Raw genomic sequence first — 57671 nt, 5'->3', positions numbered from 1 at the left:
GGATGGCGTCAGGAGACAACAACTGCAACAGGCGGTTCGCATCCCCGGCGATCACGCTTTGGATGAATTGCCGCACTTGCGTCTCCGTAACGGTGCTCTTTGCTATGTCCGGCGGTTCATGGCGGATACCTTTCTTGGCCCGATGGAAAATTTGCCTGCAATTGAAGCTGCTTTTCCCCACCATGCCTGCAATCTCGTCGTACGGGTATTGAAATATTTCCCGCAGGAGAAAGACGGCCCGCTCGACCGCGCTTAGCTGTTGCAAAAGCATTAAATAGGCCGTTGAGATCGTTTCTCTTTGTTGATAAATTTCAGAAGGGTCCAAGCTGGCGTCTTCAAGATGCACAAGCGGCTCTGGCAACCAAGTCCCCACGTAAACTTCCCGTTGTTTCGCGGACGATTGTAACAGATTCAGGCAACGGTTCGTTACGATTTTGCACAAGTATGCCTTTACGTTCCTGATATTTGCGTCGGAAGACAATTGGTTCATCGCCAGGAAAGCATCCTGCACGATGTCTTCCGCATCCATGACGCTTCCGAGCATTCGATATGCCAAGGAGAACAATAATGTCCGATAAGTTTCATATAGTTGTTCCGTGTCCATACAGACCTCCTTCTCGATATCGTCCGTTTAGTTCGCGAGAATATGAAGTGAAGCTCGCTTGGCGCTTGCTGCCGCCCCGCCTGCCAAATATTCACCGTGTGACACCCAATCTCCAGCCACGTATAAACCCTTAATCTGAGGGACGGCAGGACCTGGATTCTCGACCCGCTTCATATGTGGAAAGTCATGAACGACCGTCATCTTGGGCAAATACTGCTCCGCCACCACTTCCCGTCTCCAACCGGGATGAACGAGATCCATGGCTTGTTCAAGTTGGCTGCGGTCTTCTTGCGCATGGCTTCCCTGCACTTGAAACTTGATCATTTGATACACTTGAACGTCATCGTTCTCACAGAGTTCTAGCCCTTTGATTCGGGAGGAGTTGATCATAAGGACCGGTTGATCGATGCCGTAGACGAATTGATGCTGCGGTGTGGGAAGTCGACGGAGCCCGATATCCAAACAAGCGGCCGTAATCGGAATGGCCTGCTGCTCCCACGTCCGCAGGGAAGTCAGTTCGGCTGATGGAACCAACCGGCTTGATATCTTCGGCGCTGTCGTCAGGATCACATAAGGAGCCTCAATCGTTTCGCCATTCTCGCATCGAACCCGCTGCACCCGTCCGTCATCATGCTCAACGGAAATGACTTTCCTACCTGTAATGACTTCCACGCCGAGCCGACGTGCTTCCGAACACATCTCTTCGATCAGGGATCCCCATCCTTTCTTCAAATAATACACTCCCGTGATGGAACGCTGCATCTGCCTGAACAAGGGTCCTGCCACTTGTAAATCCGGAGCCTGCACGTATGTTCCTCCTCGGGCCAGCACGTACAGAAGATGACGTACCATCGGGCTTCTCACGTGCTCCTCCATCCAGTCTCGCAGACTCATGTGTGGAATCGTGGCCGTGTCAAGCTTGAGGATCTTCAAGAGGATGGCTCCGAACCTGTATTTGTCAGTCGACGATAACAAGGAAGTCTTAAGCAGCGAACGGATCGCAGCCGGAAATGGGTGCACCTGCTCTTTCCAGATGCCGTACGGGGTGAACTCGTCGACTTTCCGAAAAATATCCGGATTTACGTTCAATTCCCGAAAAATGTCGAACGCGTCCCCGGCATAGAGTGCATGCGAACCCAAATTGAAGCGTATTCCGTCCTTCATGTTTGTGATCGCCCTTCCCCCCATCTGATTCTGACTTTCCAAAACGACGACGCGTTTTCCTCCTTTTGCTAAATAAAGAGCTGCGGTCAGTCCGGCAATACCTCCACCAACAATCGCCACATCATACTTTGCAACCATTCGAAGAAACCTCCTTCATGCGCTGTCATTAAACAAGACAGGAAGGAGGCGGAAAATGTGACAAAATGAAAATGCAATGTAGAAAAAAGAGCAACCCGAATATCGCAGCCCACAAAAAAAACGCATATTATGCGACTTTCAAAGTGCATCATGTTCATGTCGTCGGACACATATTGAGTTACGATAAGAACATTAAGAGAATGAAAAGTATTTGACCCGTTTTCTCACAACGTGAATTGTTACAGACGCATGAAATCACCGACTTTCTGAAATAAAGAAGCATTGCAACGAGCAGCGGTCTGTCGGAGCCTCAGCAAACTAACTGGCCATATAGTCATCCGGTTCTGCCTGAATTTATCGGGGGTCTGAGTATTGCAGATCCGCATAATGGGGCCGTGGTCGAAATTCCTTCGCTGATGATCAGCTTAAGTTTGCCGTCCTCCGAATCGGTAATCGGCTCAAGTTCTTGTCCTTGGCTCGGGACAAGAATTTGTACCGATAAAACAAAAAAAGCCGCTAATAGCGACCTTCAAAGGGACTATGTTCTTGTCCCCCGACATATATTGAATTCCCCTTCCTTCTGGATCGATTTCCTTAGACTTAAGAGCGACTGCTCTTTTTATCATATAATGATTCAAGCCATTTTCTATACGTTTTCTTAAAACATAAGTCTTTAATTCATCCATGACCTGTTTCCTGATTTCTATTGGTATATGTTGGACATGTAATCTATTTCTGTTCGAAGATAATAAAGTGTTAGACTGAGGTTATTGATTTGACGCCGTTATAGAGTTGGAAAGTCGTCAGCATTTGAAAAATAAGTTCTAGACTAACACACAGTAACCCAAACAGCGGCAAGAATGAAAAAATAAAGTCATAGACCGCCGCTGTTTTATTGAACTATCGCCCCTTTAGGTCGCTGAGTCAACCGCAAAACTAAGCTGGAACGTAGGTCAACCTGATCACCTGCTCGCCAATTCGATCGCTCGCCACGAGGCGCAGCGGCAGCCGCGGACCGGCGAAGAACGGCTTGCCGTGACCCAGCACGACTGGTTGGAGATAGAGTCGATACTCATCAACGAGACCGAGCTCCGTTAGACTGTGCGCCAACTCTGGCCCGGCAACTTCAATTTCCCCTTCATGCTGAGCCTTCAGCCCACGTATGGCCGCTGAGAGGTCGCCCTCGATCAGAGAAGCGTTCGGACCGACGGACTTTAACGTCCTCGACACCACCCACTTCGGTTTGCTTTGCCACGCAGCTGCGTATTCCCGTTCCGGCGCATCCCATTCAAAATGGTCTCCATCCCCGTCCCAATACCGCATGGTCTCGTACATGCGGCGCCCGTACAGGCAACCCGTCAGACCGCGCACGTCTTCGATGAAATGACGGAATAGCACAGGGTCGGGCTGAAACGCCATATGGTCGACGAACCCGTCCAGAGACTGGTTCAACGCAAAAATAATCTTTGCCATGAGACTGACTCTCCTCTCTGGTTTTCTCGCACATTCATCATTAGGATTACACGTTCCATATGCAGCCTCCTCTAGATCTTCATTTTATCATCCAACAGCATGCCCGGTTTCTCATGGATTGCTAATGTGCACAACCCGACCGAATACAACTTTAGCTTTTTCGACTAGGAATGAGCGGCTACATCGTTGTTCTCGAAGCGGGAGACAATCTTCGCGACCTCAGCTACGTTGGTTTGAAACCCGAGCGTGGTGGACTGGTGGGAAGTTACCCTGAGTATGTCGAATCGCTGGACTTGGGCGACTGCCAAAAGGCGTACAAAGTCGTGTTGCTGTACGACACGTATCTACTATGTTCCCTTTACCTTATGCCGGGAATGCCGGAATCGTTGGGGCTGGTATTCGTAATTATGCCGCGAACCTGCACAATGAGTTGAAAGAAAAAGGTGTGTTTGTCGGACATCTTTCAATCGGAGCCATGATACAACCCGGAACAACAGGGGACCCAGATGTTATAGCGGATGCTTGGTATAATTTATATGAGAAAAAGGACCATTTTGAAGAAATATTCCCTCCAGGGCTTGATCCAACTAAAATTCTTGGTGAAAATTAATACGAAAGAGATAAGACAACAATTGAAATGATAGATGTCTTATCTCTTATATATGCCTAAAGCATTCTCTAATCGACAATCGGAACATGTTCTTGTCCATCGTCAGGACTGTTACAACCATATCCATTGTTCTATTGACATATGGAGAAGTTCATTAAATCACAATTATAAAAAAATACAAAGTCGCTAAATTAGCGACCTTGTATTTGGGCATAATCAAATTTTAATGTTAGTTCGTTCAATCTGAGATTCTAATACATCATATAGAGCAAGCTTATAGTTTATTTTATCCAAGTTAAAATATAGTTCCCTTATGCTTTTCTCAATTTCTTTTTTATGATGGAGCATCATCATTTTTCGTTCCGAAATCGTCGAATCCCCTTCTTTATACAAGTTTACATACTTCTGAATTTGAGCAATCGGCATTCCTGTTGCTCTAAGCGCAGTAACGAAGTGAATCCAGCTTAAATCATCTTCGTCATATAACCGCTTCCCATTTTCATTTCTCTTCACATGTGGAAGCAGTCCCTCCTTTTCGTAATATCGAAGTGTGGACGCCGCTATTCCTGTCAATTCAGTAACTTCCCTTATAGTCAACATAAATAAAACTCATCGCCTCCTATTAAAGTAAACTTTAATTGATTTTATGGATAATAATAATTAATACATCCAAATTTAGGTTATATAATTTGAGGAAGGTATAATTAAACCAAAGATTTCACGGTTTAATTATACACTTTTTTTTCAGTGAAAAAGTCTTGACTTAAAGTGAACTTTATAATCTATGATACCAATGTAAATTAAAATGATTTCTGAGAGGATGAAGTTACAATGGCAAATATCTCAATCGTTACTGGCGGCAGCCGCGGACTTGGTCGCAATACTGCCATCAGTATTGCACGTCATGGCGGTGATGTCATCCTGACCTATCGTAGCCAAGCAGAAGAAGCAAAGTCTGTCGTTGCTGAAATTGAAGCCCTAGGGCGTAAAGCAGTCGCTCTACAACTTGATATGGGGAACATTTCCAGTTTTACTGCCTTTGTTGAGACAGTTCGTTCGACCCTGCAGTCAACCTGGAATAGCACCACTTTCGATCATCTGGTGAACAATGCCGGCTACGGAGAAATGACCGGCTTTACCGAAACTACAGAAGCTCAGTTCGACGGCCTGTTTAATGTGCATGTTAAGGGTGTGTTTTTCTTGACTCAGGCCCTTCTGCCGCTTCTTGCAGATGGTGGTCGTATTGTGAACTTCTCAACGGGTCTTACTCGCGTTTCTTTTCCTGGATTCTCTGCCTACTCTGCCGCAAAGGGGGCGGTCGAGATTCTAACCATCTATTTGGCCAAAGAACTTGGTCACCGAGGTATCACCGCTAATACCATTGCACCTGGAGCAATCGAAACCGATTTTCTAGGAGGTTCTGTACGCGACATACCTGCTTACAATGAAACGTTTGCCGCGATGACTACCCTTGGTCGAGTTGGGGTACCCGAGGACATTGGTCCCGCAGTCGCCAGCTTACTTGGTTCCGACAATCGCTGGGTTAACGGGCAGAGAATCGAGGTCTCGGGTGGTCAGAACATCTGATCGCAAGTAATGGCAGCAAAGACAATCCGTGAAACTGGGGCCGTTTTCGAACGAATTCGACCATATTGTGTGTCTAAGGATAGTGTCAGCTATGTTGGACTAATATTGAGTTACAATAAGTTACCATGTTATTGTCACGAGCTGCTTCCTATGATCCACTCTATTCTATCCCTAGTTAAAGAAGCAACGGCAGCCGACCTCTTGGTCGACTGCCTTTACTTCTTTATGGGATACCCTTTCCTGATAATTCAATAAATCTTAATTCATTAGGTTAAGCCAATTGATCATTTAATCAATATCATGAGTAATAACGATTGTACGTTACCCTGCCTTACCTACATATCCCCCTTTAACATATTGCCCCGCTTTTGCAGTGATTTCATTTTGAGGTTTACAAGCGCAATACCAATGATAATTAGAATAAGTCCCACTACCATCTTGATAGTAATCGTTTCTCCCAAAAAGAGAACGCTGATCACGATCGCAATGAGCGGGACCAGAAAATTAAACGACCCGATTTTGCCGGCTTCGCCCGATCTGACAAGCAGAAAGAAGACGAGCCAGGTCAAGGCCGTACAGAAGATTGCAATAACCGATAACGTCGAGATAAACCTCTGATTCCAAGCGATATCCGTCCAGTTTTCAATGGTAGTACCCGCTATCAACAATACAATTCCACCAAAAATCATCTGAAGGGTAGTCAACCAGATCGCATCGACTTTATTAGATGTTTTCTTCATATAAATTGTGCCGAATGTCCAAGTAATCGTGCTGGCTAAGCCAAGCAAAACACCAACGGTCGAGATATTTCCAGAGCCATCGTTCATGCTGATAACAGCGACTCCTATAAAGCCTAGAATCAAGCCGACTATTTTGAAACCGTTCATGGATTCACCTAACCACAACCAAGCTCCGATTCCGAGAAGAACGGGCTGCATGAACACGATTGTCGAAAATAAACCGGCAGGCATCATATTCAGTCCGAACGTTTGAAAACCGAAAAAGAGAATGATATTCAGCAAACCGGAGATCAGGTAAATGTTCCAAGTATGCTTCAAATTAAGATATCTATAACGCGGTAAAGCGATAAGAAGCAAAATGAGACCTCCGATCGTGATTCTCAAGCCGGCGAAAAGCAATGGGGGTGCAAATTCGAGTGCATACTTGGACAACGGCCAGTTCACCCCCCACATTGCGACTAAAAAGGTTAACAGGATAACAGTAAGTGTTCGCGAAAGTTGCATTTATCTTCATCGCTCCTTTGTGTAATGGTGATTACCATGGTACAATGGATCAACTTATAAATAAAATGCATGTTTATTATGAAGGAGATATCAAAATTGTTATGACACATTCGCAATTGATGTTGTTTGTGAAAATAGTCGAGACTGGCAGCTTTACCAAAGCCGGTGAGCACTTAAATATGACACAACCTGCCGTCAGCCGCGCCATCTCAACGCTTGAATCGGAATTAGGAGTCACTCTTATGATACGGGAACGAAAAAGCGGAGTTATTCTCACCGATATCGGCCTGCGCTTACTGGCCATATTCAGAGAGATTTTGCAAGGATACAATAAGGTAGAGCAGGAGGTAACCGCTGAAAAAGGGTTTGAAGTTGGCTCCGTTCGTGTCGGGGTGTTCCCGATTGTGTCCGCGCACTTCTTGCCGAAAATATTGCGGATCATTGGGGAGAACCATCCGGGGCTGACATTTGAACTTTATGAAGGAACCATCGAGGAGATTAAAAAATGGCTAGACTCCAGAATAATCGATGTCGGTTGGATTATACCGCCGAGCAACGAACTCGAAACGATTCCGTTCTTTCGAGATGAATTATGCCTGGTCCATCGGGATGATCATCCATTGCAAAGCCGCCAAACCATTCATATTACGGATCTGGACAATGAACCTATGATTGTGTGCAAAGGTGGGTTTGTAACACCCATTTTTGAGCTATTTAAGCAGTTTGGAACCACTTTGTACGCCAAATATAACGGCCACAACATAAACACGGCGTTGAGCATGATTCAAGAAGGGCTGGGAATCTCGATCGTATCGAAAACTTCTTTGTCGCTTTCGACACTGCCACCGAATGTCCGCATCCGGACAATTAATCCGCAACCTTTTAGAGACATTCACTTGGCAGTTCCTTCATTAAAGGAGGCTTCACACGGGGTGAAACTGTTCCTTCAAACTGCACGAGAGCTTTATTTATCCGGGGATCGGATCCACTAATTACCCCAATCAAAAAAGCCGCATTCTATGCGACTCTGTAAGTAATGATGTTCATATCGTCTGATATGTTGAAAAAAATACTAACAATCAATGCAAAAACACCTCCAAAGTAGTCTTCATATCTTACGACATGATTGCATTCTCTTGAAGGTGTTTTTAATTTGTCTCACGTTATGGGGCCAGTCTCCACTATTCAGTGAATTTGAGATCCTTTTTTATGTTTTAGATGTTATGTTCCCATGTGATGCGAACAATTTGGGTACAGCCCCTATTCCCGTGTGATATGCCCTGTTTCACTGCTTATGGCAGCTCTTGTGGGTATTCGCTCATTTTTTAGTATCCTCTAGCCCGCTAAACATTATAATTTAGCCAGGTATTTTGCGGTACGTACTAACTGGCTGGTAAAGGAGTTCTCGTTATCATACCACGCAGCAATTTTCACCAATGTATCTGTTCCTAGCTCTGTTACCTTTGTCTGTGTTGCGTCAAACAAACTGCCGTAAGTCATGCCGATAATATCAGACGAAACAAGCTGTTCATCTGTATACCCATATTCATTCGATTGGGACTGTTCCATCTTCTTATTGACCTGCTCTGCTGTCACGGAGCCGCCTACCACTGCGGTTAATTCTGTCAGTGAGCCTGCCATGACCGGCACCCTTTGCGATGTTCCATCCAGCTTGCCATCCAAGGACGGGATCACTAGCCCGATTGCCTTTGCTGCTCCGGTTGAGGTTGGGATGATGTTGCCCGCCGCAGAACGCGCCCGCCGCAGGTCGACTTTGGCATGGGGTCCATCCAAGGTGTTCTGGTCGTTTGTGTAAGCGTGTATGGTGGTCATAAAGCCCTTTTTGAGTGGTGCAAGCTCGTTCAAGAAATACGCCATTGGCGCAAGACAGTTCGTCGTACAGGAAGCAGCCGAAACAATGATATCGCTCTTAGCCAACGTATGTTCATTGATACCGAAAACAATAGTGGGAACATCCTTCCCGGCAGTGGTGGAGATCAGCACCTTTTTGGCGCCTGCTTCAATATGTGCTGCTGACGCTTTTTTTGATGCGAAGAAGCCAGTGCATTCCAGAACAACATCAATTTGCAGTTCTTTCCACGGGAGCTTTCCGGGGTCTTTTTCGGCATAGATCGGAATATCCACACCGTTCACGTTCAAGCTGTTTTCGCTATAAGAAATCTTGGCATCATAACGCCCTTGCGTGGTGTCATGCTTAAGCAAGTGCGCAAGCATCTGCGGACTTGTAAGATCATTGACGGCTGCAACACTATATCCTTCAGTATCAAAAAGCTGCCGAAATGCAAGTCTGCCAATTCTGCCAAAACCGTTAATTGCGATGTTAATTGCCATCATCATAACCACCTTTCTGTCAATATCCAAATTATATCCCTTGAATTTTTGTGATACACTGTCATAAGTGAAGCATTTAACTATACTATCTGTCAGGTGAGAACCATGCCACAAATTGACCGCCATAAAAACAGAACGGTAAATATCGAATTTGTAGCTGCCGAGGATTTTGCACATTTCCCCTACCCGGAGCGATTTACTCTTGTTTTTGTTACGAATGGAAGTATAAAAGGGATATTGAACGAACGCCCGTTCACCATTTCAGCACCCGCTATTCTTTGTTTGTCTGCAGAGGATACGATACAAGTTTTAGATAAGCACAACGCTTCTGCATCATCATTTTGTTTTCATCCGGATTTTCTTAACTCAACCCCCCATTCTGAAACACAAAATTACTTTCCGACCGATTTGAAAATACAAACAGGTCTTTCGCTGTTTCGTAAGTCTCCCGAACGAACGGGGATACCTCGCATAACCGAGAAGGCATACCCACAATTATTTGAGTGGTTTTTTGTGCTTGGCACAGAAGTGTATGCGCAAAGCGATGCACTCTGGGCATGTAGAATAAAAAAATATTTTATACAAATATTGGGGGTGCTTGAAGATTTAAACCGTCATAGCGAACAATCACCTGTGGATTTAGTTCTGGAATATATACACACCAATTATTCGGACAAAATCATCCTGGAAGATTTAACAAAATGCGCGTACTTGAACCGCGTTTCTCTCAATAAGATGTTTCAGGAAAGATGCGGGTGCACAGCGATGGGTTACTTACTGTCGCACCGCTTGAAGGTTGCGGGGAATCTTCTGACTCATACAGACATGAGCTTAAATGAAATTGCACGTGCTACCGGATTTGAGTATGACACTTACTTCATCAAACAATTTACGGCTAAAAAGGGCATGTCACCAACAGCATATCGGGAAATCTCCCGCAAGTTCTCTGCTGCCCAATAATGAAGGAAACTTTGACTGGCTGTGCATTCGTCATACCCAAGGAGTAGGCGGCTTCCCGCTGACCAGGAACGTATTCCAGCCAGTGTTTGTCACTTCATACTGGATACCCGATAGTTTAACAAAAAAATTACTGAACATGTATTTCCGATTTGATATCATTTCGACTTAAAAATATCATTAAATCATTACTCAGCTGCACAATCTCATTGTTAGCATTATTCGCATAATCCGGCAACATCATATCCCTAACCATTTTAGTTCGTAGCCATGTCATAAAGAAAAGATCCAATAATAAGTTTGGAAATTTAAGCACCAGCTTAAGCATTGGTGGATCAATTGAAACGCCAGCTTTTTGTATTGCCCTTAGATACGCTTTTAAAGTGACTGTTATTTTGCGTGCCGTCTTTCTGGTTCTGGCTGTTTTTTTGTCAATTATCTTATTCTCAGAATGCAAAACGCTCAACATGGCAATGTCTGATACGGAATGTGTAATTAGATACGCTTGCATATCCTTTTTAATAACGTAGGGAAGCCTTGCTGCTTTAAATATTTTTGCAAGGCTTTCTATGCGTTCTGTCAATACACCATTAATTTCTCCAAATGCAGTTGCCACTATAATCTTTGGTAGAAATCGAGCATGCAATACTCCATCTTTAATCTGTCCGCCGAAGCCGGGAAAGGCTGGTAAAAGCCTATCCCCTACGATATCCAGCCACGAAGAAAATCCAATTGAATTATTAGTCATCGTAACTATATTTTTGCTTTGATTATCTTTTAGCGCTAACAACGCTGATTCAGACCGATCATAACGAACGGTAACGAAAATATAATCGTATACATCGTCATTTTCGAGCGTATCAATGACATTCACCTGTATCGATTTAACCGTACCTTTTTCTTTATATTGCAGGCCATTTTTTCTTAATGATTTAAATCTATTAGAACGTGCAAACAGGGTAACGTCAACCCCCGCCTCAATGAGCTTAATTGCGTACATGCTCCCGATAACACCTGCCCCAAAAATTAAAATTCTATCTTGTTTTGCTGACATTAAAACCACCCCTACTTAGTAAAATTTCCCTTTGATTACCAGACAACATGTTGTATGATGTGAGTTTAAATCTTTATTATTCCTTGATCAACCATCAGTTTGTTATGATTTGTCGGATGATATTCTTATTCGCTAGTAGGAGGGAAACATGAAAAAGCAACCCCAAATAACGGAGAAAACAAGACAAAAGTTTGTAGAAGTTTTTTGTGAGTTATATAGCCAAAAGCCGATTGAGAAAATTTCGGTTCAGGAAATTGCGAATAAGTCAGGATATAACCGCAGCACCTTTTATCAATACTTTACTGACATTTACGAATTGTTAGACTCTGTTGAAAATGACTTGTTAAATGAAATGAAGATAGAGTTGGCGAATAAAGAACTATCGATGCATACGTTTCAAGATACGCTCTATTGTCTGGACAAAAGAGAACATCTCCTGGTTCTTAATGCCCTTTTGGGTGATTATGGAAGTGCCCGTTTTTTAAAACGCTTAAAAAAAGAAATCACTTTGGAACAATTAGAATTAAACGTTCTGCAAAACCATTCCTTAACGCCATACTTCATTGAGTTTTACCTGACAACTTCCCTTTCTTTATTTCGCCTTTGGCTCCAGCGTCAAAAGGATTTATCCTCAGAAGAGTTTTTCAAGTTAGTGGAAAACCTATATTCAAGAGGGATTACGCCCTATTTTAAAGACAGGCTGACCTAACCTACTCTTAAGGGTCCGTATTCTGAAATTGCATGGAAACATAGTTAGATACTTATCTAATCGGTAATCGGCTCAAGTTCTTGTCCTTGACTCGGGACAAGAACTTGTACCGATAAAACAAAAAAGCCGCTAAAATAGCGACTTTCTATGGGACCATGTTCTTGTCCCTCGACATAAATACCCACATTTTTGATACATCTCGGTAACCCATTTTTAGATATAAAGGATGTCCCATTTGACTAGAAATAAGTACACTCTGGACGGCGCCTTCCTGCTTGGCGTCGATAAGCATTTTTTGGCAAAGAGTTTTTGCCATTCCTTTACCCCTATGTACTTTTGACGTAAAAACATTATTCAAAAATACGGTTTGATCTACTCGTGCATAACTTCCATGAGATACAGGATACCCGTTTTCCTCAGCAATGTAAAAATGCAGATTGGGATCATTTAATTTCTCAGGCTCGATAACAGTCTTATTAAAAAAATGATTAATGCTTTGAGCTTCTTCCTCAGTTTTGACACGCTTGATGATCTTGGTATCTGTTTCAAAAGACCCGCTTTCTAGATTTAAAATCATAAGAAATTCTTTGCTTTTAATGGTATACCCTTTCGTTTCATATTCATCCAGTTCTTCATCTGAAAACACAGTAATCCAATAGTCCTTTCTAATGTCAAGTTTATTTATGGTATCGAAAACGTGGGCTGGATTTGAATTATAAACGATAAACTCGTCTGTTCTGCCATCCACATTTGCACCAAAAGCAAGATGTTTTATAGAATCGTAATCATATACTTGGGATGCAGCTTGACGACTACAATAAAATTCACCTCGAACAAAATAATCAATGGCTTTTATTAACTCCGATTCTTCCCTCATTGAATAGTCCTCCAATTTACTTTGTATACAAATTTCTTATAGGCATCATTATAGAAGTGGCATCCAAGGATTGAAATATAAAATACAATTAATAACCGTATGATGCATAAAACCGACTCATGAGCAGTCCTGCCCGTTAGCTTAACAAAGATAGCCGATCACAATGACCGGCTGCCTTCTTGTCTTTCCAGAGATCAATCTAGAACACTCTTTTCACTAATACCTGCATTTTCTCGAATCATAGATGGTTAAAATGTTCGCATACATAGCCAATATGCATAGGAGTTACTTTATTTTAATGACCACCTTTCCTTTGGCACTTCCGCCTTGCAGGTACGAGAATGCTTGCGCAGTCTCTTCCAAATGATACACCTTATCAATAACGGGTTTAATGTGTCCTCCTTCAATGAAATCTTTTAAAACCTTCAATTGTGTTCCACTCGATTTCATAAAAAGGAAATGATATCTTGCATGGTACTTCTTCTCTAGCGCTGTGATCTTACGGCTCACGATAGACAAAATGGCCGTTTTCATCCAACCCAATTTTGTTTCTTTTCCAAATCTTGCGTTTGGCAATCCAGAGATGGATACGATTTGTCCACCTGGCTTCAGGACACGGAGCGATTTTTCTAAAGCCGCTCCTCCTAGCGTATCAAAAACAGCGTCATATCCAGAAAGTATTTGTTCAAAGTTTTCTTTTTTATAATTAATGATCAGATCAGCGCCCATCGATTTGACCAACTCATAACCTTTATCGCTTGCTGTTGTTGCAACAAAAGCTCCCATCAATTTGGCCAGTTGAATGGCGAACGTCCCCACGCCTCCTGAACCTGCGTGAATCAGAATTTGTTGGCCCTTCTGGAGATGTAAAATATCGGTAAATGCTTGGTAAGTCGTAAGTCCGACCAGTGGAATAGATGCAGCCTCTTCAAAGTTTAAATTCTGCGGCTTTAACCATATATCATCCTCATGTACAGCAATGTATTCCGCCAATGTGCCGATACGGCTCTTGCGTGGTCTGCCATAAACTTCATCACCAGGCTTAAATGCACTCACCCGTTCGCCAACCTTAACTATAACGCCGGAGAAATCATTGCCTAAAATTAGAGGGAACTTGTAACTCAACAGGGGTTTTACTTTCCCTTCCTTAATTTTATAGTCGATAGGATTTAAGCTTGCTGCATGAATTTCCACTAACACATCATGTTCTCCGACATGAGGCACTGGTTGTTCTGTCATAACTAAGGGAACATTTTTCCCGTATTTCTCAATGGTTATAGCCTTCATGTAATATCACTCCTATTATGATTATTGGTTTAAACAAATGGACCAATATGACAAAAATGATCTGTTCTACAGTATTCCACGTAAGTCTTTCGGGAATCACTGAGGCCAAGTGCACTCTGCTTCAATGGCAGTAATCAAGGTTTTGAGTTGTTCGAGCGGTTTGCGGACAGTCAATACATAATAATTTTCTACGCCCTTTTTCTCGGATTGGATAAAACCAGACTGTTTCAGCACCTTCAGATGATGGGAGACCGCCGGTCTAGATAAATTGATATGACCTGATATCGCATTTACATTTAGTCCCGATTTGTTCTGTGCCAGCACCATAATTATAGCTTGACGGTTTTCATCGGTCAGCACATCCAACAGCGGGATGGACTCTTTGAATTGTTGAAGAACTTGCTCGGTTCGCTGGTTCATTCGATCGGCCCTTTCCGTTCATTCGTTTAATCACTTAAACATAATTATAGCTATATGCTTGATACAATCAAGAGTAAGATTGACTGTCCACTATAAGCAGCCAGTCCCACTGTCCACAATATCCTTATTAATTTCTAGATATAGTTTAATAGAATGTAACTCTTAAATAGGGATCCTCTTGACTCCAATTTGGTGAGACAAAGTCAATAATGAACCCCTAAATTGGGCTGTCTCTTCTCCGAATTGGATTTCTGGAGAGAGAATCTTTGAACGTCTAAGGATATTATTCCGATTCTTACTTACACAAAACTGATACGTTATATAGAAATCCTTCCTGTTTGATATTCGCCTTACTTACTTCCACCCTATGGGACCATATTTTAACGCCATTGAGCAGCTGATCAAAGCTCTATCGAAAATATCCGCCTCCACGCCAGCAAATATGAAGAGGCTGCCGCATGCTTTGGAAGCAATGCGGCAGCCTTGCATTTTTTTCTTTAGTGCAGTCATGTCTAATGTCTGTCAGGTGGCTTTCACGGATTGGATTCGTTCGAAGTTCTCGCGGTATTGTTCTACCATCCAGTTGCATACCTGCCACAAATCCGTAACCGGCTGATTGGTAAAAGGCAGCGTATGAAGATATCCCGGGGGACCGTATTCCGGAGTAAAGGTCAACTCTGTAGCATCAGCAAGCTGTCTCGCTTCGGCGATTCGCTGCCACCAGTCAAAATGCCGCGCGACTTCATGCGCGTACTCGGGTGCCCGCGGGTCCGGGACCTGCGGTCCTTGCGCATACCCGACACGCCCATGGATATGTACGCTGCGGGCGATTGCCAGATCCAATTCGCTCTCCAGATGTTCCAACGTGGATTCGGTAACGCAGCACCAGTGGCTAAAGTCGGCCGTCAGCCCGAGCCCTGGGACAGCATTCAGCACTTTCCCCGTATCCCAAGGATTAAATAATGCTCTTCCCCGGTGGGTTTCATGGCCTACCTGGACTCCCATCTGCTGCTCAAGCTGTACGGCTCGCCGGAAATAATCGATCTGCTCTTCAAGAGTAAGATAGTCCTTCAGGGAATGGGCAGTGACATGGATTGGTTCAAATGACTTCGCCCGTTCCAATTGTGCTTCGAAAGAAGCATAGTGGTCTGGCCCTTCGGTAAAAATCATCCCCACGTAATCAAGCCCATGGCTTGCGAGGAGTTCCTTAAACCGCTGTTCGTCTTCAGGTGCCGGCAGGGGCGCCTCAACGCCATCGTAGCCGACGGAAGCGATGCGCGCTATCTGTTCTTCCAATGTGCCCGTACCCTCCATGCCCCACAATGCCTTGATCAATTTTAGTTTCATCCTTTTCCACCTCTCCCGGTTGATTGGACCCCGCTTCTCCCATTATTTCCGATACTTCGCCGGTTGTCCATGGATCCAAAGGAATGATTCGAGGATGGATTTGATATCTTTATATTTGCGGGCCGAATCCTTGAAGTCTTTTTATTATACATTAGTGCGCCTATTTACCACTGCTGTGGTAATGGATATCGAAAAAGGCAGCCGGCTTTTGGTTCGGCTGCCTTCAAATGTCTTCATTGAGCTACGTGTCCCGTTAGCATAATCTACTTCTGGAGACAAGGTCATCTAATTGTCTGGTAAACGAGGCCTATGGCTCCAGAATCAAATGTCTTGTTTTCGATAAGTTTAAGATTGCTCTTCTCCTTGATACCTTGGAATAACGGCAACCCGCTGCCGATCAGGACGGGAGAAACCGTAATTTTATACTCATCTATTAAACCAAGCTGCATAAGGTAGTGTGCGAACCTAGGACTACCGAGGATGACCATATCCTTGCCTGGTTGCTGTTTGAGGTTCTTGATCTCTTCCTCGACATCTTCTTTCACCAGTCTGGAATTGTTCCATTCGACTTTCTCCAGCGTCGTGGAAAAAATGATTTTGGCTGTCTTTTCGATCCACTCGGCATGATTCCGTTCATGCTCCGAAGCTGATGGGTTCGAAGGCACAGATGGCCAGTAGCTGTGCATCATCTGATAAGTCCCACGTCCCCAAATAACAGTGTCGGCAGTACTCAGAATTTCTTTTGCGTGTTTCTCCAAATCAGCATCGTAGGAAACCCAGCCAATGTCCATTTCACCGTTCGGACCTTCTACAAAACCGTCAAGCGATGCGTGCAAAAATAGAACAAGCTTTCTCATTTTCAGTTCTCCTTTGTTCATAGGGATCTCAACATTAACTACATTATAGGACATTTCAGCTTGGTTGTTTCTTATGGATTGCTAATCACAAATGGAGTATTTTACTAATCCAGAAAAAATTCTTAGTTTGATATTCTACTAAACTGCCCGTTAGCTTAATTAACCTGATTTTGTAGTACTTATAAGCGCTAAGCTCGAAAATTGGAATGGTCATTCGTCTACTCGGATGTGTATCGGTTACGAATAAGGCTCTACAGTTGTCTTCACGGCTGGCCAGATACTTCTTAAGTACACTTTGCACTCTGTCGTGAAATAAACCTCTCTCTGCTTTAACCCTAGCCATTAACAATTGCGGAGAAGTTTTCCCAGTTAAGATTCTCGATATTTATCTTTTCTACTTCTCCAACCCGGCAGCCCGTACTGTAGAGAAACTTAGTAGCGCCCTTTCCCTCAGTGATTGAAATCGATCTTTAAGTGAAATACATCTTCATCGATTATAAACTGAGGGAACGAATAAACCGAATCCGACTGGCTTCAACCGATTAGATTGCTTCGCTAAGTGCTCCTTCTGCAGAGTCAAAGTTATCTCGGTTATATCCAGGTCACCGAGTTCCTTCATCAGCATTTATGCTGGAGGGCGTGTGCTTTCCATGTTGTCGGACTAAATCCTTGGATACGTTTATCATTCTCATACAATCGCCATAACTCACTTAAAATCATAACAAAACCTCCTATTAGAACTATTAAATCTAGTTTGCTTCTAATAGAAGGTTTTAATCTTTCTGATTTGAACTAGTGTTTCCCATTAGCTCCACAGCGGAGTATATCAGGGCGAAAAATGTTTCCAATTCCCTTCGGAGACAACTTCGACCGCTCCGTCGATCACTTTGATGGCGGTCTGATCATCAATCGCATACGTCTGCCCTTGCATCCCAGCGGCCCATCTCTCTGCATCAGCCATGGTGTTTCTCGGCAGCATCTCGTGGTCAAGATGCGGAAATATTGCAAAATCAACCAGATTCAGCGTTTCATCGCTACCGGTGGGTGGAGTCCAGCCAACGAAGAATTCCCCGATGTTAGGTGCCATCACCATACTCCCGGCGCTCAGTCCCACATAAACCGCCTGCAGAGACGGCAAGAGGTCTGCCAGTCCGGACTGCCGCATCCAGTGGCACAGGTAGAGGGCGTCGCCGCCCGCAACCAACAGGACGTCCGTCTCCTGGACTAGCGGCACCCAGCGGTTTTTGTCGATGCTTGGCAGCGCTGTGAGCTCCAGCACGCCGACGGACTTCCAGCCCAGGTCGACCATGGGATTCTCGGAATTCCCGCTTATGAACTGCCAGGCTTTGACGCCGGGGCCTACCCAGGGGTGTCCGTACATCGCGGTGGGGATGCAGAGGGCGTTGGAGTCTGCGATCGGCTTACCCAGCATATCAACTAGCGAGTCGTGTATGCTTTTGTTATTAATGCCTGCAGATGTGAGCAATAATTTCATAACTTCACTCCTTTGTGTGCGTCTGTCGTTTATTCTATTAGACTTTAGAGGGGCCTACATAAACTACAATATAGTACATTTCCGTTCGGATTGTTTCTTACAGATTGCTAATCTAATCGGTAATCGTAACATTTTCTTGTTCTTGTCCATTTCGGCAATCGGTCCAAGTTCTCGTCATAGTCTCCGACTTCAATCTCTTCGATTCGTCCCAAGGATAAATATGACTATAAAGGCTCCTTTGATTTCTCTATCGGTCTTTTGTTTTTAAGTGAAAAGTTTCTTCTTTGTCATCCCATTTAATTTCTACTTTAATAGGCATAGTTCGTTCGTTACTGCACAGCCTGAACAACTAGAAGGCATTTCTATTATTGCTCCTCTGTGGTTCCCCTCTTTAAGGACGCGTTCTCCGTCATTAATGGTAATTTCTAAATTATTAAGTTCTTTGCCAGTTGCATTTTTATAACCAAAAATGAAATTTCCACTTTCCTTATCTCCATTAATGTTTGCTGTGTATTCGCCACTCCAACTATCACTCTCCCCAGTAAGCGAAATTGTTTTATTATTGCATCCGACCAAAGTTAAAATCATAATCAATATCAACACATATTGTTTTTTCATTATGTCCTCCTCTGTAATATTGTTCTAAACTGCCCGTTAGCTTAATAAGGTGCGATCGCATCTGACCTTAGATAATCATCTATTCGGTAAAATATATAAGTTCTTGTCATTGAGCTAGAACAATACTTAAAACAAAAAAGACCGCAACCTATGCGGCTTTCAATGTCTATATGTTCTTGTCGTTCGACATTAACAAAGGCAGCCAATCTCGTAAACGGCTCCTTCTCTTGTCTTTTATTGAACAAACGTTTCCCGCTAGCCTAGTGAGAGAACCTTATTTATTTCCCAATCCTTTAGCAAGGGCCCACGTAGTCTCTGGTTTATCTCCTCCTATGGTTATCATTCGCTCCTCCTAACCTTAAATGTTTTCTTTTATCCAAGAACGCAACTTATCAGCATAGAAAGAACGTTCATCTGGATCGGTCTGAGAACCCTTTGTCAGATAAAGTTGATCATTCACATATCTAGGGTAAACATGGAGATGATAATGCCACACGTCTTGATTGCCAGCAGGCTCATTATGTTGCCGCGTAGAAATCCCATCACATCCATATGTACTTTTCATTGCAAACGCGGTAAGCTGAGCCGCGCGGTGAATTTCAACAGCGTAATCCGCAGGGAGTTCAAAGATGTTCTCGAAATGTTGATTAGGAACAACAAGAACATGTCCTTTATTGTTTGGCCACCATTTGCTCGCTATAAATGCCGTTACCTTTTCATTCTGATAGATGATTTCCTTTTGTTTTGTTCCCTGATTAGGTCCCTCGATACCCCAAACACGACAAAATGGACATTCGTATCCTTCGGGCTTATGTGTAAATGATGCTGGCATCTTTTACATTCAACTCCTTTCATATTTCACCAACCAGCTATTAGTCGCAGGCAACTTCTGTTCGTTAAGGGTATTCTGCCCGTTTGTTCAGCAACGAGAAACATTGTATCCCTGTATTCGAATAGACACCAACTAAACTGCCAACAGAAACATCAATTCCGCTTTCCTCTTTGATTTCACGAATCAAACCATCTATCAGATTTTCTCCAACTTCCACTTGTCCACCAGGGTAAACCCAACCACCGTCACGAGTTTTTACTAAAAGTATATTTCCTTGCCCATCTTCTACAAATCCGCCTGTGGCTACGATATGCGTTGGAAATTACGACCTCCTTATGCAGTAACGTTTGTATATTTATTCCACATCCTCCTCGCACTTCCTGCCCGTTAGGTTAACAGGCTGCCGATGTAGACCTACAGGACCTATCCGAGCAGTTCTTTGGCTCCGTTCATCACTAAGGGCATAGTCTGTTTAACGAATGATTCCGCACTTATTAGACGCCCCTCATTGTTCCAAACGTAAGCCGCTCCATACATCCCCCAACTTAACATGATAGAAGCTGTATTTATTAAGAATTGCGCGTTTGGACTCGATAGCATCTTGTCTTTGTCTATAAAGGAAAGAAGTATCGTTTGAATTTTTTCCTTTATTTGAATTTCGAATACAGCTCCAAGCGATGTATACCTTCTTTTGCACATAGTGCTTAGACTATTGTGAAAATCACATACACCCAGAAAAATACTCTGAATGGTTTCTTCATTTAATACTTCGTGACCGCTTATTCTACGATTTATGATTGTCATAAAGGATTCCATTAGTCTGGCCTCTAGAATTTCGAATTTATCTACAAAGTGCGCATAAAAAGTCGCTCTGTTAACAGTAGCCCGCTCTGCAATATCCCTAACGGTTATCGATTCAAAGTCTTTTTCTTGAATTAATGAAGCAAACGCGTCTTGAAGGAGTCGCCGTGTACGTATCACACGAGGATCAGTATCATTCTTTTTAATTGTCATAGTTAAAATCTCCCCTAATAAAACGACATTATGGAAATGGTGTTGTCTATACAACGGTTTATGGTTATTGATGATTGCGTATCATTCGGTTGTTATCATAACATATAAATACAACAAGTGTTGTTCATACAACTAATGTTGTATTGAAACAAAATGCAGAATACCACTTTTCCAAAAGGAGGAGAGAACCATGTCGGTTTCACAACCGTCACTAACGATGGAGCACCAACTTTTTTTGATGTTATCCAAGAACGTCGGTCGGTTCGTAGCTATGATCCCGAGACCAAGATTTCGCGGGAGGAATTGACCGAAATATTGCGGCAAGCCACACTGGCCCCTTCAGCCGCTAACCTGCAGCCGTGGCGGTTTCTCGTTATCGACTCGCCGGAGCTGAAGCAGAGGCTGCTTCCGATCGCATTCAATCTGAATAATGCTATGAATTAGCAGAAGCAGCAGAGGAGCCAGTCAACAAGCTGGGGGCTTCTTTGATTTGATGATTACAATTAACCAATATATGAGTATATGCTGATATACGCATATATTTCGATTTATATTTCGATATCTTTGAAAACATAGTTATTTAAACACATCAGGAGAGTGAATTATGAAGAGCACATGGAAAGTTTACGTTCTAGCCTTGGTCAGCTTTTTAGTTGGAACATCCAATTACATCATTTCCGGGATATTGGACCGGATCGCAGAGACGATGGGAACAAGCGTTGCGGCAGCAGGCCAGCTCATTACAGTCTATTCCCTGGCCTATGCGGTCGGCACGCCTATTTTAATGGCGCTGACGGCCAAAATGGACCGGCGTAAGCTCCTACTTTATTCGCTGGGCCTCTTTATTGTCGCAAATCTGCTGACATTTATATTGTCCGGCTTAGGCCTCTTCATTGCCGCCAGAATCATTACGGCGTTAGGCGCCGGGGTGGTCACCGTTAACGCGCTCAGTATCGCCGCCAAAATCGCTCCGCCAGGCAAGCAAGCCAGCGCCATCGCCAATGTCACCATGGGCATTACCGCATCGCTCATCATCGGCGTCCCACTCGGCAGAATGGTAGCCTCGGCTTTTGGCTGGAAAGCGGTATTTCTGACCATCGCAATTGTCGGGGTCATTGCCATGCTTGTCATTGCTGCGGTTTTTCCACGTATGCAGGGCGACAAACCTGTCCCTTTGATCAATCAATTTGCTTTGTTAAAAAAACCACAGGTTTTGGTTGCTTTAGCGATTACTTTTTTCTGGTTGGGCGGATATTCCCTTGCCTATACTTACATCTCCCCTTTTCTGCTAGAGGTGACTCATTTAAATGAATCATTGATTAGCGCAGCTCTGTTCGTGTTCGGCATTGCCAGTTTGATGGGCTCGAAAGTCGGCGGATACAGCGCGGATAAACGAGGCATTATATTCACGCTCGTTTCAGGTATGGTGCTTCACGTCATTTCGTTGATTTTGCTATCCTTGGTCGGACAGTCGGTCATTGCCGTTTTCGCCATTCTGATCCTCTGGTCTTTTGCCGCCTGGTCATCCGCTCCGGCGCAGCAATTTAACCTGGTCAAGCTTGTTCCTGAATCCTCGGGTGTCATGCTGAGCTTGAACAGTTCCATGATGCAGCTTGCCATGGCTGTCGGCGCAGGAATCGGAGGGCTGATCGTTAACCGTGTTTCTTTGGCATCCATTACCTGGTTCGGGGTACTCGGCGTACTCATCGCCATCATTGCCGTGTTTGTATTGTCCAGCATGGCATCACGGCATTCGGCGGTGCAGTCACCGAATTAATGGGTATGCTAAACATGGAATATTTGATAAAGGACTCTGCTCACTAAGTTGATTTTTCGGATCATATCCATCCTTAACAAAAAAGCAGAACGCAAATGAACTGCACCCCAATTGTTGGACGCAACAATGCGGTGTGGTTTTTTGTAGTTTAGGTAAATGGGCTGAGGAAAAAATATATATAATCCTGTTCGGAATACCCCAAAAAACCCGAATACGTCGCTCCTCGAAAACTGCAGATATATGCATGCATCGTCATTACGGGTGATTATTCAATAGATGGTCTCATAGAAGAAATACTTGACCCGTCCCTCCGCTGCACCTTCTGTCTAGTCGTTTCAAGATTAGAGCCAAGAAAGTAGTTAAATGCTTATCTAATCAGTAATCGGACTATGTTCTTGTCCCCCCGATAGCTGTTACTCGACGGATCTGTTTTGGTGTGAACTGGTATAAAAAAATAATTGTTCTCACTCACAGCCGTAGTGATTTTAATTAATAATTATATATATACGTTCTATTACTAATAGCAAAAATAAAAACCCGTTGATGATGAAGTCAAACGGGTTTTAAAAATTCGAAGGGTTGGATCAAGACGAATATCAGGCTGAACTCCTATTCTTTGCGTTGGTGTTTTTTCTGGATAAAATATACCGATTCCACTTGTTTTTTCTTTTATCGGCTTTAAACCAACCCTTTTCTTAATCTATATAAATTATAGTTTTTACTAAGGTTGGCCGTGGTCGCGTAATTCTTAAATTACAATGTTCCCTTAATCAGCCTTCCTCCTCTTTGTTCCACTAATTTGCCCGTTAGCTTATCACCAGGCAGGACAAATGGTTACCAAACAACTTAATTTGTGAGCTCGCAAAAAGGAGCTGCTTTACGGCAGCTCCTCCAGTGTTTCTGTTGTCAACTTCCTTATTGAACTATCGTACCCGTTTGTTCAGCAACGTGCTCAGGTATGCCAGATAACACCACAAACGGAAAACGGCCATCTCCGCCCCATCGGACGGAAATGGCTGTTATGACGGTACCGGGGCGCCTTTGAAGTCAGCTCACCTTCGCGAGTTTCGTGCTGCGAACCGATGCCGTAGCGTATACGACGAGCGCTGTCCAGATGAGCGCGAAGCCGACGAGCAGAACCGGCGAGACCGATTCCTTGAACACGAATACGCTCAGTAGCAGCATGATCGTCGGGCCGATGTATTGTACGAAGCCGAGCGTAGACAGCGTCATCCGGGCAGCCGCCCGAGCAAAGAAGAGCAGCGGCAGCGCCGTTACTACGCCGGAAAGAAGCAGTTCGACGAACATGGACGGAGGCAGCGTCCATGCCGTCGTCTTTCCCGCGGCGGCCAAATAGATCCAGTAGCCGAGCGCGAGGGGCAGGACTACAGCCGTCTCCGACAGCAAGCCTACAGAAGCGTCTTGTACGATCTTCTTCTTCGCGAGGCCGTACAAGCCAAACGACACGGCTAGCGAGATCGCGATCCACGGGAACCGCCCGTAGTCGATGGCGATGATAAGCACCGCAGCGCCAGCGATGGCAATCGCGAGCCATTGGCCGCGGTTTGGCTTCTCACGAAGGAAGACGACCGCTAGCAGCACGTTCAGCAACGGGTTCAAATAATAGCCGAGACTTGTCTCGACGACATGGCCATTGTTGACCGCCCAGATGAAGATGAGCCAATTAGCTGCGATCAGCAGTCCGCTGGCGGCGAGCGACAGCAGGAGCGAGCGACTAGCCGCAATCCGCTTCATGTCACCCCAGCGGCGCTGGACGGCGACGAGAATCCCCATGAAGACAAACGACCAGACAACCCGATGTGATAGAATTTCGCCTGCCGGTACTTCGTCAAACAACTTCCAATAAAGCGGGAGGACCCCCCACATGATATACGCGATAATAGCGTTGACCAACCCATTGTTCATAATTAATTCTCCTCTTCTCACTCCGATGTCTGAACGAATTATACGCCTCGATCCTCTCGTAAGTAAAGAAAATAATTGGTACGCTGGCAGGCAGTTGGGCACATAACGAAAAGCTCAACCAGTAAAAACTGACTGAGCTTATAAATATAATGACTGCTCCGTATGATACCCAAAACGTGAACGCTTATTTCGATCGATTCAAAGCCTTCTTTCACTTCTTCCGCGATGTGACTACGAAGTAGATGGACTTGTAAGCAACAATCTTTTGGAACTCAGCCATTAACTTCAAAACTCCCGCCAAGAAATTCATGGCTATATATATAGGTGATTTTTTCCAGCACTCGTTGTGCATGTTCTGTAAATTTCACGTCCGTAATCCGATCTTTGAACAGAAACACGCCGGTCTCATTGCTGTGTTTGCCTAGGGCTCCCTCATATAATAGGTTGGCTCCATGAGTAGGCGGAGAGGAAAAAAACTTCATAAACAGTTCAAACCCTGCGGTCAGTCCTGAATCTTTTCCTTTTCTTAGCGTATTGTTTATGCCCGGGTCAACGCTGCGGATCTTGATGCCCTCCTTTGCAAGCTGCGGTGCGACGGCTTGGGTCCACAACGAAAGAGCCAGCTTTGATGTCGCATAGGGTCCATACATTTTGCGGAAAGTTTTGGGACGCTCCAATTTTTCGATCGAAAACTCCTTCGTAAATCTAAACACCTGCGACGAAGTGTTAATCACCGTTTTTAAGCGGCCGTTCTTCAACAGCTCCTTCAATTCCATCAGAGTAATAAAAGGAACAACCGTCAACAATTCATAATGCAATTCGCGGCCTTGTTTCGAATAGCGCAGCTCACTTAAGCCTCCTCCGGCGTTGTTAAACAAAATATCGATCCGTTGTTCCTTGCTTTTTATTTCGTCCAAAGCGTGTCTCAAGCTGCCATAATCGGTGAGATCCTTCACTTTATAAGCTCGGAGGCGTCCTTCCTTGAGATGATTTTGTAGGAATTTATCGTCTGCTGGAAAATCCGACCGGTTCAAAGTAACCACCTGCCAGTTCTCCGACAGCATTTTCCGGGTCAATGCCAACCCGATCCCGTTACTTGCGCCTGTAATCAGTGCAATATGTTCTCGTTGGTTCTTACTCAATGCATGTCCTCCTTCATTCAGAATTTCATCGGTTATATGTGCTCATCAGTCGGAGTCGGGCAGGAGGATCAGTTTGCCATGGGCGCCTCCGCTCTGGCTGATTTCGACAGCTGAACGCCATTCGTCGAGTTCGAAAGTCTTCGCGACCGGAATCGTGAACTTGCCGTCCGCTGCGTACCCGGCAAAGTCGCCGACAACGTCATACCGTGCGGTATGTAGTTCTCCATAGCTGGTGCGAACGCCAAGTTCAACGGCTGCGGCGAAATCGCTGACGGTTAGGACATGCTGGGGATGCCCGTTGACGATTTGGACCAGATCTTTCAATGAACCGCTGATTGGTGCAGCATCCAGGGCAAGATCAATCGGCTGCTTTGCCAGTTCGGTCACTCGTTCGACCATTCCATCACCGTACGAGGTCACCAACGCCCCCATTGCGTGGAGCTTGTCGGCGTAGGTGGGCCCAGCGGTTGCGATCACACTGGCACCGCGCATGAGGGCAATTTGAACGGCAGCGAACCCTACCGTGGTGCCGGCTCCGTGCACGAGTACGGTCTGACCCGATTTCACCCCAAGAGTATCAATGCCACGGTAAGCCGTTTCGACTGCCATTGGCAACGCTGCAGCTTGAACAAAGTCGAGTCCGGCCGGCATGCGGAACCAGTAGTACATAATCGCTTGATCCGACGCACCGGCGCTCGATCCATTCATGAAATCTGCGGCACCCAGAACGGAATCGCCGATGGCAACATCGGTTACGCCCTCTCCGATTGCGTCTACAATACCAGCCACGTCCAGCCCGATTCCGCGAGGCAAGGGCAATTGAGCGGCAAAATGGCCTTGACACGTCACCCAGTCAACCGGATTTAAGCCGCAAGCGCGTACTCTCACGCGAATGCGTCCCGGCCCTGGCTCTGGGATCGCCACCTCATCTAAGCACAAGACATCTGTTGGTTCTCCGTATTCGTGGAACCGGATTGTCCGCATGGTATTCTCCATTGTGATCTCCCCTCCATTTTGCTCTGATAAAATCGCGTTCTCTGTGATTTCGAACGGTCTTCCAAGGAAAACAAAGAAATCCTAAACTATAAAGTTCACTAGAAGGCAAGGGGGTCATGAGGGGAACCTATGCCCCCTGCCCTCGCTTTAATAGTCAGGTGTGCTCGAACTGAGGAGCTTATATCTGGGAGCCGCCTCCATCGACAGGGAACTCAGCCCCGGTGGTATAGGTGGCCTCAAATGCTAGGAATGCAACAGCCTTGGCTACCTCAACTGGATCGCCTAATCGCAGCATTGGGATCTGCTGTCTCATCTGTGCCTTTGTCTGCTCGGCAGCTTCTTCCGGCATAGACTTTTCCATGATGCCTGTGTCAATAACGCCGGGACTGACTGCGTTGACGCGAATATTTCGAGGTAATAACTCGCGCGCCAGACCTCGAGTCATGGAGCGCAGCGCTGCCTTACTAGCTGCGTAAGCACTGAGCATTGGGAGACCCACTACGTTCACGATTGAGGTGGTAAGGACTACCCCGCTACCTGAGCCCAGCAACGGAGCGAGTTTCTGTACGGTAAAGTACGGCCCTTTGGCATTGATTGTAAGTATCTCGTCGTACTTTTCTTCGGTCATTGTCTCGAAAGGGACAAACCCCGTGACACCAGCGTTAACGAACAGGGCATCTATTGTTCCAAATTCAGCCTTCACTCGATCGGCTAATGCGGCGATATCCTTCAATGAGGCGGCATCGCTTAAGACCGCGATCGCGTGGCTTCCGAGTTGTTCACGAGCCGTATCCAGCGTCGCCTGAGTACGTCCAGTAATCAGAACGTGTGCGCCTTCATCCACTAGCAGCTTCGCCGTCGCAAGGCCGATTCCGCTGCTGCCTCCCGTGATCACGACCTTTTTGTCAGAGAATTTGCCCTTACTGAATGGTTCCATTTAAATCGTCCTCCCTTTGTATAATCCGTAATCGGATGATTAGGTACAGGAGCGATTATACATCAGTAAATTTATTAAGTAAACAAAATCAATTAATTTAGTTCATTTAATTAACTTCATACATAAAGGTCAGCAAATTTGTTATAATGTGTTTTATAGGCATCAAAGGGAGGTACTTATCCGTGAGAAAAGCTGTGAGTGTAGATACCTATGTGGAAAAAATAAAACCCATTATAAGAAAAACAAAATTCAGCCAACTGAAAGTCGACGATCTCGCAAAATATATGGATATCAGCAAAGTGACACTCTATAAGCATTTTTCCTCCAAAGACGACATCATCGAACAAGTCGTGGATTATTACATTGATTATTCGAAGAAGGCTGACACCGTTGTGAAAGACGATTCCGTCTCTTTTTTGGATCGTTTTCAATTAACATTTTTACAATCTTTAATGTGTGCCGCGTATATCTCTGATTTGTTCTTGCAAGATCTGAAGGAATTTTATCCACAGCATTTTGAGAATCTGTCCGTTGCCCTGCAAAATCGGAATAAAAGCTTACAAACTTTTTTTGAATCCGGTATGGAGCAACAGATTTTCAACAGATTGAATGCCGTGTTGTTTATGGTTCAAGATGACGCTGTTCTGCGACGCTTTATCGAGCCATCTTTTTCGATTCAGTATGATATCACTGTGAAACGAGCGATTATGGATTTCTACTACATGAAGCAGTATCAATTGCTCAAACCTGAATATCTGAAGATGATTGACGACTCCGATATGGAAAGGAAGATCGTTCATATTTTGCAAGCCATTTCGTAAGTAAAGCGTCCATATCCGATTCCGTCTGGACTACATTGCTAGACGTCTTCCCATAAGAGTTGAGCGTTACGCTGAACGTGAATAGACGAATCATGAGCACCTTGATGAATGTAACCTCCCATGATAAATCTGGGACGGACGCTAAAACTAAGAACAACGAATAAAAGCATGCGGTGCCTGGTCGTTTGCAAATTAGGCATAGAGAAGACTTTAAGGGTGTAATCCACGTCTGAAATATTTCAAAAATGCTTGCCGAACGTAAATAACCGCCCTAACGAGCGGTTAGAAAAGCGACGTTCCAGTAACGAATCTAACGTTTTTATTTCATACTCCAAAAGCTATGTTTACTTACGTCGTTCCATGAGCGATTGCTTTTGTTTCATGAACTGTGCCATATGGATGCTCAGGCGGCGCATAGATAACATAAACTTTAAGAGGGCGATTACCTGTATTAGTTATATTGTGCCATTTTCCTGCAGGTATCATAATTGCATAGTCATCGTACGCCATCACTTGAAAATCTAAGTTTTCTCTGCGGTCACCCATTTGAACAAGTCCCTGACCTTCTTCAATCCGTATGAATTGGTCAGTTGTCGGATGAACTTCCAAACCTATGTCTTCACCAACATTAATACTCATCAAAGTTACTTGAAAATACTTGCCTGTCCAAATAGCAGTACGGTAGTTATGGTTTTGTTTGGTTGCTTGGTCAATATTCACAACAAATGGTCTTGTTCCATAATCCTGTAGTGTAATGTTTCCAAATGGATTATGGTTTCGATTGTTCCAATTGAAATAGTGGGGGTTCCAATTGTTATACCAATAGCATTGCATTGGATACTGCCATGGATGCTGATAACCTGAATTAGGGTACATACTTATACTCCTTCTAGTGATTTTCTTATTGACCATTTATCCTATGCAACTGCCTAGTTACAGGTAAGCAAAATGGGCAAATGCCCACTAGTTTACAACGATGAAAAAAGAGGGTTCTCTGCCCCTCTTTTCTATAACCATTTCTTGTCCGCTTTGTATTTCCTTCAGAGGTGTATTCGTATAGTTGAACTGTCCAAACTCTTTTACGCCCCTAGGTTTTCCCTCAAGTTCACCAAACGTATCGCTACTTCGCTCTCCTCCGCGTTACTTCAACGTAAACAGCAGCCGATCACCTTGCCGGCTGCCGTATGTTTCCGAGCTATCATCCCCGTTAACTTATCCCCACCACGTTCCATGCCTGAGCACCGCGGGAGCGGTCCGGAGGCGTAACGACTCTCTTCAGCGCAATTATTCGTCGTACCCTAGAATCATTTGGTCCAGCGGCGTGCCGGCAAGCACCATCGGGTACACGTTCTCATTGGTTGGGATGACGAACTCGACGAGCACAGGTCCTGGCGTCTGCAGCGCCTCAAGCCAGACCTTGGTGGCTTCAGCCTTGTTCGTTGCCCTTAATCCCTTGACTCCGTATGCTTCGGCAAGCTTGACGAAGTCCGGACTGCCCGAAAGATCAATCTGGCTGTAGCGTCGTTCGTACATCAATTCCTGCTGCTGCTTAACCATGCCGAGCACCTGGTTGTTCAAGACCACGATCTTGACCGGAATCTGATGAATCGCGCAAATCGCCATCTCCTGCGCGCACATCTGCATGCCCCCGTCGCCGTTGATCGAGACGACGAGACGATCTGGATTTCCGACTTGAGCGCCGATCGCTGCCGGAAAGCCAAAGCCCATCGTGCCAAGTCCGCCCGACGTGATGAGCGAGCGAGGATGCTTGAAGCGGTAAAACTGAGCGGTCCACATTTGGTGCTGGCCTACATCGGTGGTGATGATTGCCTCTCCTTGCGTCGTCTCGCTAATCATTTCGAGCACATATTGCGGTTTAATGACGGTATCCGAATCGGTATACCGAAGCGGATGCTGCACCTTATACTCTTGAAGCTGCTCAAGCCAGGTGACCGTCTGGGCTGCTTGCGCTTTCGTGTTCGCATAAGCCAGCACGTTTTTAATATCGCCGATGCACGCGAGATCTGTCTTGACGTTCTTGCCGATTTCCGCCGGATCGATATCGATATGGGCGATACGTTTGGCCTGGGGCGCAAATCCGTCCAGTCTCATCGTGACCCGATCATCGAAACGCGAGCCGATCGAAATAATGAGATCCGCATTCTGCACCGCCATGTTCGCAGCATATACGCCATGATGTCCGAGCATGCCCAGCCACAACTCGTCATCGCTCGGAAACCCGCCGAGGCCAAGCAGGGTCGTCGCGACCGGAATCCGGGTAGTGTGGACGAATTTGATCAATTCCTGCGAGGAGTTCGCATAGACAACGCCGCCGCCCGCGATAATAACCGGCTTGCGCGCTTCTGCAATCGCCTCAAGCAGCGCATCCATTTCTGCCGGATTCGGTTCCGGGGCTCCATGGTATCCGCGCAACTGAACCGTGTCCGCTGGTCGATACGCCATCCGCTGGTTGGTCACGTCTTTTGGAATATCGATCAAGACAGGGCCTTTGCGGCCCGTATTTGCAATGTAAAACGCTTCATGGATGATGCGAGGAAGGTCTTGTACATCGCGAACCATGTAGCTGTGCTTCGTAATCGGCATCGTGATGCTAATAATGTCCGCTTCCTGAAAAGCATCCGTGCCCATGAAATTCGTAGATACGTTCCCCGTTATGATCACCAGCGGCACCGAATCCATATAGGCGGTTGCAATCCCGGTCACCAGATTTGTTGCTCCTGGACCGGATGTCGCGATGCATACCCCAACCTTCCCCGTCGACCTAGCATAGCCGTCCGCCGCGTGGATCGCGCCTTGTTCGTGCCGGGTCAAGATATGCTTGAAATCCGGCTGATGTACCATCGCGTCATAGATATAGAGCACATTTCCTCCAGGATAACCGAATACGCACTCAACGCCTTCCTGCAGCAAGCCGCGCAAAAGCACCTCCGAACCGGTGATATATTCCTCTGATGGCGTCGTTGTTTCATTCTTCATTCCTAATTGCTGTTCCATTGGGCAGCCTCCTTTGCAAAATAAAACCCCCTCTCCTCCTGAGCAAACTGACAGCGGTCAGCTCACACAGGGACGAAAGGGGATTTTTTCGCGGTACCACCCAAGTTCGCTGCTACCCTCGCGAATGCAGCCTCATGAGGTAAGGCCAATGCCTTACCTGCGGCGCGTTAACGAGCACCATTTCGGTTAAGCCTACTTGCGGGTACGGAAAGAGACCAGCCGCGCTTTCGGTTAACAGCTCCGAGACGACACCATACAAAGGGTTAAGGCAAAGGTTTCAGCGTTTCCTCTGCTCTCTGGGCATAACCGCCCTTGCCGGCTTTCTCTTCATCGCCTGTTGGTATTAAATAACCCCTTCCTTCCCAAGGCTCGAAGCTACTGCTTGAAGCCTTGGGACGAAAGGGGAATGTTCGCGGTACCACCCAGGTTTACTGCAATCTCGCAATTGCAGTCTCATGAGGTAAAGCCGATGCTATACCTGCAGCATGTTAACGGATGCCAGGCCGGTTGATCCTACTTGCGGGCGTGCAATCACGCCTTCCGCGTTCGGTCAACAGCTCCGAGACGACACTATACATGCATTACGACGGAGGTTTCAGCAATCCCTCCGCTCTCTGGACATAAACGCTATTGCATAGCCTTCTCTTCTTCGCTATATTTTTATTTTTCTGATAGTAGCACAGACTCGACTTTTTTTCAAACCGAATTAATACTAAGCTGCTTTATGATTATTGAGTTCTTGTACCCGGTAAGTTTAACCCATTTATGCTCCAGATGAGAATTCACGGTTTAGAAAAATATAAAATTGCCGGCAACACCACATGATCAACAATCGTCAGGCATTGAAATAAAATCCGTTTACTTGGAACAAGACACATTAGAACAATTCAGCGGATTAACAGCCTCGGTACTCGTTATGGTTCTCTTTTGTAGAAACGACATTCAACAGAGACTATAATAATCATGTATAGAGTGCTTTTGGTCTATTTGGTTAATAGCGATATGTATCTTCCATATGAGTAAATAGAGGTGACCCACATGAAAATAAATCGTTCCTCATCCGCATTGGGTGACTTCCTTAAATCGCGCAGAGAACGGTTGCAGCCTTCAGAGGCCGGGATTCAGCCGCTGCCCGGACGAAGACGCACTCCGGGACTTCGAAGAGAAGAAGTCTCTTATCTTGCCAATATAAGCGTCACTTACTATGCCTGGCTGGAGCAAGGCAAGGAGGTTAATCCTTCGCCGGAAGTGCTGCTAAGTATCAGCAAAGCGCTTCAGCTTGACGAAGACGAGCAGAAGCATCTATTCGATCTGGCCAATGTAGATGTGGCGAGCTTCGTCACAGTGCCAAATAACGGTGGGCCGGATACGGGAGTTCTGCAGAAAATCGTAAATCAACTGCATTATCCTTCTTTTATCACAGACGAAGGTACGGATGTTATCGCTTGGAATCGGGCGGCTGAACTGATCGTAGCCGATTTCGGCAGTCTGCCGGACAACGAACGGAATATGATGGACATTATGTTTTTAAAGCCTGATTACCGCAGCAGACTAGTGAATTGGGAAGGCGCTGCCCGTTACTCTGTAGCCATTCTGCGGGCAGGCTTCGATCTTTACAAGAACAACCCGTTATATATGGAACGGTTTGAACGCTTGATGCGGGAAAGCGTGGAGTTCGTACATTTCTGGGAGCTATATGAAATCAAACAAAAACGCGTAGCCACCGCTTTATTCCGTGTTCCTGACGCACAGGAGATGGAGTTCGAGCTCCATTCCGCGGCTGTAATCGATAATGACCCGGGACTGCACTGGTGTTTCTTTGTTCCGGTGCCCGGTTCAGGTACGGAGGAGAGATTATTGCGTTTACTTGAGCAGGACAGGCAGCTACCGTAGACTGTTACTCCCGTTAATAGAATAGACGTGCTGTGGCTAGCTCCCTCTAGTTGTTTGTATAATTCAGTGGATGACAACGAATGGAGGGTGTTTAGCATGCAAACTTGGTTCATTACAGGAGCATCAGGAGGCTTGGGTTCACGTATAACTCGCCAGTTGCTTGATAGAGGGGACCGTGTAGCCGCAACGGTACGCAAGCCGGGGGTGCTGGATGATCTGCAGGCACAGTATGGCTCACAACTTTGGCAGGCTAATTTAGATCTGACAAACTCTCAGCAAATTGCTGAAGTGGTGGAACGTGCATTTTTGGAACTGGGCACGATCGATGTGTTTGTCAATAATGCAGCCTATGGCTTGTATGGCGCAGTGGAAGAAGCAAGCGACAGGCAAATTGAGCATCAGTTTATGACCAATGTGCTTGGCTCCCTGCGTACAGCGCGTGCAGTCCTGCCCTTTTTCCGTAAGCAGGGCTGCGGTCACATGGTACAGATTTCGAGTATGGCGGGTCATTATTCTATTCCGGGTATGGGACTGTATTGCTCTACGAAATGGGCGGTCGAAGGAGCCTTTGAAGCGCTAGCTAAGGAAGTGGCTCCGTTCAATATTAAGACCACTATGGTGGAGCCCGGCGGAATCCGAACGAATTTCATTACAAGCAACGCCGTATTCGGCGAGCGGATGGACGAATACCGGGATACGGAGGCGGGCCAATTCGTTAGCCTGATGAAGGGAGAACTGCCTGGTATAGATATGAGCATGTTTAATCAAATGGTTGTCGGCGATCCTGATAAAATGGCGCAGCAGATTATCCGCCGAATCGACCAGGGAGAGGGTCCGATACGTATGGCGTTGGGCAGTGACGCCTATGAGCAAATCCGGGCAGCCCTGCTGGACAGACTCGCCGCTCTGGAAGCACAGAAAGAGCTGGCCCACTCCACTGATTCAGATGATGTGGTAAAACAATTTTAGAGGACACCAAAGAATTCGACATCCACTGCAACTGATATGCTCCTCTGAAGTGCTCTGATAATCGATTAGCAGTTGCTGCAGATTACCGCCATGGATGTACATTATGCACCCGACTCCGAAGCGCCTTCCCATCCTTTAAACGGGAAACGATTCAAGGATCTCAGCTTAAAGCTGAAAGATGGACAATTGATTAACTCCTATCCGCTCCTGCACAAAGGTACTTTTCTTCTGGTGCATTTCCATTCTAATGAACAGCATAGCGGTCAATGGGAAACGTATAGCAACCCTCAAGTTTTACATGTCTCTTTGGCTGAGGCTGACGCGGATTGGAACGACGTCCACACGGCGCTGATTCGGCCGGATGGACATATTGCCTGGGCGATTTCTCTATCCGATCCAAATCAATGCAAACCATAAATGAAGGAATCACTCGCTGGTGCGGAGACAGTACCGTATAGTAATTCGTTTGAGGTGTGTAACCGCCTTCCCATGGGGTGAACTTGTATTTAGGGCGTCTGAATGAACTAAAATCACGGTACGCTGCACTCAAAAAAACGCAATGTTCTCCATGAGTATGAAAATACCGCCTAAGCGTTATTCAACAACGCTTAGGCGGTATTTTCATTTCTGAGAAAGAAGGTACTTTACGCTCCGCTTTGTTCCGCCGCTGCAGATCGGCGACGCATGGATAAAGAAATAATAGCCGGGATGAGTGCCATTGCGACGCCAACTCCGCCAAACCAACCAACTGCTGCAAGAGAGATGCTTTCTACAACGATACCCCCAATTACAGCCCCTACGGCCATGCCCAACTGCACGATCGAATTGTTCAAACTCAGGACGATCCCCGAAGCCTGAGGAGCCATGCCGATTAAATAAACCTGTTGAACCGGCCCCATCGACCAAGCAAAAAAGGACCATAACATAAGCAAAGGCAACACGAACATGGACGAGTGGGAGAACGCAGTCAGTAACAATAATATTCCGGAGTGAAAGAGCAGGCCCCCAATCATCGTACGGGGGATACCCCATTTATCTGCACCGTAGCCGCCAACTTGGGAGCCTATGAGACTGGCCAGTCCAAACGCAAACAACCCGACGTTGACCATCCCTTCGCTCATCTCCGTAATGTCCAGAAGAAACGGCGTTATATAGGTGTACAGCATCGTATAGCCCAATATCCAGAAAAAACTGATGGAAAGCGCGACAGCGATTCGGGGGCTTTTTAATAAGGCAAGCTGTTCCCGAATAGGAACGGGAGCCTCTCCTTCCGATTTCGGAATCGTAAGCAAAAGGACCACCATCGCGACCAAGCTTAGGGCCCCGACTCCCGTGAAGATGATTTTCCAATCATGTGAGCCCGCAATGATCCTCCCAAGCGGGACCCCTAGAATAAGTGCGAGGTTAAAGCCCACTAAAACCGTGGCGATAGCGCTGCCCTGTTTTCCAGGATGAGACATTTTGGCGGCAACCGTCATGGCGACGACCATAAATACCCCCGTGCTGATCGCCAAAATAATTCTTGCTCCGAGCAGCATGCCGTAGCCTGTAGTTGTGACCGTGATCAAATTCCCAACGAAAAATAATCCCAAAGCCGATAGCATAAGCTTTCTTCGATCCATTTTTGCCGTAAGTGCAATAAGAATCGGGGTGCCGATGGCATAAGCAAGCGAGTAGACCGTAATCAACTGCCCGGCCGCTACTACCGACACTCCAATATCGCTTGCAAGCATATCCAAAATGCCGGTAATCACAAACTCCGAAGTTCCGACTAAAAAGCTGACAATAGCCAGAATATAAATTTTCCATGAGTTTCTCATATGTTTCTCCCCTTTTTATTTCTATATTTCTAAATCTATAGAAATCATAGTTAAAAAAATAATGCTCCATTTGCCGACTTCATTTCTCGGCCCAATCAAGCCTTCCCGTTTCAAGCGTTCATCCTCTGCTTTAGGCGTTACGGCCAAACGTCTGGCGGGCGAGCTCCTTACGGACAATCGGCGCTACTTTGGAGCCTAGAAGCTCAATCGTCTGCAGCAAGTCGCGATGCGGTAACGAACTGAAATCGTTGTACATCATGAAGCGAGTCAAGCCAAGATTCTTATGCAGAAGCACGATTTTTTCTGCGACATATTCGGGATCTCCGACGTAAAGAGCGCCGTGAAGGCTGCGGGCTGAATCGTACGAGTCACGTGTATAGGTAGGCCAGCCTCGTTCCCGTCCAATGTGGTTCATTTGGCCAGCCATGACAGGATAATACCGCTTAGCTGCCTCTTGTGCCGTATTCGAAATAAAGCCATGCGAATGTGTAGCAATTTGCAGCTTATTCGGATCGTGACCAGCTTTCACGGCGGCTTCTTTATAAAGCTCCACTAAGGGTGCGAATCTCTGCGGCGCTCCGCCCAGGATAGAGAAGGCAATCGGAAGTCCCAGCAGGCCGGCCCGAACAGCCGACTCCGGGCTGCCCCCTGTTCCGATCCAGACAGGCAAAGGCTCCTGCTGTGCACGAGGATAGACGCCCATGTTGTCAATCGCCGGGCGATGACCGCCACGCCATGTGACCTTTTCGGAAGCGCGAATCTTCAACAGCAGTTCCAGTTTCTCTTCATACAATTCCTCGTAATCTTTCAGGTCATAACCGAATAGTGGGAACGATTCGATGAACGAACCCCGTCCGGCCATGATCTCCGCTCGCCCGTTCGACAGTCCGTCCAACGTTGCAAAGTCCTGATATACCCGCACCGGATCGTCCGATGATAGTACTGTCACTGCGCTTGTGAGCCGGATCCGCTTCGTTGTAGCTGCGGCAGCTGCCAGAATGACAGCTGGCGACGAGCTTGTGTATTCGATGCGATGATGCTCGCCGATGGCATAGACGTCAAGGCCCACCTGATCTGCCAATTGGATTTCTTCGATCGCTTGGCGCAGCCTCTGGGCATGCGAGACACCGCCATTTCCGGCATTTGCATGGAGGAAAGTGCTCATTCCAATCTCCATCGTATTCATTTGACCGCTCATAGTTATTCGCTCCTTCTTAATATGGAATAGGGATGATTAGCAAAAATCATTGAAGGATCATTCCAAGTCGATTCGTTCGCTAAAATTACATTTAAGTATGGGTCCCATCATTTCCATTGTTCTAAATATATAGAAATGATTTTCAAAAAAATTACGCCAACAAAAAGGGCGCAAATTTTTCCGCTACTTCTCGATTGACGTTATAGTGAATAAACGATCCATTCTTGCGAGAATCAATCAAGCCAGAGTCCGTCAATTGCTTTAAATGATGCGATAGCGTCGAGCCTGCAACCGATTCAAGCCTTTCACCGACGGCGGTGAAGCATAAATTGCTCTCTTTCGCGAGCAGTAAAGCGATTTTCAGCCGGGTTGGTTCCCCCAAAGCTTTATACACTTTAACCGCTTGCCCGATATCTTCTTGATTTTCTCCCACTGTTTCCACCTCCCCGAACATCTTCGTCAGTTCTATAACTATCGAAATCAATATTAGCACCATGTCGTTCAAATGTAAAGGGCGTATTGGTTTTGTGCCTCGATCAAGGATTACCCTCGCTAATTTTTTTCCTCGACTGCGATGCCGGCAGCTCTTAAATGCCCGTAGGCAACGATTCTGCTAAACTGAGATGAAACTTCATCTGCAGGAAGGGGTTTATCGTTTTTAATCCACCAAATTACAATCCCCATGAAAGACGATCCGAGGTATTCGATCAGCAATTCCTTGGATATCGCTAATGGGGAGTTTCCCTGAGCAGGTTTCCACCCCTCCATTAATTTATCTTTAATGATATTCTCCATTTTCGCTTGAAACTGATAGATTCTATTCTCTTCAATTAACATGGAATGATAAAAGGTCATATTTAGGGAAATATGTTCCAGTACAGTTTGCATGACTGTTTCGAGTAGCGAAATACTGAAAGGATTCATGCTGATGGGACAAAGAACGACCGCATCCTTTAATTCGCTCAACAATTCATTCATACATGTATCTAATAAATCAGGTTTATTCTGGTAGTGGAGATAAAAAGTGTTTCGATTGATCATAGCCCGATCGGCAATATCCTGGATCGTTATCGCTTCATATCCCTTTTTCCGAATAAGCTCATAAAACGCTTTTCGAATCGATTGTTTCGTGCGCAGTATTCTTAGGTCGGTTTTCTTGTTCATTGTTTTCGTTCCCCCTAAATATATTTTTAGGTCGTTAAGCGACAAAGTTTTATGAGTTGTCTGTTATACTTCAAAACTAAAAATATTGAATATTGAGCGTTGTATTAACCTCTATTATAATGAGCATCAGATAAATAAACAACATATTGTTCATTATTTATCTGATGACTAAAAAAATCCAAGGAGGATATTTCAATGACATCCAACCATCAAAATGAGCTTGTTCGTAAGGCAGTCGCCGTACTGGAAAGTTTTGAGAGCGGCAACCCCGAAGCGATTACGGCTTACGTTCATCCAGATCAATATATTCAGCACAATCAGGCCTTACTCGATGGTAGTGAAGCCATGCTTGGCGCACTTGATCATTTAAAGGAGCTTGGTACAAAGGTAAGCATTAAGCGGACTTTAGTCGACGGAAATTATGTTGCTCTTCATTCTGTATATGATTTTCACGGCCCTAAAATCGTATATGATATCTTCCGTTTTGAGAATGGACTAATCGTTGAACATTGGGACAATTTGCAAGAGATGGTGGAGAAGACACCAAGCAATCATACGATGATTGACGGACCGGTTACGATTAAGGATATCGACAAGACGGATGCCAACAAAGCATTTGTCAAAAGCTATGTTGAGAACATCTTGCTCGGGAAGAACCCAGACCTGCTTGCCTCTTACTTTGATGGAGATAACTACATTCAGCATAGTCCGCATATTGCAGACGGTCTTTCCGGTCTTCACGCTGCTTTGCAGGCTCTGAAGGAGAAAAATATTGAGTTTGAATATACTCATGTCCATCAAGTAATCGGACAAGGCAATTTTGTTCTTACAGTAAGTGAAGGTCTATTTGATGGTCAACATACTGCTTTCTACGATTTGTTCCGCGTAGAGGATGGAAAGATCGCTGAGCATTGGGACGTAATCGAGGCCATACTGCCGGCAGAAAAACGAAAAAATTCAAACAGTAGATTTTGAAGTTTGTGTAGCTGAATCGGAAGAAAGACATCGCCGAATTGAAGTACGGTGATGTCTTTCGCTTCACGAATGTACTTGAGTGATAAATCGTGTAATCAAATGGATACAGAAGCGTTGCTGCAGCAACGCTATTTTTATTCATTGCAATGAAGTGACCGTGTGATGCAGCCATATTTATGGTGAACCTTTCACAAATGAACATTGCGGTTGATAATCAACAATCTGTTCATTATAAAGAAATGAGGAGTAAAGGATCATGAAAATGCTGACACAAAAAATGATGTGGCTGGGAATGGTGCTCGTCCTGATCGTGTTGATCGTATTCGGGTTAGCGATGATGGGATCGGTGCTTGGATCGAAGTCAAAGGAGCTCCCGGTGGCCCTCGTTATCCTGGACCAGCCGACGGAGCTGTCGACTGGAGGAACGTTTGCGGTTGGGGAAATAATCCAGGAAAAGTTGTTGACGAACCCGGCAAACCCCTTCGTCTGGCATGTCGTGGATTCCGAGCAAAAGGCTCGGGAAGGACTGGATAAACGCGAATATTACGGAGCGATGGTGATTCCGGCGGATCTGAGCAGCGGTTTACTCTCGTTAGCAACTCACTCGCCGATTCACCCTAATGTGAAAATCATCTCTAACGAGGGTATGAACCCCCAAGCCTCGATGGTCGTAAGACAGGCAATGGGGCAAGCGTTGAAAATGATCAACGGGGAACTGTTGCAGCAGCTGCTTGGACAGATCGGACAGCAAACGGAGCATATTCCGGTTCAATCGGCTAAAGCTTTAATGACACCGGTGAACGTTCAGGAGGAAGTCGTGCATCCACCGGGAGCGAATAATGCGTCGGGGAATGCGCCGGGTTTGTTTACCCAGATTATATGGATCGGCAGCATGGTGACCGGAGTCGTCTTGTTCCTGGCTAGCCAGAAGGCGGTCGCCGCGGGTTCAAGGAGATGGACCGTCAGCGCGCTGCAAGCTATCGGGGGGCTTGTGATCGTCGGCATCGCCTCGTGCTTCACCATATGGATGGCTTCGTCGTGGTACGGCATGGAACTGGCGAACGTCGGGGAGACGTGGTTGTTCTTATGGTTGGCTGGATCGGCGTTCTTCTTGTTGCAATCCTCCTTGCTGAATTGGATCGGATTCCGGGCAATACCGCTGCTCGTACTTCTGATGTTCTTCTCCATGCCGCTGCTGAACATGGCTCCGGAGTTCTTGTCACAGACGACGCGAGATTGGATCTATTCGTGGACGCCACTGCGGTTCGCGGCAGGAGGGTTAAGGGAAGTAATGTACTTCGGCGGACTGGACGCAGCTCACTCAAACGCCTTGATTTTGTGGGGCGTCGCCGTGGGATTTTTGGTCCTGTTGCTCGCTTCCGGATTTAAGGCCGGTCGAGCAACAGATACGCCCCCTTCTTCTGTTACAGGTGATTAATATAAAGCTAAGAACAATCCACGTTGCGTTGTCGGTACTTGGTTTGGATAAAGTGGTTCTATAGGTTTGTTGGACGAAATCATGCGCACGAGATTAGCACGGTCGTTTCCTAAGAGTGAGTGGCAGGGATTTGACTCTTTTTGGCTGAAAATCGCTCAGCGTACAAAATTTCCGAAATGCCTATCAAGTGAGTATGTTCTTGTCGTCTTGCAATTCATGCAGCACTTACTACGCTGTTTTATTGAACTTTCGCCCCTTTAGGTCGCTGGGTTAACCGCAAAACTAAGCTGGAACGTATAGGACAACCTGATCACCTGCTCGCCAGTTCGATCGCTTGCCACGAGGCGCAGCGGCGGCCACGGACCGCCGAAGAACGGCTTGCCGTGACCCAGCACGACTGGATGAAGATATACAAGAAAGGGCACCCTCCCAGGTCCCCTTTTAATTCTGCCGTTAAAAATGGTTTTAGCCCCAGCGAAAAAGCTTGTGAGAGGGAGGTCGAAAGTATACGCATTTCAAATTTAATAAGAAATATTATGCCTTGTATGAACCCTGACATAACGTTGTCAGGGTTCGTTATTTAATATAGATATAGTAAATAAAATTAATGTAATTCATTTTAAGGAGGAAATTCCATGACCAATTCAAGACAAATCAGTTCCGAGGGAAGAACAGAAATTCATCCTTACCGCATTTCCATACTGCAAGAAGATCTTGATGATCTTCGAAATCGGTTGTCCCAGACTCGTTGGCCGGATGCGTTGGGCGAAGCTGGCTGGAAATATGGGGTTTCGCTGGATTATGTGAAGGAGTTAGCAGCCTATTGGCAGAAGGAATATGATTGGCGTAAGTTTGAAGCTCGCTTGAATGCATACCCACAGTTCCTTACGAATATCGATGGTGCCAACATTCATTTCCTGCATGTTCGTTCGCCTGAGCCTGACGCATTTCCACTACTGCTTACACACGCATGGCCCAGTTCGATTGTCGAGTTCTTGGAGCTAATCGGACCGCTCAGCGATCCGCGTAGTCACGGCGGTGATCCGACCCAAGCATTCCATCTGGTCATCCCTTCCATTCCTGGGTTTGGGTTCTCGGGGCCATTCCTTGAAGGCGGATGGGATATAACCCGCATATCTAAAGCATGGGATACACTAATGAAGCGCTTGGGATATACCGAATATGGTGCTCATGGCAGCGATGCCGGTGCCCTTGTGTCCAGAGAACTTGGAATTCAGAAGCCGGACGGTCTTCGGGGCATACATGTGCTGCAGCTGTTTTCATTTCCTTCGGGAGATCCGGCGGAGATGGTGGACTTATCGGAAAAGGATCAGCTGAAGCTTCAATTTCTAGCGAATTTCCAAATGAGGGCGGGTTTCAATGCGATCCAATCCACACGCCCGCAAACACTCTCCTATGGACTTGCGGACTCGCCGTCAGGTCAGCTTGCTTGGATTGCCGAGTTATTTTGCGGTTTCGGGGACCATGTGGACTTTATTGACCGTGACGCATTCCTAACGAATGTCACTTTGTATTGGCTGACGAATACGGCGGAATCATCCGCTCGCTTGTATTATGAGAATGCGCACAACCACGGCCAGGAGACGCAGGGGCCGAATACGATTCCGACAGGTGTAGCTGTGTTCGGAGATGATTTTAAATCGATAAGGCGCTTTGCTGAACGTGACAATACCAATATCTTGCAATGGTCAGAATTTGAACGCGGAACCCATTTTGCTGCGATGGATGCGCCGGACCTTCTAATCCCTGACATCCAGGCTTTCTTCCAGAAATTTCGCTAACACTTAACGATATTGAGGGGTATAAAGGATGGGAGCTATTAACATGGACTCAGTAAAAGAAACGCTAACTGAAGGTAAGTACTCAGTAACCGCGAGTTGATTCGCACCTTGCTCGCAAGCCAGATGCTGCTTAGCCGTGGGGAGCTTCCTGTCTCAAAAGCTGGTTAGCATACAGGCGCAATCTCCGATCGCCCCTTATTTCGGTTTGTGGTCAAGGATAGAAAAAGAAGAACTTGAACTCGCACTCAGCAGAAACATGAGCTCACACAATGCTAACCCATCTTGATTTGATTTCTTAACGGAACAAATTTCCGTCTGCGAGAACAACCGTGATGTCAGTTGGTCACGAATACATGGATTCGCTCAAAGTGAAGTTGCCGCTTGGTAGCATGACGGAGTACTTATACAGCAAGGGTCTTGACAAAAAATTCAGGGCACCCTCGCAAGGGTGCCCTGAATCATGATGTTCGGTTATGACCCCAAGAGTTACCCCCTGCCGCTGAACCGTTTGATCGCTTCCTCAGTCACCGGCTGGAAGAGGTTAATGAGGTTGCCGTCGGGATCACGGAACAACACAGCACGGTTCCCCCACGGCATCGTGGTCGGTTCCTTTACCCACTCGTCGACAAACGGCTTCAAGCGCTCGTATTCGGCATCGACATCGTGGACTCGGAACTCGAGGATGACAGTGCGATTGTCGGCCGCCACTGCGGAACCAATGCCGAACAGTGGCACCGTCTGGGAGTGACCGATCGCCAGAGTGCACGATGGCACAACGAGTTCGGCAAAGGCAGCCGCGGGACGTTCCGCCGAAACACCCATGACTTTCTCATAGAACTCAACAAGACGATCCACATCGTCGGTAATGATACGTACAGAAGCAAAATTCATAAAATACCATCCTTCCTACCTTCTATAATAAATGATACGTACCATATCATTTTTTGGGCAAGAACAAGCTCTCCACCCCATTATGTTTAACATAATCGATAATAAAATAACGCTACTGACAACAGTATGTCAGTAGCGGTTTAACATTTTCGGGTATTCTCTCTGCTAATGTTGATACCGCCCCGTTGTCTCGCATGCACCTGTGTTCGATGCGAGCCCCAATTCATCCACCTGCAGAAGCTCTCTTTCAGACGTCAGGCCAATGATTGCCATTCCGCTTGACATGGAATTGCACTTGTCTATCACCGGTACCACCTTACTGCCATCTCTGACTCTCTGGTATGAATATTTTTACTCATAAATTAATAGATCCAGGATTATATTTGAACTGCAGTCACAATGTTATAAAGTTTATGTCACCCGACACTTGTCCTCCGACTCAATATGCTAAGGCTGATATTGTGTAGTGCCGTATATTGGTTTCCTTTGCGTGCCAAAGGTTTTATTGACGTTCTCCGCTTGCAGTATTGTTTTCATGAGATATCTGCTTCAGCTTTGTTGTATTCGTAACTTATCGCTTACACCCCTCATGTTATATTCCGAACCTTTCAGCATGTTAATCCCAACCTTACAGCAACCTTAAATAGATAAAAGGCGGAAAATACCGGAGAGCGCTTGGGCGCGCCCTCCACAAGAAATGAACTCCAAAAAATAAAAAAGTCCGCAGCATATCGCGGACTTTTCCACTAATATGAATATGAAACAGCATTAGAAACGGACTGGAAGGCTCACCAAAGATCGCAGCGTGCTGTAATGATATGTCAAGTCCTCTGGATTAACGTCAAGACGCAGGTTGGGAAAACGCCGCAATAGAGAGCTGAACGCGATTTGCCCCTCCATACGGGCAAGGGGCGCCCCTAGGCAAAGATGGATTCCTCTACCAAAGGCCAAATGATCGATCTCTTGTCTTGTGATGTTCAGCCACTCAGGCCCGTCAAATCGGCTTGCATCCATATTCGCTCCGGCCAGTGAAACCACGACCATCTCGCCTTTTCGAATTTGTGTGCCATGTATTTCGATATCTTCAACCGCGACCCGGCTCGTTATCATGATCGGACCCGCATACCGCAACAGTTCTTCAACCGCAGCCGGCATAAGGGCCGGTTCCTCCTGAAGGAGCCGTATTTGTTCGGGATTTTGAAGCAGCGCCAGGGTTCCGTTACCGATCAGATTCACGGTCGTTTCATGTCCTGCCGTAATGAGCAGCCATATGGTGGAGAGCAGCTCGTTCTCGTTGAGCTTATCTCCCTCGTCATAAGCCTGGAGTAACCCACTGATGACATCGCTCCCGGGGTGCTCTCTCTTTTCGGAAATCAAAGATTGAATGTAGTCAGTAAACTCCTGAAGGGCTCCTTGAACTAAACTTTCTTGGCCGGGGTTTAGCGCAGCCCGGGCCAGCCTTTGGGTCCACTCGCGAAAACGTGCCTGATGATGGCCGGGGATCCCCAGCATCTCCGATATCACGATGATAGGCAGCGGATAAGCAAAATCCGAAATGAGTTCCATCTTGCCCCGGGTGGCTACCTTATCCAGCAGCTCGTCGGCAATTTGTTGGATTCGCGGACGAAGCTCTTCAATCATACGGGGCGTAAATGCTTTGGAGACCAAACGCCGCAGCCGGGTATGATCGGGAGGATCCACCGTGAGCATATTGGGCATATTCTTGAACCATTCAAGCAATTCATTGACGGAGCTGTTCTGGGGTGAGGCTTTTTGCGGTGAAGAGTACTTTCGCCGATCCGAGAGGAACCGGGGGTCCTTTAAAATTACCGAGACATCCTCATACCGAAAGGCTACCCAAGCTTCGCCCATGCCAAAAAAGTCATCAAGCCGATAAAGTCCTTCCTGATGTTGGGTCAGCTTTTGGTAAAACGCATTAAAATCACGCATTGTGTCCGGCGATACAAAATCGTTGCTTGTTATGCCTTTCACGGCTGATCACCTCTTTACTTTGTTTTCCATACCGAATCGGATCATGTCACAAAAAGCGTTCAGTTCCTTCATAAGGCTGCAGGTATAGGTTTCATCAATATGGTTCCTACCTTTCGTCTCCTCCAGAAACTTCGTTTCGAAATGTCTGGTAACGGCCATGACGAGCTCGAATGCATGCTTGCGGTTTATGCCTTCGCGAAGCGGCACCTTGTCGAAAAGCCTTACGAGCATCGCTTGACGGGTTTCGCTGACCTGACCGTACTTATCCTCGACTTCCTCCTTCAAGCCATCGGGTGTGGCATAAAATGCTTCAAATACTAACTTCCATTCATCAGAATGCTCTCGAAAATAGTTGAGCTTCGCATGGCTTAACTGAGAAATGGCTGTAAAAAAATCGGTGTCTTCCGTCCACTCATCGTAATGGATGCCGGTTCGGACTTTCTCAAAGCAGTGGTCAACTAAGCTAAGATACAGTTTCTTCTTACTCGTGAAATGATGAAAGATCAAAGCTTTGGAGATACCAGCAGCTTCCGCCAACATTTCAGTTGATGTATTCTTGTAACCGTTGCGGGCAAACACGGATAAGCAGGCTTGCAAAATCTTCTCCCGTTCGTAGAGCTGTATCGGCAGATTCATCACCTCTTTTTGAATTTGCTGACCAATTGGTTAGTAAGATCATACAGGATGCTGACCTGTCGGTCAATATAAATGAAAAAAACCACCTGGGGAGAGCAGAAGGATTTATTGAGGTTACGGTTCAATGTCCTCAATCTCAATCGGCGAGTGGAGATGTTGTTCCGCATAATCGATGGATTGGCGAAGCAGCTTAAGCGTCTCCAGGATCTGGCATCTCCTTTCTCCATCAATGTAAAAGAACCACTGAATATCTTCTTGTTTAGAAATGCTCCATTTTGTCTAGACATTCAAGTACCACAACGAGAGATCTAGTCACGGTTCAATTCCTCTTCCGACATGTATCATTCCTGACCGATAGAAGGATTTCGCTATCCTTCTTTTTTTGTCTTTCACTTCACTTTTGTTAAGTGGAATTACGTATAATCAGCGAACTCTTGTAGGTTTTCGCGATAGGAGCAGATCGCATCCCCTTCAATCTCCGGGTAAGACATTCTGTAACATCCCTGACCATATCGGGAATACAATTGGTTAATGTGGTCAGTTCCGGATTCGTCATCAATCCCACAGGATGGTTATCAAATCCGATGACGGACATTTCTTGAGGCACGGATATCCCCTTTTGCTTTGCTGCTTTCAATAAACCTGTAGCTACAAAGTCACTACCTGCTATCATTCCATCCGGCAATTGATCAGAAGTAAATAATTGTTCTCCCAAGGCATAACCATCTTCCATCGTCACCAGACCCGTATAACATTGTGATTTCGTACACTCTAGGCCGAATTGTTGGTGAGCCAGTTGAAACCCGTTCCATCTTTTCTCTTGCAATAGTGTCAGGTGATCCATACAGAAAAACAGATGACGGCGCCCCTTGGACAGCAAATATGCTGTCGCTTGAAAGACCGCATCTTCTTCATCCAATCGAAAGACATCGAGAAACTCTCCGTCCATCGCTTCGTTGCAAATGATTCCAATGTAAGAACCTATATATTCTTTAATTTCTCTCTCCGAGAAATGGGAATGAGCAATAACCACAGCATCCATTTCTCGACGTAACAATCGGGCATACACATCAAGTTCATGCTCGCGGGATAATTCGGTCTGATAGATGACAAGTTGATACCCCATTGAGCCTAAAGATCGACTTAATGCACTAACAAGCTGACTGAAATAGGGATGCTCCACATCCGGGACAAGCACACCGATATGATTGCTTGCCTGTAGACGCAACTGAACCCCTTGCGTATTGCGGACATATCCTAGCTCCGTAATGGCTTTCTGTACTTTTTGTCTGCTTTCAACAGATACGTGTGGATGGTCGTTTAACACACGTGATACCGTCGACTTGGAGAGACCGCTTACACGTGAAATATCAATTATGGTGGGCAAAATTAACACCTCATCTAAAGTATTGACCTGGGAACGTTCCCTGCAACTATGATATCGTTAACAAACTGTAGGAGGAGTCACACTCATGGAAGTCATCTATACCCCCGCTGTAACCGAATATCTGATATTGTTTGATTTTGACGAAACGTATTACCCGCATGAATGTTTGCCTGAACAACTCAACATGGTGTACGAACTGGAACAATACCTCCAGCAGCTTGCCAGAAATCATCAAGTAAAGATAGCTTGGGTCACCGGAAGCAGTGTTCAGCAAATACAAGCAAAAATGAAAATAGCCGGTATGACGCAGCTCCCCCATTTTATATCGAGCAATCTGGGCACAGAGATGTGGGAAGTCGAGCCTGACGGACAACTGGTCACTGTTCCTTCCTGGGCAAAAATTATAAGGGCATCCGGATTCTCTCGAAGAGATGTAGAAGATTTAATTAGCGAATTAAAATCAACATTCAACATTGTCCTTCACGAACAGACTCAATTTGGTCAATCCGGATATAAAATGAACTACTATTATTATCCGGTATCAGCAGCCAGAACCCAATATGATATTAGTGTCATCAGGCACCTGGCTGCAAATCACGGGATCGGAATTAATATCAATATTTGCAATCCTAAGGCGGGTGATCCGGAGCACGCATATGATGTCGATTTTATCCCCGCAGGAACTGGAAAGAAAGCGGCTGTGCAATTCCTGATGGATTATAGTCAGGTACTCCTGTCCAAAACATTGGCCTTCGGTGACAGTGGAAATGACATCGAGATGCTTCGGATGGTTGCCCATGGATATCTTCTCCAGAACGCTACGGCAGAGGCAAAGACATGCCACAACAACGTTGCCCCTTATCCTTACGCCGAGGGAATTTTGCATGTATGCAGAAATTTTTTTGGGGAGTAATTCATATTATGCCGTTTGCTCAGCTGTTGTACAATACAAATACCGCCGTTTTCCTCTACGGAGAAGGGCGGTAGTAAGAGCGGTGAGATCATCTATAATAACAAAATAGTAATAGCCATAAGACTTTCAAGATTCATGAATGATTCCACTGTTTCTCTTCGTGATCCTTTATACAGACTAGTTGCACAACAAGCGCTTGTTGTCCGGGGGATCGTGAAAGGATTCGTTCGTTTTTAATTTTCTACACAAAAGCCACGCTATCCTGCCCGTTAGCTTAATGAAATTGTATGGAAATATGGTTAGATACTAATCTAATCGGTAATCGGCTCATGTTTTTGTCCTTTACGGCAATCGGTACAAGTTCTTGTCCTCGACTCGGGACAAGAACTTATACCGATAAAACAAAAAAGACGCTAAAATAGCGACTTTCTATGGAAATATGTTCTTGTCCCTCGTCATTTGTGTCAGTCAATAATCAACATTCGATTGCCTCAAAAAGATCGCTCAAGCACATTGCTTGAACGATCCTAATCCTGCATATGCTCCTGTACGCCTGATAGACTCTGACTTGTGGTGACACTGGCGAGCCGGTTGTTTTAACTACAGATCTTCACCTACTGATAGTTCGGATTCATGATCCGTGCTTTGTAAAATGCAGCACCGGTCTTGGTACGTGTTGCACTCGGAAGGAAAAAGTCTGCCGAGTCCGTACACCACGTGTACAGCGTACACCCGCCGACCGGATTTTTCGCAACATCCGCGACCGTTTGCACCACCTGGCCAGATGACTGATTACCGACGGCTTTCACGCCTACCCGGCTGATCTCGTCTGCTCCCGGATACGTAAGGTCGAGTGAATTGGTCGATTTGACATATTGATATACCTTCCCGCCCGATGCCACCCACATCCGGTCAAGATCCCCATATACCGGCTGTATGTCATGTCCATTCAAGCGAGCAACATCCAGCCGAACATGCTCGGTCAGCGTCGGGTTCGCGGCTGTTCCTCCGACCTTCAACCCAACGATCGCCCCATTTCCCAGGCTCCACAATATTTCATTGTGCGGATCCCAGGATACCCCATGTGCACTCTCCAAACGATACTCTGCGTATTTCGTTGAATGGCAGCGCTGTGACGACGTGTATATCCGTACCCAGCCGCCCGTGCTTGCTGCAACGGCAATGTTGCCATTAGGAAGAAGCTCGGCGGAATGGGGATTGCCTCCTACGTTCGCTGCCCATAGCTTAAAGTCTCCAGCAGGATACGGAATGATAGCGGCCAGTCCCCTTGAATCGGTAACGAGCATAACCTGAGTTCCGAAGAAATCACTATTTCGGATCCGCGCTTCCGTCGGCAGCCCCCAATTGGCGGTGAACTCAGCGAAGCCATTGGAGGCACTGGGGGCCCAAGTCCATTTGACGGCACTGGGATCATTCCAATCGGAGACGCCGGGATCCATCACCAATATTTTTTGGGAAGCTTGGTCGCTCATGGCGATATCATAATCCTCTTGAAGAGACGAGGATGCGTCCACCCACCTAAGGCTCTGGTGATCTCCGACAAGAAACAGAATCAGGACTGTCAGCGCGAAGCCGGCAGCAAGCTGCATATGACGCAGCCGGGATACGATTTTTTTCCGCTCATTCATATGGTCCCTTCCTCTCCTAATGGGATTATGGATATTCAGCAGCCTCCGGATAAGCAAGATCATAGCCTTTGATCAGCTGTTCCCAGCACGCTGCCAATTCCGAAGGATCAGGTCTGCGAACCTCGAACATAAACGGGCCCTGATAATCATGCAGAACCAAAGCTCGCAGCACCTCGTTCCACCGGATCGAGCCCATGCCCGGCATCCAGTGTCTTTCATCCTTACCGTCGCAATCCGACATATGAACCGTAAAGATCCGCTGGCCCTGTTCGCGGATGAAAGCCTCCGGCGCCTCCTTCAGCAGGTGGTTGACATCACAGCATATGCCTAGCCTAGGATCTGCAGCGAGCAGATTACCGATCTCCCGCCCCGTATTCCCAAGACATGTGCGTGGCAAGCATTCAACCGCGATCCGTATGCCAAGGGCTTCCGCTTCATCTGCCAGCACCGATAATGCCCCCCTGCACGCTTCCAGCCGGCCGGGACGTTCCTCCTCCGAAATCGGCTCCCAGCTCGGGTGGAGCACGACCATGGGGATCCCCCATTCATGGGCAAGCCGCATCAGCCGGCATAATAAGCGGGATGCTTCTGCCGATGCCGCTTCGTCGACGGTCGATATATCAAAGACGGGTCCGTAGGGAAGATGCAGCGTCCAAATGTTCATCCCAAGCTCTCGCATGTTCTCGATCCAGGAGTTGCATATGATTTCATTCGCCGGATTGAACAGATCGAAGGCATCGTTGCGCCAAGCCAGCTCGATACACGTGATACCGGCTTGACGAACAGCTTCAATATCGACATAACCATTGGCCCAATCATTTAACGACAGCGATGTTCCAAGCGGCCATCCGGAAGGATGAACAGAATGAGCTTGCCGAATCTTCTGTCCTGAGGTCATGAGATCCCCTCCATTTCCAATCATTTGTCGGACGAATATTCCGGCGTCCAGATTCTTGCCTTGTATATCGCGGCTCCTTGGCGCATCCGATTCGGAGCTCCGTGAAATCGGATCTCGTCCGTCGTCCATTCATAAAGCCCCCCCGCCTTCGGCGAAGTGGATACGATCAAGCCCGACGGCTGATTGCCGATGCTCTTCACATCATGCCGATCCATAAACGAGCAATCAGCATATTCACGGTCAAACCGTCCGGATGATATTACGTACTGATAAACGTGCGAAACTGTAGTGATCCATAGACGATCGTCGTTTCCCCACACGGGATGAAGATCATGGCCATACTTGGTCGGCAGAGGGACTCGATCGTCCACCACGATTTTGGGTTGATCATCCGTTCCTTCCAGCCGGAGAGCGACCAATTCGTTATCGCCTAGCGCCCATAACACGCTTCTTCGAGAATCCCAATGCACGCCATGCGCACCTAGAAATGGAAACTCGGCATAATCTTCACAAGTTGGCCCTTGCGAGGAAGCGTAGACTCTGACCCATCCGGCTGTACTGGCCGCTACGGCCAAATTCCCGTTTGGGAGCAGCTCGGCGGAATGAGGATTCCCTCCTACATGGGCACCCCATATGAGAGATTCTCCTCCGGGATAAGGAACGATCGCTGCTAGTCCGCGAGAATCCGTAACGATCATGCATTGTCCCCCGCGGATCGGATCATGCCGAAGCTTGGCTTCGGTCGGCAGCCTCCATGCCTGGAGGAGCTCGTTGCATCCATCCACGTCAAGGAGAGACCAGGACCAAATCTCGGATTCATCTGCGCTCCAATCGAGTGCCGACGGTGAAAATACTAGGATTCGATGGCTTTTTTGGTCAGTGCAGGCAATCGGATAATCCTTGGTCATACTGCGGCTCATTTGTCGAGCCCCTGCTCCCGTACAGCCTCATTTACTTCCTGAATGGCCTGCGATAGGCCCTTGTTCTCGTACCCCTGCACTATGCTCTCCCACATGGCTACCGGGTCCTCCTTGGAGAGCATGACCCGCGTCAAATCCTCCGACGGATTTATGGCGCTCAGCTTCGATTTGGCCGGGGTATACAGCAGTTCCAGTTGATAGTTGGTCGGCACAGGGACATGCTCGGCAATCCGCTGCTTCAGTCCCTCCCTCGACATCCTCGACAGCTTCTCTCCATATGCGATATTGTTGACTTCACTCTCTACGAATTCGAGCTCTTGTCCCCAAGCCGCAAGCGAGCCAAACAGGTTGAAGGACGGATACAAGCTGCCAATCGTTTTAATTTCGCCCTCTTCATTCTTCTCGCGCGTAATCGTGATCTTCTCGCCTTCCATGGTATAGTCCTTTCCTTCAATTCCATACTGCTTATCCCTGATAAATTCATCAGAAAGCAAATAGTCATAGATTTGCAGGATTCGGTCCATCTTCTCGTCGTTCACTCGAGCACTGAAATAGCTTTCCGACCAAAAGGTAACAGCCGTGTAGCGGTATCGGTTGCCGTCATCCGATTGCCAGCTCACCGGAATGATATGGGCAATATCCTCAAACTTCGTGTCCTTGTTGTATTTGCTCCATGCCGCATTGAGCTTGGCTAAACCGTTAGGGGTTGCCTGCATGGAAATCGCGCCCACCTTACCCTGACCGAATTTTTCAATCCCGTCATTTGTCTTCATGATGGCAAAATCCGGATCGATCGCGCCCTCCGTGAACAGCTGGCGCATCTGCTTGACCACCGTCTTCATCTTATCGGAGGCAAAGTAAGGAATGTACGTTCCATCCTCCTTCACCCATGAGCTGTTCAGCAGATGTGGAAAGGTGCCTCCGGCGATGGGAGCCAGCATCGCAGCCGACCGGAAGGTAAGCCCAACTGTATCGTTTTTGCCATTTCCGTCCGGGTCATCCTTGGCAAAGGCCTTCAGCATATTCAAATAATCATCGTAGGTAACGGGATCCGCAATCCCAAGCTTCTCCATCCAATCCTTGCGGACGATCAAGGAACGTTCCATCGCCCATGTATCATAGTCCCGGTATGTCAGACGCGGAATCATGTAGGCCTTCCCGTCCACCCGAAGCGACTTGGTTTCATCCAGCGAAAGCACCTTAGCTACATTCGGATAGGGACTGAGATCGTCCGGCAGTGCGCGTATGATCCCCTGCTTAATCCAGGAATAATACGTCTCCGAGTTGATGATATCATGGCTGAACACGTCGGGAAGCTCGCCGGAGGCGCTCCACAGCTGATATTTCTCCTTGTAATCCGAATAACTGATCACTTTGTCAACGAATCGGACATTGAATTTGCTTTCGAGCTTTTTCAAATATTCGTCCGTTTCTCGGTTTGGAAAGGCCAGCCCGATGTTAAAAAATGAGACGGATATGTCCAGTTTCTTCCCGTTCTTCCCTTCCCCCGATCCATCGTTTCCCCCAGCCTCGCCATTGCCTGACTTCCCGCTGCAGCCTGAAATTACAAGTGCGATGATCATGATCGCAATCACGACGGATCTTCCTTGCCATCGAACCTTTTGCATCGTACAACCTCCCCAAGTATATTCGTGAACCGCTTGTTCCGACTCCTAACTTTATCCCGCGTTATGATGCGTTACTCTTTAATAGCACCTAATGTAACGCCGGCTGAAAAATGTCGCTGCAAAAATGGATATACCAGCATAATCGGCACCATGGTTATGATGACGCTTGCCATTTTGATCCCGTCAGGGTACCCCTGATTGAGCTGCGATATCATGGCCGCGCCCATATCGTCCCTGGCCATCTTGGTTACGTCTGCCAGCATATTCCTTAGAAACAGCTGCATGGGATGTTTATCGGTGTCGGTCATAAACAGCATCGCATTATACCACTCATTCCATCTGGCAACTGCGTAAAACAAGGTAATCGCAGCAATCGTCGGCTTGGAAATCGGAATAACGATGCGAATGAGAATATACAAATCATTCGCCCCGTCGATCTTGGCCGACTCCTCGAGGCTAGGCGGGATCGTGCGGAAGTGATTAATCATGACGATCAAGAAGAAGGTGCTGACAGCTACGGGGAAAATCATGGCACCATAATGATCGATCAAATGCAGGCCTTTAATCGTCAAATAATACGGAATGAGTCCTCCCGAGAACAGCATCGTGAACACAATGCCTGCCATCATGATGGAGCGGCCGGGCATGGATCTCTTGGACAAGGCGTAAGCTCCGCATGTGGTAACCAGCATATTAACCGATGTTCCGAACACCGTGACGATGAGGGAGTTCAACAGTGCCTTCCCGACATAACTGCCGTCAAGCAGCATTCGGTACGAGCTGAGATTGAAGCTGGTGGGAATTAAATAAAACTGCTGCTTCACGACCGCCGCCGGATCGGCAAACGAGGTGATGAACACATTGTAAAAGGGCAAAATGGTCAAGATGGCCATCAGCATCAGCAAGACGTGAATAACGTAATCGGCTCCGTTCGCTTTCGGTTTCATTGGCGTCCTCCTTTCAGCCGAAGTACAAGCAGCAACGTAGATTCGCGCGCTTTAATAGAGTCCATCCTGACCCAACTTCTTGGCCGCCCGGTTTGCCGCTACAAGCAGTCCAAGATTGATGATGGATTTAAACAAGCCGACGGCCGTTGACGTCCCATAACTGTCCCCGACCGAAAACGTCCTTCGGTAGACATAGGTATCGAGAATATCCGCTTTTTCATAAACAGCCGGATTGTACAGATTAAAGATTTGGTCGAAACCGCTGCCCCCGGAGCTCATTGTATTTCCGATTTGCAGAATCAACAGAATCACAACCGTGCTTTTGAGTGACGGCCACGTAATATAACGCATCTGTTGAAACCGATTAGCTCCATCGATGCTGGCGGCTTCGTAAAGTGACGGATTGATTCCAGCGATAGCCGCCAAATAAATGATCGTCCCCCATCCCATATCCTTCCAAATGCTGCTGCCGAACAACAGGCCCCGGAAGGATTCCGGATCTACCAGCAAGTTGACTTTTTCGAACCCCGCCATGTCCAGCAGTTGATTCAGCACGCCGAACGAGCCCAGAAAATTAACGAGAATTCCACTGACGATAACCCAGGATAAAAAGTGAGGAAATGTATAAACGACCTGATAAAATTTCTTTAGTCTCGCCTTTCGGACCTCGTTCAGAAGCAGAGCAACCACAATCGGTACCGGAAATTCGAAGATAAGCCGGCCGAGTGCAATGATGATCGTGTTACGGAAGGCGGTCCAAAAATCATCCAGCAAAAAGATCTCCCGAAAATTAGCTAGTCCAATCCATTCGCTGCCCCATACACCCTCGGCGAAATTAAACTCCTTGAAGGCAAGCTGCAGGCCATACAGCGGCACATACTCGAACAGTATGTAGAACATCAGCAGCGGGAACACGAGCAAGTACATGTATTTATGCTCCACCATCCGCGCCCATAAGCTTTTCTCCATCGCATCGGCCCTCTCTTTCGTTGCGTTATCTTTCAATGATCCAAGTATACGGTGCGACGCTGTCAAACCATATGTACGATCCTCAGCTATACTATGTACTTTTCTAATATCATTCGTTCAAAGCTTTCGTCTCAAATTTGTTCAGTCGCACGAAAAAGCCCCGGACACACTAGGTGTTCCGAGGCATTCAGCGGGGCTTACCCGAATCTATGGTTTTGTCGATGCATCAATGGATCGGTACTCGGTCGGCGTCAAGCCCGTATGCCGCTTAAACATTTTTGCGAAATAGAAATAGTCTTTGTACCCGGCCCGTTCAGCCACCTCGCGGACGGATAAGGGACTGTTGAGCAATAAGCCGCAAGCGTGCTCCATTCGGATATCGTTCAGAAATTTCGTAAAATTAACCCCGATTTCCCGCTTGAACAGCGAACTTAAGTAATTGGGATGGAGAAAGAACTGTCTGGAAATATCCTGTACCGTTAGAGGGTCTCGGAAATGCTCGCGAATGTACTGCTCGATAGAGCGAAGTGTATCGTCCCCCGATCGCGAATCTGCAATGTCCGGGATCTCGGGAGATGGTAAAATGGCTTCCGGCTGTTTGTCCCGCTTCAGGCGATTCTTTAAACTCTGCAGCACCTCGGTTATCTCATCGTTCTGAAACGGTTTAAGGATATATCCACCGGCCCCGTAATGCATAGCTTGCTTGGCATACTCAAACTCTGCGTATCCGCTGGCGACCACGCAACAGACCCCGGTCTCTTCCTCATACAGCTTGCGGATCAATTCGATCCCGTTCATGCCCGGCATCCGAATATCAATGAACGCAACATCCGGCCGATGGTGCTTCATTTGTCGATAGGCATCCAGCCCGTTGCAGGATTCCCCCACAATCTCATAACCGTGAGACGTCCAATCCAGCATACGTTTCAAGCTTTCCAAGATCCATGGTTCATCATCTGCAAGCCAAACTTTATACTGCATTCGTCATACCTCCACACGGAACCTTGATAACTACTCTAGTTCCATTCGACGGTTCGCTTTCGACCGATACGATGCCGTACGCCGGCCCATAGGCATATCGGATTCGGTTGTTTACGTTTAACATGCCGATAAATTTTATATCCGAGGTTAGATCCGGGCCAGACTTGTCCTCTATATGAGTGCGGATGTCATCCAGCTGGGCAGGCTCGATGCCAACACCGTCGTCTTGCACCCATATCAGCATACTGCCACCTTCGATCCGGCTTCCTACCGTTAGGCGGCAGCGCTCAAGGCTCGGTTCGATTCCATGGAACACCGCGTTCTCCACCAGCGGCTGCAGGATCATCTTGATGACCGACACCCGCAAGCTTCGCTCATCCACATCATAAACAACGTCAAACCGATCCTGGAATCGAATTTGTTGAATTCGGATATAGGCGTTGACAATCGCAAGCTCCTCCTCGAACCGAACATCATCCCCGCCTTTGATGCTGTAGCGGAAGATGAGTCCAAGAGAATCCGTCATTTCCCGTATCTCGGGAACATTCTTCACATATGCGATTCCTTTAATGGTTTCGAGCGTATTGTATAGAAAATGGGGATTAATTTGATTCTTTAAAAATTGCAGCTCCGCTTGCTTCCTAAGAAGCTTAAGTTCATAAATATATGTTTTTGAATCGACAAGTTTCGCAGCCAGATCGTCAATCTCATCGAGCAGTGTATTGAACTGCCTGGCCATGATGCTAATCTCCGCATACCCGTCAAGCGATACACGCTTGTTGGGATTATCTAATCCTTGCGATCGCAGGCCGCTGATTATTTTCATGAAGGCACGGATCGGGTTGAGGATGTTGCGGCTTATAGCGGTGTAGAAGGCATATAAGATTACAACGGACAACGCAAAGATGCCGAGAACAAGGACTAGCATATCCTTTAATCCGCTGAAGAGGTCAGCCGTTTCGAATACGCTGATAATGCTTCCGCCGATCGCCGGCACCGGCCTGGCATGCAGGATGAAATCTCCCTCTTCGTTCTGAAACTTAACGGGCTCACCCTCCTTGACTTGAAGCGCTTGAGCTACCTCCTCTGCCATCCCGCCAATCGGTTGGCCGATGCTGGAAGCATCGTTGCTGGTCACCACGATTCCGTTACGATCCAGTACATAAAATCTCCCGGCAAGATGGGTCGACATCGAGCCGAGCTGAGGTGCGATCGCATCGGCCTCCAGAACGATGACGGCATATCCGATTTTTTTCCCGATTGTCACAACGTTTTTCTTATCATACACAGGCGTTCCCACATACACCACATTTTTTGTCGGACTTGAGAGCTTAAAGCGGTAAAGTCC

53 protein-coding genes and 2 pseudogenes (2 of these 55 only partly in view) are annotated in these 57671 nt (G+C 46.6%); 15 read left to right on the top strand and 40 right to left on the bottom strand.

The annotated features are described in order from the left end of the window. The 3 genes from ACETK5_RS12115 to ACETK5_RS12105 all read right to left on the bottom strand — a co-directional run. Positions 1-604: the 5' portion of an RNA polymerase sigma-70 factor gene (locus tag ACETK5_RS12115; protein WP_326113671.1), read on the bottom strand. Its footprint begins 284 nt before the window's first position; only the first 604 of its 888 coding nucleotides appear in the window; its start codon is at positions 602-604; its stop codon lies beyond the left edge, outside the window. Between the two features lie 27 nt (positions 605-631). Next, on the bottom strand, positions 632-1906 hold the full coding sequence (locus ACETK5_RS12110; RefSeq protein ID WP_326113670.1) for a phytoene desaturase family protein: 1275 nt from the start codon (positions 1904-1906) through the stop codon (positions 632-634). A gap of 936 nt (positions 1907-2842) precedes the next feature. Beyond that, positions 2843-3379: a dihydrofolate reductase family protein gene (locus ACETK5_RS12105; RefSeq protein WP_100537186.1), complete on the bottom strand. Its 537-nt coding sequence runs from the start codon at positions 3377-3379 to the stop codon at positions 2843-2845. Between the two features lie 349 nt (positions 3380-3728). Between ACETK5_RS12105 and ACETK5_RS12100 the strand changes: the two genes are divergently transcribed. Beyond that, a complete protein-coding gene (locus tag ACETK5_RS12100) occupies positions 3729-3989 on the top strand; it encodes a dehydrogenase (RefSeq protein ID WP_100537187.1) in 261 nt (86 codons plus the stop codon). 216 nt (positions 3990-4205) lie between these two features. Here the strand turns inward: ACETK5_RS12100 and ACETK5_RS12095 are convergent, their stop codons facing one another. Continuing rightward, a complete protein-coding gene (locus ACETK5_RS12095; RefSeq protein ID WP_326113669.1) occupies positions 4206-4589 on the bottom strand; it encodes a MerR family transcriptional regulator in 384 nt (127 codons plus the stop codon). A 231-nt stretch (positions 4590-4820) separates the two neighbouring features. Between ACETK5_RS12095 and ACETK5_RS12090 the strand changes: the two genes are divergently transcribed. Continuing rightward, positions 4821-5576, top strand: a complete 756-nt coding sequence (locus ACETK5_RS12090; protein ID WP_394055859.1) for an SDR family NAD(P)-dependent oxidoreductase — start codon at positions 4821-4823, stop codon at positions 5574-5576. Between the two features lie 335 nt (positions 5577-5911). Here ACETK5_RS12090 and ACETK5_RS12085 read toward each other — a convergent pair whose 3' ends face one another. Continuing rightward, the gene (locus ACETK5_RS12085) at positions 5912-6820 is read right to left on the bottom strand and encodes a DMT family transporter (RefSeq protein WP_394055856.1); all 909 of its coding nucleotides are present in this window, start codon (positions 6818-6820) and stop codon (positions 5912-5914) included. 101 nt (positions 6821-6921) lie between these two features. Here ACETK5_RS12085 and ACETK5_RS12080 point away from each other — a divergent pair, with 101 nt between their 5' ends. After that, positions 6922-7812 carry a LysR family transcriptional regulator gene (locus tag ACETK5_RS12080; RefSeq protein ID WP_394057416.1) on the top strand — a complete coding sequence of 297 codons (891 nt, stop codon included), beginning with the start codon at positions 6922-6924 and terminating at the stop codon, positions 7810-7812. A gap of 358 nt (positions 7813-8170) precedes the next feature. Here the strand turns inward: ACETK5_RS12080 and gap are convergent, their stop codons facing one another. Next, a complete protein-coding gene (gene gap, locus ACETK5_RS12075; RefSeq protein WP_394055854.1) occupies positions 8171-9172 on the bottom strand; it encodes a type I glyceraldehyde-3-phosphate dehydrogenase in 1002 nt (333 codons plus the stop codon). A 105-nt stretch (positions 9173-9277) separates the two neighbouring features. Between gap and ACETK5_RS12070 the strand changes: the two genes are divergently transcribed. Then, positions 9278-10132, top strand: a complete 855-nt coding sequence (locus tag ACETK5_RS12070; RefSeq protein WP_326113665.1) for a helix-turn-helix domain-containing protein — start codon at positions 9278-9280, stop codon at positions 10130-10132. Positions 10133-10259: 127 nt separating this feature from the next. Here ACETK5_RS12070 and ACETK5_RS12065 read toward each other — a convergent pair whose 3' ends face one another. Further along, complete coding sequence (locus tag ACETK5_RS12065; RefSeq protein WP_326113664.1) at positions 10260-11183, bottom strand: ketopantoate reductase family protein; 924 nt, start codon at positions 11181-11183, stop codon at positions 10260-10262. Positions 11184-11331: 148 nt separating this feature from the next. On the opposite strand from ACETK5_RS12065, the gene ACETK5_RS12060 reads away from it, so the two are divergent. Then, a complete protein-coding gene (locus tag ACETK5_RS12060; protein ID WP_100537194.1) occupies positions 11332-11892 on the top strand; it encodes a TetR/AcrR family transcriptional regulator in 561 nt (186 codons plus the stop codon). A gap of 145 nt (positions 11893-12037) precedes the next feature. Here ACETK5_RS12060 and ACETK5_RS12055 read toward each other — a convergent pair whose 3' ends face one another. The 10 genes and pseudogenes from ACETK5_RS12055 to ACETK5_RS12010 all read right to left on the bottom strand — a co-directional run bounded on the left by ACETK5_RS12055 (position 12038) and on the right by ACETK5_RS12010 (position 20639). Beyond that, positions 12038-12769, bottom strand: a complete 732-nt coding sequence (locus ACETK5_RS12055; protein WP_394055851.1) for a GNAT family N-acetyltransferase — start codon at positions 12767-12769, stop codon at positions 12038-12040. Between the two features lie 285 nt (positions 12770-13054). Continuing rightward, positions 13055-14056 carry an NADP-dependent oxidoreductase gene (locus ACETK5_RS12050; RefSeq protein WP_394055849.1) on the bottom strand — a complete coding sequence of 334 codons (1002 nt, stop codon included), beginning with the start codon at positions 14054-14056 and terminating at the stop codon, positions 13055-13057. Positions 14057-14152: 96 nt separating this feature from the next. Continuing rightward, the gene (locus tag ACETK5_RS12045; RefSeq protein ID WP_100537197.1) at positions 14153-14476 is read right to left on the bottom strand and encodes an ArsR/SmtB family transcription factor; all 324 of its coding nucleotides are present in this window, start codon (positions 14474-14476) and stop codon (positions 14153-14155) included. 522 nt (positions 14477-14998) lie between these two features. Continuing rightward, positions 14999-15823 carry a sugar phosphate isomerase/epimerase family protein gene (locus ACETK5_RS12040; RefSeq protein ID WP_326120915.1) on the bottom strand — a complete coding sequence of 275 codons (825 nt, stop codon included), beginning with the start codon at positions 15821-15823 and terminating at the stop codon, positions 14999-15001. Between the two features lie 281 nt (positions 15824-16104). After that, entirely contained in the window at positions 16105-16680 is a 576-nt protein-coding gene (locus tag ACETK5_RS12035; RefSeq protein ID WP_326120916.1) for a dihydrofolate reductase family protein, read from the bottom strand. An 826-nt stretch (positions 16681-17506) separates the two neighbouring features. Beyond that, a complete protein-coding gene (locus ACETK5_RS12030; protein WP_100537200.1) occupies positions 17507-18175 on the bottom strand; it encodes a Type 1 glutamine amidotransferase-like domain-containing protein in 669 nt (222 codons plus the stop codon). Between the two features lie 303 nt (positions 18176-18478). After that, positions 18479-18793 (bottom strand): hypothetical protein, encoded by a 315-nt coding sequence (locus tag ACETK5_RS12025; protein WP_394055846.1) that lies wholly within the window; start codon positions 18791-18793, stop codon positions 18479-18481. Positions 18794-19151: 358 nt separating this feature from the next. Further along, positions 19152-19625 carry an HIT family protein gene (locus ACETK5_RS12020; RefSeq protein WP_326113657.1) on the bottom strand — a complete coding sequence of 158 codons (474 nt, stop codon included), beginning with the start codon at positions 19623-19625 and terminating at the stop codon, positions 19152-19154. Between the two features lie 112 nt (positions 19626-19737). Continuing rightward, positions 19738-19935: pseudogene (locus ACETK5_RS12015) on the bottom strand (NUDIX hydrolase); the annotation flags it as partial. Positions 19936-20048: 113 nt separating this feature from the next. Continuing rightward, positions 20049-20639: a TetR/AcrR family transcriptional regulator gene (locus ACETK5_RS12010; protein ID WP_326113656.1), complete on the bottom strand. Its 591-nt coding sequence runs from the start codon at positions 20637-20639 to the stop codon at positions 20049-20051. A 190-nt stretch (positions 20640-20829) separates the two neighbouring features. On the opposite strand from ACETK5_RS12010, the pseudogene ACETK5_RS12005 reads away from it, so the two are divergent. Beyond that, a pseudogene (locus ACETK5_RS12005) lies at positions 20830-21062 on the top strand (nitroreductase family protein); the annotation flags it as partial. Positions 21063-21243: 181 nt separating this feature from the next. Further along, the gene (locus ACETK5_RS12000) at positions 21244-22416 is read left to right on the top strand and encodes an MFS transporter (RefSeq protein WP_326113655.1); all 1173 of its coding nucleotides are present in this window, start codon (positions 21244-21246) and stop codon (positions 22414-22416) included. A gap of 1047 nt (positions 22417-23463) precedes the next feature. Here the strand turns inward: ACETK5_RS12000 and rarD are convergent. From rarD to ACETK5_RS11980, 4 genes are all read right to left on the bottom strand, one after another. Next, positions 23464-24342 carry an EamA family transporter RarD gene (gene rarD / locus ACETK5_RS11995; RefSeq protein ID WP_100537205.1) on the bottom strand — a complete coding sequence of 293 codons (879 nt, stop codon included), beginning with the start codon at positions 24340-24342 and terminating at the stop codon, positions 23464-23466. A gap of 272 nt (positions 24343-24614) precedes the next feature. After that, the gene (locus ACETK5_RS11990; RefSeq protein WP_326113654.1) at positions 24615-25484 is read right to left on the bottom strand and encodes an SDR family NAD(P)-dependent oxidoreductase; all 870 of its coding nucleotides are present in this window, start codon (positions 25482-25484) and stop codon (positions 24615-24617) included. A 45-nt stretch (positions 25485-25529) separates the two neighbouring features. Continuing rightward, positions 25530-26468 (bottom strand): NADP-dependent oxidoreductase, encoded by a 939-nt coding sequence (locus ACETK5_RS11985; protein WP_394057414.1) that lies wholly within the window; start codon positions 26466-26468, stop codon positions 25530-25532. A gap of 190 nt (positions 26469-26658) precedes the next feature. Beyond that, positions 26659-27417, bottom strand: coding sequence for an SDR family oxidoreductase (locus tag ACETK5_RS11980; protein WP_100537208.1), 759 nt, complete (start codon positions 27415-27417; stop codon positions 26659-26661). A gap of 182 nt (positions 27418-27599) precedes the next feature. On the opposite strand from ACETK5_RS11980, the gene ACETK5_RS11975 reads away from it, so the two are divergent. Beyond that, positions 27600-28238, top strand: coding sequence for a TetR/AcrR family transcriptional regulator (locus ACETK5_RS11975; RefSeq protein WP_100537209.1), 639 nt, complete (start codon positions 27600-27602; stop codon positions 28236-28238). Positions 28239-28586: 348 nt separating this feature from the next. On the opposite strand, the gene ACETK5_RS11970 is transcribed toward ACETK5_RS11975, so the two are convergent. Together ACETK5_RS11970 and ilvB are read right to left on the bottom strand one after the other, a co-directional pair. After that, on the bottom strand, positions 28587-29114 hold the full coding sequence (locus ACETK5_RS11970; RefSeq protein WP_100537210.1) for a cupin domain-containing protein: 528 nt from the start codon (positions 29112-29114) through the stop codon (positions 28587-28589). A gap of 408 nt (positions 29115-29522) precedes the next feature. Next, positions 29523-31253: a biosynthetic-type acetolactate synthase large subunit gene (gene ilvB, locus ACETK5_RS11965; RefSeq protein ID WP_326120924.1), complete on the bottom strand. Its 1731-nt coding sequence runs from the start codon at positions 31251-31253 to the stop codon at positions 29523-29525. Between the two features lie 1038 nt (positions 31254-32291). Here ilvB and ACETK5_RS11960 point away from each other — a divergent pair. The 3 genes from ACETK5_RS11960 (at position 32292) to ACETK5_RS11950 (ending at position 34532) form a co-directional block, all read left to right on the top strand. Beyond that, positions 32292-33146 carry a helix-turn-helix transcriptional regulator gene (locus ACETK5_RS11960; protein ID WP_394055841.1) on the top strand — a complete coding sequence of 285 codons (855 nt, stop codon included), beginning with the start codon at positions 32292-32294 and terminating at the stop codon, positions 33144-33146. 96 nt (positions 33147-33242) lie between these two features. Continuing rightward, positions 33243-34115, top strand: a complete 873-nt coding sequence (locus tag ACETK5_RS11955; RefSeq protein ID WP_394055839.1) for an SDR family oxidoreductase — start codon at positions 33243-33245, stop codon at positions 34113-34115. A 90-nt stretch (positions 34116-34205) separates the two neighbouring features. Beyond that, positions 34206-34532 carry an aromatic-ring hydroxylase C-terminal domain-containing protein gene (locus ACETK5_RS11950; RefSeq protein WP_394055837.1) on the top strand — a complete coding sequence of 109 codons (327 nt, stop codon included), beginning with the start codon at positions 34206-34208 and terminating at the stop codon, positions 34530-34532. Positions 34533-34759: 227 nt separating this feature from the next. Here the strand turns inward: ACETK5_RS11950 and ACETK5_RS11945 are convergent, their stop codons facing one another. From ACETK5_RS11945 to ACETK5_RS11930, 4 genes are all read right to left on the bottom strand, one after another. Continuing rightward, positions 34760-35935 carry an MFS transporter gene (locus tag ACETK5_RS11945; RefSeq protein ID WP_394055835.1) on the bottom strand — a complete coding sequence of 392 codons (1176 nt, stop codon included), beginning with the start codon at positions 35933-35935 and terminating at the stop codon, positions 34760-34762. A 130-nt stretch (positions 35936-36065) separates the two neighbouring features. Beyond that, positions 36066-37133 (bottom strand): LLM class flavin-dependent oxidoreductase, encoded by a 1068-nt coding sequence (locus ACETK5_RS11940; RefSeq protein WP_100537216.1) that lies wholly within the window; start codon positions 37131-37133, stop codon positions 36066-36068. 151 nt (positions 37134-37284) lie between these two features. Continuing rightward, positions 37285-37566 carry an ArsR/SmtB family transcription factor gene (locus tag ACETK5_RS11935; protein ID WP_100537217.1) on the bottom strand — a complete coding sequence of 94 codons (282 nt, stop codon included), beginning with the start codon at positions 37564-37566 and terminating at the stop codon, positions 37285-37287. A gap of 119 nt (positions 37567-37685) precedes the next feature. Continuing rightward, complete coding sequence (locus tag ACETK5_RS11930; protein ID WP_394055832.1) at positions 37686-38297, bottom strand: TetR/AcrR family transcriptional regulator; 612 nt, start codon at positions 38295-38297, stop codon at positions 37686-37688. A 195-nt stretch (positions 38298-38492) separates the two neighbouring features. Here ACETK5_RS11930 and ACETK5_RS11925 point away from each other — a divergent pair, with 195 nt between their 5' ends. Continuing rightward, complete coding sequence (locus tag ACETK5_RS11925; RefSeq protein WP_394055830.1) at positions 38493-39272, top strand: nuclear transport factor 2 family protein; 780 nt, start codon at positions 38493-38495, stop codon at positions 39270-39272. 256 nt (positions 39273-39528) lie between these two features. Beyond that, entirely contained in the window at positions 39529-40710 is a 1182-nt protein-coding gene (locus ACETK5_RS11920) for a YhgE/Pip domain-containing protein (protein ID WP_100537220.1), read from the top strand. 257 nt (positions 40711-40967) lie between these two features. Here ACETK5_RS11920 and ACETK5_RS11915 read toward each other — a convergent pair whose 3' ends face one another. Continuing rightward, positions 40968-41135 carry a hypothetical protein gene (locus ACETK5_RS11915; RefSeq protein ID WP_165789590.1) on the bottom strand — a complete coding sequence of 56 codons (168 nt, stop codon included), beginning with the start codon at positions 41133-41135 and terminating at the stop codon, positions 40968-40970. Positions 41136-41345: 210 nt separating this feature from the next. Here ACETK5_RS11915 and ACETK5_RS11910 point away from each other — a divergent pair, with 210 nt between their 5' ends. Next, entirely contained in the window at positions 41346-42512 is a 1167-nt protein-coding gene (locus ACETK5_RS11910) for an epoxide hydrolase family protein (RefSeq protein WP_100537221.1), read from the top strand. 486 nt (positions 42513-42998) lie between these two features. On the opposite strand, the gene ACETK5_RS11905 is transcribed toward ACETK5_RS11910, so the two are convergent. From ACETK5_RS11905 to ACETK5_RS11890, 4 genes are all read right to left on the bottom strand, one after another. Continuing rightward, positions 42999-43403 (bottom strand): VOC family protein, encoded by a 405-nt coding sequence (locus ACETK5_RS11905; protein WP_100537222.1) that lies wholly within the window; start codon positions 43401-43403, stop codon positions 42999-43001. 768 nt (positions 43404-44171) lie between these two features. Next, the gene (locus tag ACETK5_RS11900) at positions 44172-45395 is read right to left on the bottom strand and encodes a cytochrome P450 family protein (protein ID WP_394055827.1); all 1224 of its coding nucleotides are present in this window, start codon (positions 45393-45395) and stop codon (positions 44172-44174) included. Positions 45396-45401: 6 nt separating this feature from the next. Continuing rightward, the gene (locus ACETK5_RS11895; RefSeq protein ID WP_394055825.1) at positions 45402-46031 is read right to left on the bottom strand and encodes a TetR/AcrR family transcriptional regulator; all 630 of its coding nucleotides are present in this window, start codon (positions 46029-46031) and stop codon (positions 45402-45404) included. Positions 46032-46434: 403 nt separating this feature from the next. Continuing rightward, entirely contained in the window at positions 46435-47427 is a 993-nt protein-coding gene (locus tag ACETK5_RS11890) for a LacI family DNA-binding transcriptional regulator (RefSeq protein WP_394055823.1), read from the bottom strand. Positions 47428-47545: 118 nt separating this feature from the next. Here ACETK5_RS11890 and ACETK5_RS11885 point away from each other — a divergent pair, with 118 nt between their 5' ends. Beyond that, a complete protein-coding gene (locus tag ACETK5_RS11885) occupies positions 47546-48331 on the top strand; it encodes an HAD-IIB family hydrolase (protein ID WP_394055821.1) in 786 nt (261 codons plus the stop codon). A 614-nt stretch (positions 48332-48945) separates the two neighbouring features. On the opposite strand, the gene ACETK5_RS11880 is transcribed toward ACETK5_RS11885, so the two are convergent. From ACETK5_RS11880 to ACETK5_RS11845, 8 genes are all read right to left on the bottom strand, one after another. After that, positions 48946-49980 (bottom strand): DUF6528 family protein, encoded by a 1035-nt coding sequence (locus tag ACETK5_RS11880; protein WP_326120753.1) that lies wholly within the window; start codon positions 49978-49980, stop codon positions 48946-48948. Positions 49981-50005: 25 nt separating this feature from the next. Beyond that, a complete protein-coding gene (locus tag ACETK5_RS11875) occupies positions 50006-50878 on the bottom strand; it encodes a sugar phosphate isomerase/epimerase family protein (protein ID WP_394055819.1) in 873 nt (290 codons plus the stop codon). Positions 50879-50898: 20 nt separating this feature from the next. After that, entirely contained in the window at positions 50899-51798 is a 900-nt protein-coding gene (locus tag ACETK5_RS11870) for a DUF6528 family protein (RefSeq protein WP_394055817.1), read from the bottom strand. Beyond that, on the bottom strand, positions 51795-53426 hold the full coding sequence (locus ACETK5_RS11865) for a type 2 periplasmic-binding domain-containing protein (RefSeq protein ID WP_394055815.1): 1632 nt from the start codon (positions 53424-53426) through the stop codon (positions 51795-51797). The genes ACETK5_RS11870 and ACETK5_RS11865 overlap by 4 nt, the downstream gene beginning before the upstream one ends. A gap of 71 nt (positions 53427-53497) precedes the next feature. Continuing rightward, positions 53498-54373, bottom strand: a complete 876-nt coding sequence (locus tag ACETK5_RS11860) for a carbohydrate ABC transporter permease (protein WP_394055813.1) — start codon at positions 54371-54373, stop codon at positions 53498-53500. A gap of 51 nt (positions 54374-54424) precedes the next feature. After that, complete coding sequence (locus tag ACETK5_RS11855) at positions 54425-55342, bottom strand: ABC transporter permease (protein WP_100537232.1); 918 nt, start codon at positions 55340-55342, stop codon at positions 54425-54427. Between the two features lie 207 nt (positions 55343-55549). Next, entirely contained in the window at positions 55550-56323 is a 774-nt protein-coding gene (locus ACETK5_RS11850; RefSeq protein ID WP_100537233.1) for a response regulator transcription factor, read from the bottom strand. Continuing rightward, positions 56313-57671: the 3' portion of a cache domain-containing sensor histidine kinase gene (locus tag ACETK5_RS11845; RefSeq protein WP_394055810.1), read on the bottom strand. The gene runs 447 nt beyond the window's last position; only the last 1359 of its 1806 coding nucleotides appear in the window; the start codon falls outside the window, past its right edge — the gene reads right to left on this strand; it ends in the stop codon at positions 56313-56315. The genes ACETK5_RS11850 and ACETK5_RS11845 overlap by 11 nt, the downstream gene beginning before the upstream one ends.

Origin of the sequence: Paenibacillus ilasis (genome assembly GCF_043195395.1) — a bacterium.
In the GTDB taxonomy this organism is placed as follows: Bacteria; Bacillota; Bacilli; order Paenibacillales; family Paenibacillaceae; genus Paenibacillus_AQ; species Paenibacillus_AQ lautus.
The sequence above is the reverse complement of the archived record's forward strand: the minus strand, read 5'-3'. Positions and strand labels throughout refer to the sequence as shown.

Coding starts and splice junctions, on each gene's coding strand:
- ACETK5_RS12070 (WP_326113665.1), top strand. CDS start 9,278: ATGCCACAAATTGACCGCCATAAAAACAGAACGGTAAATATCGAATTT.
- ACETK5_RS11960 (WP_394055841.1), top strand. CDS start 32,292: ATGAAAATAAATCGTTCCTCATCCGCATTGGGTGACTTCCTTAAATCG.
- ACETK5_RS12060 (WP_100537194.1), top strand. CDS start 11,332: ATGAAAAAGCAACCCCAAATAACGGAGAAAACAAGACAAAAGTTTGTA.
- gap (WP_394055854.1), bottom strand. CDS start 9,172: ATGGCAATTAACATCGCAATTAACGGTTTTGGCAGAATTGGCAGACTT.
- ACETK5_RS11880 (WP_326120753.1), bottom strand. CDS start 49,980: ATGAATGAGCGGAAAAAAATCGTATCCCGGCTGCGTCATATGCAGCTT.
- ACETK5_RS11855 (WP_100537232.1), bottom strand. CDS start 55,342: ATGGAGAAAAGCTTATGGGCGCGGATGGTGGAGCATAAATACATGTAC.
- ACETK5_RS11970 (WP_100537210.1), bottom strand. CDS start 29,114: ATGTACCCTAATTCAGGTTATCAGCATCCATGGCAGTATCCAATGCAA.
- ACETK5_RS11940 (WP_100537216.1), bottom strand. CDS start 37,133: ATGAGCGGTCAAATGAATACGATGGAGATTGGAATGAGCACTTTCCTC.
- ACETK5_RS11865 (WP_394055815.1), bottom strand. CDS start 53,426: ATGCAAAAGGTTCGATGGCAAGGAAGATCCGTCGTGATTGCGATCATG.
- ACETK5_RS11850 (WP_100537233.1), bottom strand. CDS start 56,323: ATGCAGTATAAAGTTTGGCTTGCAGATGATGAACCATGGATCTTGGAA.
- ACETK5_RS11895 (WP_394055825.1), bottom strand. CDS start 46,031: ATGAATCTGCCGATACAGCTCTACGAACGGGAGAAGATTTTGCAAGCC.
- ACETK5_RS12040 (WP_326120915.1), bottom strand. CDS start 15,823: ATGAAACTAAAATTGATCAAGGCATTGTGGGGCATGGAGGGTACGGGC.
- ACETK5_RS11860 (WP_394055813.1), bottom strand. CDS start 54,373: ATGAAACCGAAAGCGAACGGAGCCGATTACGTTATTCACGTCTTGCTG.
- ACETK5_RS11930 (WP_394055832.1), bottom strand. CDS start 38,297: ATGAACAAGAAAACCGACCTAAGAATACTGCGCACGAAACAATCGATT.
- ACETK5_RS11955 (WP_394055839.1), top strand. CDS start 33,243: ATGCAAACTTGGTTCATTACAGGAGCATCAGGAGGCTTGGGTTCACGT.
- ACETK5_RS12055 (WP_394055851.1), bottom strand. CDS start 12,769: ATGAGGGAAGAATCGGAGTTAATAAAAGCCATTGATTATTTTGTTCGA.
- ACETK5_RS11920 (WP_100537220.1), top strand. CDS start 39,529: ATGAAAATGCTGACACAAAAAATGATGTGGCTGGGAATGGTGCTCGTC.
- ACETK5_RS12100 (WP_100537187.1), top strand. CDS start 3,729: ATGTTCCCTTTACCTTATGCCGGGAATGCCGGAATCGTTGGGGCTGGT.
- ACETK5_RS11910 (WP_100537221.1), top strand. CDS start 41,346: ATGACCAATTCAAGACAAATCAGTTCCGAGGGAAGAACAGAAATTCAT.
- ACETK5_RS11925 (WP_394055830.1), top strand. CDS start 38,493: ATGACATCCAACCATCAAAATGAGCTTGTTCGTAAGGCAGTCGCCGTA.
- ACETK5_RS12085 (WP_394055856.1), bottom strand. CDS start 6,820: ATGCAACTTTCGCGAACACTTACTGTTATCCTGTTAACCTTTTTAGTC.
- ACETK5_RS12030 (WP_100537200.1), bottom strand. CDS start 18,175: ATGAAATTATTGCTCACATCTGCAGGCATTAATAACAAAAGCATACAC.
- ACETK5_RS12020 (WP_326113657.1), bottom strand. CDS start 19,625: ATGCCAGCATCATTTACACATAAGCCCGAAGGATACGAATGTCCATTT.
- ACETK5_RS12090 (WP_394055859.1), top strand. CDS start 4,821: ATGGCAAATATCTCAATCGTTACTGGCGGCAGCCGCGGACTTGGTCGC.
- rarD (WP_100537205.1), bottom strand. CDS start 24,342: ATGAACAATGGGTTGGTCAACGCTATTATCGCGTATATCATGTGGGGG.
- ACETK5_RS11905 (WP_100537222.1), bottom strand. CDS start 43,403: ATGAATTTTGCTTCTGTACGTATCATTACCGACGATGTGGATCGTCTT.
- ACETK5_RS12065 (WP_326113664.1), bottom strand. CDS start 11,183: ATGTCAGCAAAACAAGATAGAATTTTAATTTTTGGGGCAGGTGTTATC.
- ACETK5_RS11875 (WP_394055819.1), bottom strand. CDS start 50,878: ATGACCTCAGGACAGAAGATTCGGCAAGCTCATTCTGTTCATCCTTCC.
- ACETK5_RS11950 (WP_394055837.1), top strand. CDS start 34,206: ATGGATGTACATTATGCACCCGACTCCGAAGCGCCTTCCCATCCTTTA.
- ilvB (WP_326120924.1), bottom strand. CDS start 31,253: ATGGAACAGCAATTAGGAATGAAGAATGAAACAACGACGCCATCAGAG.
- ACETK5_RS12050 (WP_394055849.1), bottom strand. CDS start 14,056: ATGAAGGCTATAACCATTGAGAAATACGGGAAAAATGTTCCCTTAGTT.
- ACETK5_RS12110 (WP_326113670.1), bottom strand. CDS start 1,906: ATGGTTGCAAAGTATGATGTGGCGATTGTTGGTGGAGGTATTGCCGGA.
- ACETK5_RS12010 (WP_326113656.1), bottom strand. CDS start 20,639: ATGACAATTAAAAAGAATGATACTGATCCTCGTGTGATACGTACACGG.
- ACETK5_RS12035 (WP_326120916.1), bottom strand. CDS start 16,680: ATGAGAAAGCTTGTTCTATTTTTGCACGCATCGCTTGACGGTTTTGTA.
- ACETK5_RS12045 (WP_100537197.1), bottom strand. CDS start 14,476: ATGAACCAGCGAACCGAGCAAGTTCTTCAACAATTCAAAGAGTCCATC.
- ACETK5_RS12000 (WP_326113655.1), top strand. CDS start 21,244: ATGAAGAGCACATGGAAAGTTTACGTTCTAGCCTTGGTCAGCTTTTTA.
- ACETK5_RS12105 (WP_100537186.1), bottom strand. CDS start 3,379: ATGGCAAAGATTATTTTTGCGTTGAACCAGTCTCTGGACGGGTTCGTC.
- ACETK5_RS12025 (WP_394055846.1), bottom strand. CDS start 18,793: ATGAAAAAACAATATGTGTTGATATTGATTATGATTTTAACTTTGGTC.
- ACETK5_RS12095 (WP_326113669.1), bottom strand. CDS start 4,589: ATGTTGACTATAAGGGAAGTTACTGAATTGACAGGAATAGCGGCGTCC.
- ACETK5_RS11985 (WP_394057414.1), bottom strand. CDS start 26,468: ATGCGGACAATCCGGTTCCACGAATACGGAGAACCAACAGATGTCTTG.
- ACETK5_RS11980 (WP_100537208.1), bottom strand. CDS start 27,417: ATGGAACCATTCAGTAAGGGCAAATTCTCTGACAAAAAGGTCGTGATC.
- ACETK5_RS11870 (WP_394055817.1), bottom strand. CDS start 51,798: ATGAGCCGCAGTATGACCAAGGATTATCCGATTGCCTGCACTGACCAA.
- ACETK5_RS11945 (WP_394055835.1), bottom strand. CDS start 35,935: ATGAGAAACTCATGGAAAATTTATATTCTGGCTATTGTCAGCTTTTTA.
- ACETK5_RS12080 (WP_394057416.1), top strand. CDS start 6,922: ATGACACATTCGCAATTGATGTTGTTTGTGAAAATAGTCGAGACTGGC.